Genomic DNA, 56,830 nt, shown 5'->3' with positions numbered 1-56,830 from the left:
GCCGCGTTGGGGCCCGTACCGCAGACGTCGCCGATGGCGAAGCCGTAGGCGCCGTCGCTGATGGGGAAGAGGTCGTAGAAGTCGCCGCCGACCTCGTTGCCCTCGCCGGCCGCGCGGTAGATGACCTCGACCTCGACGCCGTTGATCTCGGGGAGCTCGGGCGGTAGGAGGCTGCGTTGGAGGGACTGGCTGATGGCCGTGCGCTCGGAGTAGAGGCGGGCGTTGTCGAGCGCCAGGGCGGCCCTTCGGGAGAGGTCCTCCGCCAACTCCAGGATTTCCTGACGGAAGTGTTCGTCCGTCGGTTTGCCGAGGGTCAGCATGCCGATGACGCGGTTGCGGGCCACCAGCGGCAGGACGACCGTCTCGCCGCCCACCGCGGACGCCGTGGCCAGTGTGGGGCCGATTCCCGCGCTGATGCGGCCGATGGGTTCGCCGAGGCCCAGGCTGCGCATGGAGGTGCGCAGGGCCGCCTGGTGGGCCGACTCGGCGGGAGCCGACCACACGCGGGCGCCAGGTGTGGGGACCGGGTCCGGTGGGGCGATCTTCGACAGCAGGGACTTAATGCCGTCGATGAGTTCCTCGTCTTCGTGCAGGACGTATGACAGGTACGGCTCCGAGGCCTGGTCGGCGATCGTGTAGACCGCGCACCAGGTTGCCAGGGTCGGGACCGTCATCTGAGCCATCAGGGCCAGGGTCTGGTCGCGGTCCAGGGTGCCGGCGAGGAGATCGGAGGCTTCGACGAGGAAACTGAGGGAGCCGCGGCGGAGGCGTTCCAGTTCGCCGAGACGGGCGGACTCCACCGCGAGCGCGATGCGGTCGGCGGCGAACTGGAGGCGCAGTGCCTCCTCGTTGGAGTATCTGGCGGGGGCCTCGGCGGCGACGCCGAGGGAGCCGGTGAGGCGGCCCTCGACCTTGAGGGGGACCGTGACGACCGAACGCATGCCGGTGCCCCTCAGCAGGGGAACGGCGCCGGGGACCATCGTGAGGTCCTCGTGGACGGCCGGCATGCGGGCCGAGCCGTAGCGGCCGGGGCCCGCTTCCACAGGCACGCGCGCGAAGCGCTGACGGGCTGAGGGCAGGCCCGTGGAGGCGCGGACCTCCAGCTCTGTCTCGTCGTCGGTCGCGAGGAGCAGGAACGCGGAGTCGCCGTCGAGCATGTCGCGGGCGCGTTCGACCGTGCGCTGAAGGAGGCCGTCGAGGTCGTCCGGGGCCGGAGAGCCGATGAAGACCTCGAACGGGTCGGTGCTCTGAGCGTCGGACGAGGTGTCGGAGGCGGGGATGCGCAACGGGGTCTGCAGGACCGCGCGTTCGTGGTCGCGGACCAGGAGGCAGACCGTGGAAGGCTCGCCCCCCGTGTCTCGGACCCGGAGGTGGGAGGCGTAGACCGGTGTGACGCGGCCGTTGGCGCCCCTTATGCCGTAGCTGCCTTCCCAGCGGGAGAGTTGGAGTGCCTCGGCGATACCGGTACTGGTGCCCGGTGTGTGCGGCCAGGCCGCGAGGTCGGTCAGGGGCTTCCCGGTGACCTGCTCGGCGGCATAGCCGAAGAGATCCTCGGCGTCCTCGTTCCAGGCCGAGATGGCGCCCGTACGGTCGATCTGGACCACTGCCACGCGGACGCGGCCGTCGGCGAGCGGGAGGAGGTCGGAGGGCAGGGACGGGCCTGCGGCGCGCGTGCCCACGGGGCGGTCGGGGAGGTCGAGTTGGAACCAGACCTGTTTGTGGGTGGGCGTGTACTCGACGCCCCAGCGTCCGGCGAGGGCCGCGCACAGCTGGAGCCCGCGGCCGCCCTCGCGGTCGGGGCTGCCCATGTTGACGGGATGGCCCTGCAGGGGGATCTCGCGCTCCGGATACCGGTCGGCCACCTCGATCCGTACCCCGTCGTCACTGCGCAGACACAGAACGTCCGCGGAAGTGCCGGCGTGGACGACGGCGTTGGTCACCAGTTCGCTGGTGAGGACGACGGCGTCGTCGACGATGTCGGCGAAACCCCACCCCTGGAGGGTGTCGCGAACGAAGGAGCGGGCGCTCGCGACCGATCGCCCGACGGGATCGAAGCTGGCTGCCGCGCGCGCGGTGATCACAGAACTCCTCGGCCGGTTGTCGACGTGCAGGGCTCCGAGGCCGACCGGCTCGCGCCGCTGATGCGGCATCTGCGTGCCTGTCGGCCGGTCCGGGGGTTGTCCCCCCGGGATCAGTCCGGTGGTCATGTCCGGCTGTCCCTCCGATGCCCGCTCGTACTCCTCCTGTCACCGCCCAGGCCGGACGGGACCGGCGCGGCTGGACAGCCGCATGCAAGGTTACTTACCTTCGCCGTCCATGCGGATGCCGGTCTGCAGTGTTTCCGTCCGGAGGGTGTGCGGACGATGTGCGAAGCTGCCGAACTGTTATGGCCGGGTTCAGCCAGGGTGAAACACTGGGCAAGCTTCTTGTGAAGGTCCGGGCAGGCTGGGTGACATTCGCGTACCGCGGGCAGCAGCACGTGGAGCGGCCTGGTATATCCGGCAGGAATACCCAGCAGTAACGGGTACGCCGAGCGGCAGCACCCGAGCACAGCAGTAACGGTCGACCCCTGCGGGAGGGACACAGTGGAGTCTGGCGCAGCGACGCGGGGCACTAAGACGCGCGCGAAAGGCGGACAGTCCCTGAGGAACGAACGCAAGACACGAGGCGGTACCACCGCGGTGGACACGGCTTCCCTGAACCGGCTGCTGGCGGCCCTGGTGTCGATGCGGGACGGGAACTTCCGGAAGCGGCTCACGGTGTCCGGGGACGGCGTGATGTCGGAGATCGCCGCCGTTTTCAACGAGGTGGCCGACCGTAATCTCCACCTCACGGGTGAGCTGTCGCGGGTACGGCGCGTGGTGGGACGTGAGGGCAAGCTCACGGAACGGCTGGAGACGGGGGCCTGTGAGGGCTCCTGGGCTGCCGCCATCGACAACTCCAACGCCCTGGTCGACGATCTCGTACGGCCCGTCTCCGAGGTCGGCCGGGTGCTGTCCGCGGTGGCCGAGGGTGATCTGTCGCCGCGCATGGAGCTGCGGACGCAGGCGCCGGACGGGACCGGGCATCCGCTGCGGGGTGAGTTCCTCAAGGTCGGACGGACTGTAAACAACCTTGTCGATCAGCTCTCGACGTTCACCGACGAGGTCACGCGGGTGGCCAGCGAGGTGGGCACCGAGGGCAAGCTCGGCGGGCAGGCACGTGTGCGTGGGATGTCCGGTTCGTGGAAGGACCTCACGGACTCGGTCAACACGATGGCGTACCGGTTGACGGCCCAGGTGCGGGACATCGCGCTGGTGACCACGGCGGTCGCCAAGGGTGATCTGTCGCGGAAGGTCACGGTGCACGTGGCCGGCGAGATGCTGGAGCTGAAGAACACCGTCAACACGATGGTGGACCAGCTGTCGTCCTTCTCGTCCGAGGTGACGCGAGTCGCGCGCGAGGTCGGTACCGAGGGCGAGCTGGGTGGTCAGGCGCAGGTGCCGGGTGTGGCCGGCACGTGGAAGGACCTCACCGATTCGGTGAACCTCATGGCCGGCAACCTGACCGCGCAGGTGCGAGGAATCGCCCAGGTGACGACGGCGGTCGCCAACGGTGATCTGTCGCAGAAGGTCACGGTGTCGGCGCGCGGCGAGGTCGCCCAGCTCGCGGACACGATCAACCAGATGACCGAGACGCTGCGGATCTTCGCGGACGAGGTCACACGCGTGGCCAACGAGGTCGGTGCCGAGGGCCGACTCGGTGGCCAGGCGAATGTGCCGGGTGCGGCGGGGACGTGGAAGGACCTGACGGACTCCGTCAACACGGCGTTCCGGAATCTCACCGGACAGGTGAGGGACATCGCGGCGGTCACGACGGCTGTGGCCAACGGTGATCTGTCGCAGAAGGTCACGGTGGATGTGTCCGGCGAGATGCTGGAACTCAAGAACACCGTGAACACGATGGTGGACCAGCTGTCTTCCTTCGGTTCCGAGGTCACGCGTGTGGCGCGTGAGGTGGGTGTCGAGGGTGAGCTCGGCGGACAGGCCCAGGTTCCGGGTGCGGCGGGGACCTGGAAGGACCTGACGGACTCCGTCAACACGGCGTTCCGGAACCTCACCGGACAGGTGAGGAACATCGCCCAGGTGACCACGGCCGTGGCCAACGGTGACCTGTCGCAGAAGGTCACCGTGGACGTCTCCGGCGAGATGCTCCAGCTGAAGAACACCGTGAACACGATGGTGGACCAGCTGTCGTCCTTCGCCGACCAGGTCACGCGTATGGCCCGGGACGTGGGAACGGAGGGCCGGCTGGGCGGTCAGGCGGTCGTGCCGGGTGTGGCCGGCACGTGGAAGGAGCTCACCGACTCCGTCAACGGAATGGCAGGAAACCTCACCGCCCAGGTGCGCAACATCGCCCAGGTGACCACCGCCGTGGCGCGGGGTGACCTGTCGCAGAAGATCGACGTCGACGCGCGGGGCGAGATCCTGGAGCTGAAGAACACCATCAACACGATGGTCGACCAGCTCTCCGGCTTTGCCGACCAGGTGACCCGCGTGGCGCGCGAGGTGGGTACCGAGGGCCGTCTGGGCGGTCAGGCGCAGGTGCCCGGAGTCGCCGGTGTGTGGCGGGACCTGACCGATTCCGTGAACGGAATGGCAGGAAACCTTACGGCCCAGGTGCGCAACATCGCGCAGGTCGCCACCGCGGTGGCACGGGGTGACCTGTCGCAGAAGATCACCGTGGATGCGCGCGGTGAGATCCTGGAGCTCAAGAACACGCTGAACACGATGGTGGACCAGCTGTCGTCGTTCGCGGAGGAGGTCACCAGGGTCGCCCGCGAGGTGGGTACGGAGGGCCAGCTCGGTGGTCAGGCCGAGGTGCAGGGCGTCTCCGGCACCTGGAAGGACCTCACTCAGTCCGTGAACTTCATGGCGAACAACCTGACCATCCAGGTGCGTCAGATCGCCGAGGTCACGACCGCGGTCGCCAAGGGCGACCTGTCGAAGAAGATCACCGTCGACGCCAAGGGCGAGATCCTCGAGCTCGTCACGACCGTCAACACGATGGTGGACCAACTGTCCAGCTTCGCCGAGCAGGTGACCCGGGTGGCCCGTGAGGTGGGCACCGAGGGCATCCTGGGCGGCCAGGCGCATGTGCCCGGTGTCACGGGCATCTGGAAGGACCTGAGCGGCAACGTCAACCTGATGGCCAAGAACCTGACCATGCAGGTGCGGAACATCTCCCAGGTAGCGGCGGCCGTCGCCAACGGTGACCTGACGCGGACGGTGACGATCGAGGCGCGCGGTGAGGTCGCGCAGCTCGCCGACACGTTCAACACGATGGTGAAGACGCTGAGTTCGTTCGCCGACCAGGTCACCAAGGTGGCCCGCGAGGTGGGTACTGACGGCATCCTCGGTGGTCAGGCGCATGTGCCGGGTGTGGCCGGGACCTGGAAGGACCTCACCGAGTCCGTGAACCAGATGGCGTCCAACCTGACCGGTCAGGTGCGCAACATCGCCCTGGTCACGACCGCCATCGCCAAGGGTGACCTGTCCAAGAAGATCGACATCGACGCTCGCGGCGAGATCCTCGAGCTCAAGACGACGATCAACACGATGGTCGACCAGCTGTCGTCCTTCGCCGAGGAGGTCACCCGGGTCGCCCGCGAGGTGGGCACGGAAGGACAGCTCGGCGGCCAGGCACGCGTGCGTGACGTCGACGGCACCTGGCGCGACCTCACCGAGTCCGTGAACGAAATGGCAGGAAACCTTACTCGGCAGGTGCGAGCCATCGCGCGCGTGGCGACCGCGGTGACCCGAGGCGACCTGAACCTGAAGATCGACGTCGACGCGTCCGGCGAGATCCAGGAGCTCCAGGACTACATCAACAAGATGATCGCGAACCTGCGCGACACCACGATCGCCAACAAGGAGCAGGACTGGCTCAAGGGCAACCTCGCCCGAATCTCGGCCCTGATGCAGGGGCGGCGCGACCTGGAGGACGTGGCCTCGCTGATCATGAGCGAGCTGACGCCGGTGGTGACGGCGCAGCACGGGGCGTTCTTCGTCGCGATGCCGCTCCTCGACGGCAAGGACCTCGCGGCCGAGAGCGAAGACCAGTACGAGCTGCGGATGCTCGGGTCGTACGGCTACTCGATGGGTTCCATGCCGACGTCCTTCCGGCCGGGTGAGGCGCTGATCGGCACGGCCGCGGAGGAGAAGCGCACGATCCTGGTGGAGAACGCGCCCAGCGGCTACCTGAAGATCTCCTCCGGACTCGGCGAGGCCCCGCCCGCGCAGGTGATCGTCCTTCCGGTGCTGTTCGAGGGCAAGGTGCTCGGCGTGATCGAGCTGGCCTCCTTCACGCCGTTCACGCAGATCCAGAAGGACTTCCTCAACCAGATCGCCGAGATGATCGCGACCAGCGTCAACACCATCTCGGTGAACACCAAGACCGAGGTGCTGCTGAAGCAGTCGCAGGAGCTGACCGAGCAACTCCGGGAGCGTTCGGCCGAGTTGGAGAACCGGCAGAAGGCGCTTCAGGCGTCCAACGCCGAACTGGAGGAGAAGGCCGAGCTGCTGGCCCAGCAGAACCGCGACATCGAGGTGAAGAACACCGAGATCGAGGAGGCGCGGCAGGTCCTGGAGGAGCGCGCCGAGCAACTCGCGGTCTCCATGCGCTACAAGAGCGAGTTCCTCGCGAACATGTCGCACGAGCTGCGTACGCCGCTCAACTCGCTGCTGATCCTGGCGAAGCTGCTCGCCGACAACGCCGAGGGCAATCTCTCGCCGAAGCAGGTCGAGTTCGCCGAGACCATCCACGGCGCCGGGTCGGACCTGCTCCAGTTGATCAACGACATCCTCGACCTGTCGAAGGTCGAGGCGGGCAAGATGGACGTCTCGCCGACGCGTATCGCGCTCGTCCAGCTCGTGGACTACGTGGAGGCCACCTTCCGCCCGCTGACCGCGGAGAAGGGCCTGGACCTGTCCGTGCGGGTCTCCCCGGAGCTGCCGGCCACGCTGCACACCGACGAACAGCGGCTGCTTCAGGTGCTGCGCAACCTGTTGTCGAACGCGGTGAAGTTCACCGACTCCGGGTCGGTGGAGCTGGTCATCCGGCCCGCCGGGATGGACGTGCCGCAGAAGATCCGGGAGCAGCTGCTGGAGGCCGGTTCGCTGACCGAGGCGGACGCGCCGCTGATCGCGTTCTCCGTCACCGACACCGGTATCGGGATCGCGGCCAGCAAGATGCGGGTGATCTTCGAGGCGTTCAAGCAGGCGGACGGCACGACGAGCCGCAAGTACGGCGGTACGGGACTGGGGCTGTCGATCTCGCGGGAGATCGCCCAGTTGCTCGGCGGGGAGATCCACGCGCAGAGCGAACCGGGGCGCGGCTCGACGTTCACGCTGTATTTGCCGCTGCACCCGAGCGAACTGCCTCCGCACGGCTACCAGCAGCAGCTGCCGCCCCTCGACGCCGGCGCCCTGGTCGCCTCGGCGGCCGAGCTGGCCGAGCTCTCCGACGTGGAGGTCGAGACGCCGGCCGAGGTGCGGTCGTACCGGGAGACGCAGAACGGCGCCGCGGCACTCTTCAGGCGCCGTCGCAGGGCCGCGAGCGAGCTGGAGCAGCGGCCGGCCCAGCCGGAGCAGTGGTCGGCGGCGGAGCCGGACGCGGCGCCGCAGTCCCGCCGGGGCATCCGGTTCGGCGGCGAGAAGGTACTGATCGTCGACGACGACATCCGTAACGTCTTCGCGCTGACCAGCGTCCTGGAGCAGCACGGCCTGTCCGTGCTGTACGCGGAGAACGGCCGGGAGGGCATCGAGGTCCTGGAGCAGCACGACGATGTCGCGGTTGTCCTGATGGACATCATGATGCCCGAGATGGATGGATATGCCACGACTACGGCGATTCGTAGGATGCCGCAGTTCGCCGGACTCCCGATCATCGCGCTGACCGCCAAGGCGATGAAGGGCGACCGGGAGAAGGCGATCGAGTCGGGTGCATCTGATTATGTGACGAAGCCGGTCGATCCTGATCACCTGCTGGCGGTGATGGATCAGTGGATGAGGGAACAGTGACCGGAGCTGACAGTGTTCACGCGGAGTTGCTGACTCAGTGTGCTCGAAGCCGTGTAGAAGTGCGGGATTCGGGGAACCTTCTGGTCTCCTGCCGCGTTTCTGCTACGTGCACAGTGACATCGCGGTGACAGGGTGTGGCGACAGGCGGGGTGCGGCTACCATGACCGGCACGAGGGCGGGCGGCGTAAGGGAGTCGTCCCCTGGGGCGGAGCCCGGTGCACTGCCGGGGCGAGGAGGGCGGGCCATGGTGCAGAAGGCCAAGATCCTCCTGGTCGATGACCGGCCGGAGAATCTGCTGGCGCTGGAGGCGATCCTCTCTGCGCTCGATCAGACCCTGGTGCGGGCATCGTCCGGGGAGGAAGCGCTCAAGGCACTTCTGACGGACGACTTCGCGGTCATTCTGCTGGACGTTCAGATGCCGGGAATGGACGGTTTCGAAACCGCGGCGCACATCAAGCGGCGGGAACGGACCCGGGACATCCCGATCATCTTCCTCACCGCGATCAATCACGGCCCGCATCACACCTTCCGTGGTTACGCGGCGGGCGCGGTGGATTACATCTCCAAGCCGTTCGACCCGTGGGTGCTGCGGGCGAAGGTCTCGGTGTTCGTCGAGCTGTACATGAAGAACTGCCAGCTGCGTGAGCAGGCGGCGCTGCTGCGGCTCCAGTTGGAGGGCGGCGGCAAGGCCGCGGGCGGCGACGCGAAGGAGCCGGCGGGGCTGCTGGCCGAACTGTCGGCGCGGCTCGCCGCCGTCGAGGAGCAGGCCGAGGCATTGTCCAAGCAGCTCGACGAGGAGTCCGCGGACGCGGCCGCAGTGGCCACGGCGGCCCATCTCGAACGCAAACTCACGGGTTTGCGGCGGGCGCTGGACGCGCTGGAGCCGGGCACCGGAAGCACGTCCTCGGTCCCTTCGCAGAACTGACATCGAGGAGGCGCGTGTTGACGCGCGCCATCTGGGGGCCGTCCGGCGTGCGACCGGTCCGTGAACCGGCGTCAGTTCGCTGCCTCCGCAAGGGCGACACGAACGGGTGAAGCAGTGGGCACACGTGTCCGCTGTCGTCTCCACCGGTAACCTCACACCCATGGCCTCACGTCCCTCCGCAGCCAAGAAGCCGCCCGCGAAGAAGGCGGCCGCTTCCGCGAAGGCCCCGGCGAAGAAGGCCGCTGCCAAGAAAGCCCCCGCGAAAAAGGCGCCGGCCAAGAAGGCCGCGGCGAAGAAAGCCGCGCCCGCGCCCAAGCCGGCACCCAACCCCACCGGGGGCATCTACCGGCTCGTGCGCGCCGTCTGGCTCGGGCTGGCGCACGCGGTCGGCGCGGTGTTCCGCGGCATAGGGCAGGGCGCGAAGAACCTCGACCCGGCCCATCGCAAGGACGGCATCGCGCTGTTGCTCCTCGGGCTCGCGCTGATCGTCGCCGCCGGCACCTGGTCCAATCTGCGCGGCCCCGTCGGCGACCTCGTCGAGATCATCGTGACCGGCGCCTTCGGCCGGCTCGACCTGCTCGTGCCGATACTGCTCGCGGTCATCGGCGTACGCTTCATGCGGCATCCCGAGAAGCCCGAGGCCAACGGCCGCATCGTCATCGGCCTGTCCGCGCTCGTCATCGGTGTGCTCGGCCAGGTGCACATCGCCGTCGGCTCGCCCGCCCGCAGCGACGGCATGCAGGCCATAAGGGACGCGGGCGGCCTCATCGGCTGGGGCGCGGCCACTCCGCTGACGTACGCCATGGGCGAGGTCCTCGCCGTACCGCTGCTCGTGCTGCTCACGATCTTCGGGCTGCTCGTCGTCACGGCCACGCCGGTCAACGCCATTCCGCAGCGGCTGCGGCTGCTGGGCATCAAGCTCGGCATCCTGCCCGACCCGGACGAGGACGACGACGTCACCGAGGACGACCAGCGCTACGACGACCAATGGCGCGAGGCGCTGCCCGCGGCGCGCGGCCGTAAGCGCCGCCCGGCGCCCGAGGCGTACGACCCCGACAGCGCCGAGCAGGAGGCCCTCTCGCGGCGTCGCGGGCGCCCGAGGCGCTCCGCGGTGCCGCAGCCCGAGATGAACCGTCCCATGGACGCTGTGGACGTCGCCGCTGCCGCCGCTGCCGCACTCGACGGAGCCGTCCTGCACGGGATGCCGCCCTCGCCGATCGTCGCCGACCTCACCCAGGGCGTCAGCGTGGGCGACCGCGCGGAGACCACGCGGGTGCCGACGCCGGTTCCGGCCGCGCGGCCCAAGCAGGAGAAGCTCCCCAAGAGCGAGGTCCCGGACCTGACCAAGGCCGGGGTCCCGGATCTCACCAAGGCCGCTCCCGACGAGGTCCGCGACCTGCCTACACGCGCCGAACAGCTCCAGCTGTCCGGTGACATCACCTACTCGCTCCCGTCGCTCGACCTCCTGGAGCGCGGCGGCCCCGGCAAGTCGCGCAGTGCCGCCAACGACGCCATCGTGGAGTCCCTCACCACCGTCTTCACCGAGTTCAAGGTCGACGCCAGGGTCACCGGCTTCACGCGTGGGCCGACGGTCACGCGCTACGAGGTCGAACTCGGGCCCGCCGTGAAGGTCGAGCGGATCACCGCGCTGACGAAGAACATCGCGTACGCGGTCGCCAGCCCGGACGTGCGGATCATCAGCCCCATCCCCGGCAAGTCCGCGGTCGGCATCGAGATCCCCAACACCGACCGGGAGATGGTCAACCTCGGTGACGTGCTGCGTCTCGCGGCCGCCGCCGAGGACGACCACCCGATGCTGGTCGCGCTCGGCAAGGACGTCGAGGGCGGCTATGTGATGGCCAACATCGCGAAGATGCCGCACGTGCTGGTTGCCGGTGCGACCGGTTCCGGTAAGTCGTCGTGCATTAACTGCTTGATCACTTCCGTGATGATGCGGGCGACCCCGGAGGACGTCCGGATGGTCCTCGTCGACCCCAAGCGTGTCGAGCTCACCGCGTACGAGGGCATCCCGCACCTGATCACCCCGATCATCACCAACCCGAAGCGGGCCGCCGAGGCGCTCCAGTGGGTCGTACGGGAGATGGATCTTCGCTACGACGACCTGGCGGCGTACGGATACCGGCACATCGACGACTTCAACGAAGCCGTGCGGGGCGGCAAGGTGAAGGCGCCGGAGGGCAGTGAGCGCGAGCTCCAGCCCTACCCGTACCTGCTGGTGATCGTCGACGAGCTCGCCGACCTGATGATGGTCGCGCCGCGTGACGTCGAGGACGCGATCGTGCGCATCACGCAGCTCGCGCGCGCGGCCGGCATCCACCTGGTGCTCGCCACACAGCGGCCGTCGGTCGACGTCGTCACGGGTCTGATCAAGGCGAACGTCCCCTCAAGGCTCGCGTTCGCCACCTCGTCGCTCGCGGACTCGCGGGTCATCCTCGATCAGCCCGGCGCCGAGAAGCTGATCGGCAAGGGCGACGGGCTGTTCCTGCCGATGGGTGCCAACAAGCCCACGCGCATGCAGGGCGCGTTCGTGACCGAGGACGAGGTCGCGGCCGTCGTCCAGCACTGCAAGGACCAGATGGCGCCCGTCTTCCGGGACGACGTCACCGTGGGCACCAAGCAGAAGAAGGAGATCGACGAGGAGATCGGCGACGACCTCGATCTGCTGTGCCAGGCGGCCGAACTGGTGGTCTCCACGCAGTTCGGATCGACGTCCATGCTGCAGCGCAAGCTGCGGGTCGGGTTCGCCAAGGCTGGGCGGCTGATGGACCTCATGGAGTCGCGGGGCATCGTCGGACCGAGCGAGGGCTCCAAGGCTCGTGACGTTCTTGTGAAACCTGATGAGCTGGACGGCGTGCTCGCCGTGATCCGCGGGGAGGCTTAAAGGGAGTCCGGGCGGAAACGGGACGCGGTGATCGCCTTGCGGGCGGGTGGGTGACGGGTCGATGTCCGATCGTGACTCACCCGTAAGGGATCATTGGGCAACCGTTCCCCTTCGGCGTACGTCAAGTTGAGGGAAGCGCGAGAATCTCGTACTCCGTCATCGGCGTGTCCGGCCATTCCGATGGCGTACAAAGTCCTACCGCCCGGTTGCCCCACCCTTTCGTACCCCCCCTAGACTGAACCTCCAGCACAGGTGGCTTAAACGCTCGAAAGGCGCCCCCGTGTCCATCGGCAACTCCCCTGAAGACGAGCGTCCGTTCGAAGACGTGTCCGACGAATTCCGCCCCTCGATCGGCCGTGCCATCCGGCAGGCGCGCATCGACGCAGGGCTGACCGTCGACGACGTCACCAACGCCACCCGGGTCCGCATCGCCATCGTGCATGCCATCGAGGACGACAACTTCGCCCCCTGCGGCGGCGACGTGTACGCCCGTGGCCACATCCGGACCCTGGCCAAAGCCGTCCACCTCGACCCCGCCCCGCTCCTCGCCCAGTACGACGACTCGCACGGCGGACGCCCGGCGCCGACCCCGGCGGCCCCCCTGTTCGAGGCGGAGCGGATCCGCCCCGAGCGGCGCGGGCCAAACTGGACCGCCGCCATGGTCGCCGCGATCGTCGCCGTGATCGGGTTCGTCGGGTTCACCGCTTTCAAGGGTGAGGACGAGGGCGGCAGGACGGCGGTCGCCGAGGGCGGCTCGACGCCGACCGCCGACAAGATCACGCCCACCCCGAAGACCGACAAGCCCAAGGACCCCAAGCCCTCGGACAGCGCCATCGCCGCCGTTCCGCAGGACAAGGTGACCGTCCAGGTCAGCGCCGCCGACGGCAGGAGCTGGATCTCGGCCAAGGACCACAACGGCAAGCTGCTCTTCGACGGCCTCCTCAAGCAGGGCGACACCAAGACCTTCCAGGACAGCGACAAGATCAACCTCGTCCTCGGCGACGCGGGTGCGATCGACCTGTACGTCAACGGCAAGAAGATCGAGGACGACTGGCAGCCAGGGGCCGTGGAGCGCCTCACCTACACGAAGGGCGACCCGCAGGCCGGATAAGTCAGGCCGAAGGGTTGAGCTGTGGACGGGGTTGGCCAAGATCGGCCAACCCCGTCGACGTGGGCTGTCAGTGAGACAAAGTAGTCTTGAGCCCATGCCTGAACGCCGTACCGTCGCACTCGTCACTCTTGGCTGCGCCCGCAACGAGGTGGACTCGGAGGAGCTCGCAGGCCGTTTGGAGGCGGACGGCTGGGATCTCGTGGAGGACGCCGAGGACGCGGACGTCGCCGTCGTCAACACCTGTGGCTTCGTCGACGCCGCCAAGAAGGACTCCGTCGACGCCCTCCTGGAGGCCAACGACCTCAAGGGCCATGGAAGAACCCAGGCCGTCGTGGCGGTGGGCTGCATGGCCGAGCGGTACGGCAAGGAACTCGCCGAGGCCCTGCCCGAGGCCGACGGTGTGCTCGGCTTCGACGACTACGCCAACATCTCGGACCGCCTCCAGACCATCCTGAACGGCGGCGTCCACGCCTCCCACACGCCGCGCGACCGGCGCAAGCTGCTGCCGATCAGCCCGGCCCAGCGACAGGAGTCCGCGGCCGAGGTCGCGCTGCCCGGGCACGCGCCCGTGGACCTTCCGGAAGGGCTCGCTCCGGCCTCAGGGCCCCGTGCGCCTCTGCGCCGCCGCCTCGACGGCGCCCCGGTCGCCTCGGTGAAGCTCGCCTCCGGCTGCGACCGGCGCTGCTCCTTCTGCGCCATCCCGTCCTTCCGCGGCTCCTTCATCTCGCGCCGCCCGAGCGACGTGCTGAACGAGACGAGGTGGCTCGCCGAGCAGGGCGTCAAGGAGATCATGCTGGTCTCCGAGAACAACACCTCGTACGGCAAGGACCTGGGCGACATCCGCCTGCTGGAGTCCCTCCTGCCCGAGCTCGCCGAGGTCGACGGTCTCGAGCGGGTGCGCGTCAGCTACCTCCAGCCGGCCGAGATGCGGCCCGGCCTCATCGACGTGCTGACCTCCACGCCGAAGATCGCCCCGTACTTCGACCTGTCCTTCCAGCACTCCGCTCCCGACGTGCTGCGCGCGATGCGCCGCTTCGGTGACACGGACCGCTTCCTGGAACTGCTCGACACGATCCGCGGCAAGGCCCCCCAGGCCGGCGTGCGCTCCAACTTCATCGTGGGCTTCCCCGGCGAGACCGAGGCCGACCTCGCCGAACTGGAGCGGTTCCTGAACGGCGCGCGCCTGGATGCAATCGGTGTCTTCGGGTACTCCGACGAGGACGGCACGGAGGCGGCGACGTACGACGACAAGCTCGACGAGGACGTCGTCGCAGAACGGCTGGCACGTGTCTCCCGGCTGGCCGAGGAACTCGTCTCGCAGCGGGCCGAGGAGCGTGTCGGGGAGACCGTGCACGTGCTCGTCGAGTCCGTGGACCCGGCCGAGGGTGTGTACGGCCGTGGAGCGCACCAGGCGCCGGAGACCGACGGCCAGGTGCTGCTCACGAGCGGCGAGGGGCTGAGCATCGGTCGTATGGTCGAGGCGAAGGTGGTCGGTACCGAGGGTGTCGACCTGGTGGCCGAGCCGCTTCAGGGCATGCTCGCGTGTAGTGAGGAGGCGGGCAGATGACCGGAGTTCCGGCGTCCGCCGCGGGTGGCTCCTCCCCGGCGGGTGCGGCGGGCAAGGCGAGCGCGGTGGGTTCGTCCAAGGCCCCCGGGCCGAAGGCGGGCGGCGCCGAACCGGGTGTCGCGGGCGGTGCCAAGGCCGCGCGCGGCGGGAAGGTCGTGGCCGCGGCCGTCAACCAGGCCAGCGTCTGGAACATCGCCAACCTCCTGACCATGCTCCGGCTGGTCCTGGTGCCGGCTTTCGTCGCGCTGATGCTGGCCGACGGGGGATACGACCCGGCCTGGCGCTCCCTGGCCTGGGCGGCCTTCGCCATCGCCATGATCACCGACCTGTTCGACGGCCACCTGGCACGGACGTACGACCTCGTCACCGACTTCGGGAAGATCGCCGACCCCATCGCCGACAAGGCGATCATGGGTGCGGCGCTGATCTGTCTGTCGGCCCTCGGTGATCTGCCGTGGTGGGTCACGGGCGTCATCCTCGGCCGGGAACTCGGCATCACGCTGCTGCGTTTCATCGTCATCCGGTACGGCGTGATCCCGGCGAGCCGCGGCGGCAAGCTCAAGACCCTCACGCAGGGCGTGGCCGTCGGGATGTACATCCTGGCGCTGACGGGGTGGCTGGCCACCCTGCGGTGGTGGGTGATGGCCGCTGCGGTCGTCCTGACCGTAGTGACCGGGCTCGACTATGTGAGACAAGCCATTGTGCTGCGCAGGCAGGGAATTGCCGAGCGCAAGGCCGCGTTGGAGGAGACGGAAGCGTGAGTTCCCCGGCCGCCGACGTGGTGCGACTACTCGCAGTGAAGGGCGAGACGGTCGCTGTCGCCGAGTCGCTGACCGGTGGACTGGTTGCGGCGGAAATCACAGCAGCCCCTGGGGCCTCCCAGGCCTTCCGGGGTTCGGTGACCGCCTACGCCACCGAGCTGAAGCATGAGCTGCTCGGCGTGGACGCCACCCTGCTGGAGCAGCACGGAGCGGTGAATCCGCAGGTAGCGGCTCAGATGGCGGTCGGCGTACGGAAGGCGCTGGGCACCGACTGGGGCATCGCCACGACCGGTGTCGCGGGTCCCGAGGAGCAGGACGGACAGCCCGTCGGCACCGTCTTCGTGGCCGTGGCCGGACCCGTCGACCACGGTTCCGGTTCCGCCGGTGGCGGAAAAGTAGAGGCCCTGCGGTTGAACGGCGACCGTGCGGAAATTCGTATGGAGAGTGTACGGAGCGTACTCGCACTGCTCCTGACGGAGCTTGCGAGCGAACACAGTGGGAATGAGCGGGCACAGGATACGGAACGGAACGGGGGGTTTTGATGTTTGCAGCCCTGAGTGAACACGACATCGCTCCCCGCACGGCCGCGGCGCAAGGCGGTACGGTGGGGCGTGAAGGATGCGGCTACGCGGTCCGAGGAGGGAGCCACCGATGATTCTGCTCCGTCGCCTGCTGGGTGACGTGCTGCGTCGGCAGCGCCAGCGCCAGGGCCGTACTCTGCGCGAAGTCTCCTCGTCCGCCCGAGTCTCACTCGGCTATCTCTCCGAGGTGGAGCGGGGGCAGAAGGAGGCTTCCTCCGAGCTGCTCGCCGCGATCTGCGACGCGCTGGACGTACGGATGTCCGAGCTCATGCGGGAAGTGAGCGACGAGCTCGCCCTCGCCGAGCTGGCCCAGTCTGCTGCGGCCACACCCAGCGAGCCTGTACCGGCGTCGGTCCGTCCGATGCTGGGTTCCGTGTCGGTGACCGGTGTGCCACCGGAACGGGTGACCATCAAGGCGCCTTCCGAGGCGGTGGACGTCGTCGCCGCCTGACGGTGACAAGGCTGCGCGTGGGCTGACCACGTGCCGAGAAGTTGTGTGAGGCCCCGGCCGGGCCTCCTCCAGGGAGACCTGGGGGAGTGCGGTCGGGGTTTCGTGCTGTTGAGGGCCTCTCGCGTCCGTGGCAGTGGCCTGCCCGGTCCGTTTGCCGGTGCCTGTCCCGGCGGTCATGGTGGAGGGGTGTGACGGCGCCTGACGCGCTGTGACGACGTTGGCCCGCGCTGCATCCGTGTGCCGAGGGTGCGCCCTCCCGGCGGGTGAACCGGCGGCCTAGCCTCGGGCTGGAGGTGAGCGGATGGCACGGCCGATAGCGCGCTGGGGGGTGGCCTTGGTGCTCGGGGCGCTGTGGTGGTGGGCCGTGCTGAGACTCGCGCTGGCGCCCGGCGCGGGGGCGCTGGAGGCGGCTGTCGCCGCGGGAGGGTGGGGGCTGAGCCTCCTGCCGGTGCACTGTGTGCCCAAGGCACGGGCCCTGGGAGCCGTCGACTCACGGCGGTGGGCTCAGGCCTGGCAGGCGGGGCGGGAGGGGCGGGCTACCACGGCATCGCCACACCGCCGTTCGGACGCAGGATCTGCCCCGTGGTGAACGCCGTGGCGTCGGACGCCAGGTGAAGCACCGCGTGCGCAATGTCCTCCGGTTCGCCGACCCGGCCCAGTGGTGACATACGGGCCATGAACGCCTCGGTCTGCTTCTGTGCCGCGGAGTCGTGGCGGTCGGTCATGGGGGTGCGTATCCAGCCCGGGGCGACCGCGTTGACGCGGATGCCGTGCGGGCCCATCTCCGTCGCCAGCGTCTTGGTCAGCTGTATGACGGCCGCCTTGGCCGCGCCGTAGCAGAGCAGACCGGGGCCGCCGGTGTCCACGGCGCCCGAGGCCATGGTGACGATGCTGCCGCCGATGCGCTGGGCGAGCATCGCGCGGGCCGCCTCCTGACAGGCGTACAGCACCCCCTTGAAGTTGACGCTCAGTACTCGGTCGAGGTCTTCGTCGCGGGTCTCCAGGACCGTGCTGCTGTGCATGATCCCGGCGACCGCGGCCATCACGTCGAGTCGCTCGCAGGAGGCGACGGCCTGGTGGAGCTGCTCGCGGTCGGTGACGTCGAGAGGGTGGGTGCGGGCGGTGCCGCCGGTCGCCTTGATCAGGGTCGCCGTCTCGTGCAGGCCCTGTGCGTCACGGTCGGCGCAGTGCACGGCGGCGCCGGCTTCGGCGAGCAGCACGGCCGTGGCGCGGCCGATGCCGCTGGCGGCGCCGGTGACGAATGCGGTGCGCCCGGTGAGGTCGTACGCGTCGACGGCCATGAAGGGACGGTACGAGGGGATCTGACGGGTCGTCAATTGGTGGTACGGGGTGGAGTGCTGCGCCGGGGTTCTCGGGCGGTGCGGGGAGCCGGGTGCGGGGCGGCGGGGCTCGGGGCCGGGCCCGCCTGGCAGTTCGGGCACCAGTAGGTGGGGCGCTCGCGGGAACCGTCGCCCTGGTTCGCCACCCGGACCGGGGTGGTGCAGCGCAGGCAGGGGCGGTTCGCCCGGCCGTACACGAAGAGGTCCTGGCCGCGGCGGCCCGTCGTACTGCGGATCGGGCGCTCGCGGTTGGCTTCCAGGAGCTTCTTGGCGAGTAGGGGCAGTTGGGCGGTGTGCTCGGCGGGGAGGGCGCCGACGGGGAGCCACGGGGTGGCTCGGAGCAGGAAACAGAGCTCGCTCTTGTAGACATTTCCGATGCCGGCGAGGTTGCGCTGGTCCAGCAGGGCCTCACCGAGAGGGCGTGCGGGATCCGCGAGGAGGTTGCCGAGAGCGCGGTCGGGGGACCAGTCCGGGCCCAGCAGATCGGGGCCCAGGTGGCCGACGGCGCGGTCCTCCTCGGCGGTGCGCAGGAGGTCGAGGACGGGGAGGCGGTAGCCGACGGCCGTGCGGGCCGGTCGGGCGTCGGCGGCGAGGATCACCCGGATCTGGTGGGCAGGACCGCCCGTCCAGCGCTGCTGCTCGGCGTACACCTTCCAGGAGCCTTCCATCCCCAGGTGGGTGTGGACCGTCAGGCCGCCTTCGACACGGGTGAGGAGGTGCTTTCCTCGCGGGGTGACGTCCAGGACGGTACGGCCGGTGAGGTCGACGGTGGCGTACTTCGGCACCCGGAAGTCGCTGAGGGTCAGCACCTTGCCCGCGAGGGCGGTGTGCAGCCGTTTCGCGGTTTGCCAGACCGTGTCTCCTTCGGGCATGGGTCAAGGGTGGCACGGGTGCGGAGGCGGGTGTGGGGTCGCTCGGAGCTCGGAGCTCGGCGCTCGGCGGTGTCGGACAGGGCTGGGCGGGGCCGGGGCGCTGGCGGGCAGGTCAGGCGCGTAGGCGCAGGCCTCGGGGGGTCGCGATGAAACCCGCTCCTTCCAGGAGGGTGCCTATGGGGGACGTCAGCGCCGACGTGCCGTTCACGCGCTCCACCGTGACCGTGCCCAGAGAGCCCGCGCGGGCCGCCGCCGCGAGGGCCTCGGCTGCGGTGTGCAGGCGGGAGTCGTCGGTGGGCTCGGTGTCCGGGGCGGAGAGCCAGGCCAGCAGGGTCTTGCCGCCGCGTTCCATGTAGAGGGTCAGCTCGCCGTCGACGAGGACCACGAGGGAGCCCGCCTTGCGGCCCGGCTTGTGTCCGGCGCCGGTGGGGGGTTCGGGCCAGGTCAGGGCGGCGCCGTACGCGTTCGCCGGGTCGGCGGCGGCGAGTACGACGGCTCGGGTGTCGGCGGCGGGGCGAGGGCGGTGGGAGGCGGGGCCCGGGGCGTAGGGAGTGCCGCCGTTGCGCCACGCGCCGCCTTGTGGGGTGCGTGGGCCGCCACGCGGGTCGCGGTCGCGGGGCGAGCGGTAGTCGCCGGGACCGAGGTGGGCGTCCAGGAAGTCGTGGTCGAGGTCGGGGATGTCGTAGGTGGGGGTGCCGTCGGGGTAGTCGTATGCGGGGTTGGGGGGCTGGTCGGCGTCCTGGGTGGGGGATCCGTCGGAGGAGCCGAAGCCACTGGAGCCGCCGAAACCGTCAGGTGTGTTGTACGGGGCAGGTGCGCCGAAGAGGTCGGGGGCGTCGGTGGTGTCGCGGGCGGTCGGGCCGGGCAGGCCGTCGCCCCGTTCGCGGGCGTTGGCCACCGCGCGCAGACGGTCCACCGCGCCGTCCATGGCGAACTGTGCGGCGCCGAGTCCCTCTACCACGTAACCGCGTCGCGCCTGGCCGCTCTCCTCGAAGGCGGACAGGATGCGGTACGTCGCCGAGAAGCCGCCCTCGACGCCCTCCGCGGCGACCGCGCCACGGGTCACCACGCCGTGTCGGTCCAGGAGGGTGCGGGCCAGGGCGTGGGCCCGCACGGTGGGGTCCGGCTCATGGGTCGGGAGCAGGGCCCAACGGCCGGCGACGGTCGGCGGGCCGGACCGGGAGGCGGGGCGGGCGGCGGCCGTGAGGGAGCCGTAGCGTCCGCGCGGAACCGTGCGCTTGGCACGGTGGGCGGTGGAACCGGCAGTGCGGCCCGAGCCCAGCAGGGCGCGCATGGGGGCGAGCGTGTCGTTCGTCAGACGGCCCGACCAGGCCAGCTCCCAGAGGGCGTCGGCGAGTTGGGGGTCGGTGACGTCGGGGTGGGTGGTGGCGCGGACCTGGTCGGCGATCTGACGGAAGAACAGACCGTAGCCGCCGGACAGGGTGTCCAGGACGGACTGGTGCAGTGCAGTCAGCTCCAGGGGGTGAGGCTGCGGCAGAAGCAGGGGGGCCGCGTCCGCCATGTAGAGGGAGACCCAGCCGTCCTTGCCGGGGAGCGAGCCCGCTCCGGCCCACACGACCTCGCCCGCGGAGGTGAGCTCGTCGAGCATCGCGGGCGTGTAGTTCGCGACACGGGATGGCAGGACGAGCTTCTCCAGGGCGGATGCGGGCACGGACGCGCCCTGCAACTGCTCGATGGCGCGGACCAGTCCGTCGATGCCGCGCAGGCCGTGGCCCTTGCCGATGTGCTGCCACTGCGGCAGGAACTGGGCGAGTGCGGCGGGCGGCACCGGCTCCAGTTCATGACGCAGGGCGGCGAGGGAGCGGCGGCGCAGGCGGCGCAGGACCGCGGCGTCACACCACTCCTGGCCGATGCCGGCCGGGTGGAACTCGCCCTGTACGACGCGGCCGCCCGCCGCCAGCCGCTGGAGGGCGCCGTCCGTGATCGCCACGCCCAGGCCGAAGCGGCCCGCCGCGGTGGCCGAGGTGAACGGGCCGTGGGTGCGGGCATAGCGGGCGAGGAGGTCACCGAGAGGATCCTTGACCGGCTCGGTGAAGGCCTCGGGGACGCCTACCGGCAGGGCCGTGCCGAGGGCGTCGCGGAGTCGGCCCGCGTCCTCGATCGCCGCCCAGTGGTCGGTGCCGGCGATACGGACCTTGATGGCGCGGCGGGCGGCGGCCAGCTCCTGGGCCCAGTGGGGTTCGGCGCCGCGTTCGGCCAGTTCGGCGTCGGTGAGCGGGCCGAGGAGCCGCAGGATGTCCGCGACGCCCTCGTGGTCCTTGACGCGGCGGTCCTCGGTGAGCCACTGGAGTTCTCGCTCCAGCTCGGTCAGGACCTCGGCGTCGAGCAGCTCGCGCAGCTCCGCCTGTCCCAGCAGTTCGGCCAGCAGCCGTGAGTCCAGCGAAAGGGCGGCTGCACGGCGTTCGGCGAGCGGGGAGTCTCCCTCGTACAGGAACTGGGCGACGTAGCCGAAGAGGAGGGAGCGGGCGAAGGGGGACGGCTCGGGGGTGGTGACCTCGACGAGGCGTACCTTGCGGGATTCGAGGTCGCCCATCAGCTCGACGAGGCCGGGGACGTCGAAGACGTCCTGGAGGCACTCGCGGACCGCCTCCAGGACGATCGGGAACGAGCCGAACTCGCTCGCCACCTGCAGCAGTTGGGCGGCGCGCTGGCGCTGCTGCCACAGCGGGGTGCGCTTGCCGGGGTTGCGGCGCGGCAGCAGCAGGGCGCGGGCGGCGCACTCGCGGAACCGGGACGCGAACAGGGCCGAGACACCGACCTGGTCGGTGACGACCTGGTCGACGTCGCCCTTGTCGAAGACGACATCCGCCGCGCCGACGGGAGCCTGGTCGGCGTCGTACTCCATGCCGGCCTTCGCCGGTTCCTGGTCGAGAAGGTCCAGGCCCATGAGGTCGGCGTCGGGCAGGCGCAGGACGATGCCGTCGTCGGCGTGCATGACCTGCGCGTCCATGCCGTACCGCTCGGAGAGCTTCGCGCCGAGGGCGAGCGCCCAGGGGGCGTGGACCTGGGCGCCGAAGGGGGAGTGCACGACGACGCGCCAGTCGCCGAGTTCGTCGCGGAAGCGCTCGACGACGATCGTGCGGTCGTCGGGAACATGCCCGCAGGCCTCGCGCTGTTCGTCGAGGTACGACAGCACGTTGTCGGCGGCCCAGGCGTCCAGGCCGGCCGCGAGGAGGCGGAGACGGGCGTCGTCCTTGGGCAGCGAGCCGACCTCGCGCAGGAACGCGCCCACCGCGCGGCCCAGTTCGAGCGGGCGGCCCAGCTGGTCGCCCTTCCAGAACGGGAGGCGGCCCGGGACGCCCGGGGCGGGGGAGACCAGGACGCGGTCGCGGGTGATGTCCTCGATGCGCCAGGAACTGGTGCCGAGCGTGAAGACGTCCCCGACGCGGGACTCGTAGACCATCTCCTCGTCGAGTTCGCCGACCCGGCCGCCGCCCTTCTTGGGGTCGGATCCGGCGAGGAAGACCCCGAAGAGGCCCCGGTCGGGGATGGTGCCGCCGGAGGTGACGGCCAGGCGCTGGGCGCCGGGGCGGCCGGTGATCGTGCCGGCGACCCGGTCCCAGACCACGCGTGGGCGAAGCTCGGCGAAGGCGTCGGACGGGTAGCGGCCGGCCAGCATGTCGAGGACCGCGGTGAACGCGGACTCGGGGAGGGACGCGAAGGGGGCGGCTCGGCGGACGGTGGCGAGCAGGTCGTCGAACTGCCAGGTGTCCATCGACGTCATGGCGACGACCTGCTGGGCCAGGACGTCCAGGGGGTTGGCCGGGACCTTGAGGGACTCGATGGAACCGGTGCGCATCCGTTCGGTGACCACTGCTGCCTGGACGAGGTCGCCGCGGTACTTCGGGAAGACGACGCCGGTGGACACGGCGCCGACCTGGTGGCCCGCGCGGCCGACGCGCTGGAGGCCGGAGGCGACGGACGGGGGTGATTCGACCTGGACGACGAGGTCGACGGCGCCCATGTCGATGCCCAGCTCAAGGCTGGAGGTGGCGACGACCGCCGGGAGGCGGCCCGCCTTGAGGTCCTCCTCGACCAGTGCGCGCTGCTCCTTGGAGACCGAGCCGTGGTGGGCGCGGGCGATCACCGGGGGTGCGCCCTGGGCCGCGCCCGAGCCGCCCATGAGTTCGGCCGGGGCGTGGTGCTCGTCCAGGGGTTCGCCGGTGGCGCGCTCGTAGGCGATCTCGTTGAGGCGGTTGCAGAGCCGCTCCGCGAGGCGGCGGGAGTTGGCGAAGACGATGGTGGAGCGGTGGGACTGGACGAGGTCGGTGATGCGCTCCTCGACGTGGGGCCAGATCGAGGGCCGTTCCGCGCCTTCGCTGCCGTCGGCGACCGGGGAGCCGCCCAGCTCGCCCAGGTCTTCGACGGGGACCACGACCGAGAGGTCGAACTCCTTGCCCGACTTCGGCTGGACGATCTCCACCTTGCGGTGGGGGGAGAGGTAACGGGCGATCTCGTCGACCGGGCGGACGGTCGCGGAGAGGCCGATGCGGCGGGCGGGCTTCGGGAGCAGTTCGTCCAGGCGCTCCAGGGTGAGCGCGAGGTGGGCGCCGCGCTTGGTACCCGCGACCGCGTGGACCTCGTCCAGGATCACCGTCTCGATGCCGGTCAGGGCCTCGCGGGTGGCCGACGTCAGCATCAGGAAGAGGGACTCGGGGGTGGTGATCAGGATGTCCGGAGGGCGGGTCGAAAGGGCTCGCCGCTCCGCGGCGGGGGTGTCGCCCGAGCGGATGCCGACCTTTACCTCTGGCTCTGGGAGGCCCAGGCGGACGGATTCCTGGCGGATGCCGGTCAGGGGGCTGCGGAGGTTGCGCTCCACGTCGACGGCCAGGGCCTTGAGAGGGGAGACGTAGAGGACGCGGCAGCGCTTCTTGGGGTCGGCCGGTGGGGATGTGGCCGCGAGTTGATCGAGGGCGGCGAGGAAGGCGGCCAGGGTCTTGCCCGAGCCGGTGGGGGCTACGACCAGCACGTCCGAGCCCTCGTGGATGGCCTGCCACGCGCCTGCCTGGGCTGCGGTGGGCGCGGAGAAGGCGCCCGTGAACCAGCCGCGGGTCGCGGGGGAGAAGCCGTCCAGGGCTCGGCGCGGGTTGCTGACCATGCGTCCATCCTGCACCCGGGCACTGACAATGGGGCTGAGCTGGGCAGATGTCTTCGGGGTGTGGGTGGTGGAGTGCCTCCGGAGGTGCGCTTCGTCGCCTGGGCGGCCCGTTGCGGGGGGTGGGGGTCCCGTAGCGTGGGTGTGTGGCAGGTTCCAGCGAGCGGGCGCGGCATTGGCAGTACGCCGAATTGCCCGGGGTTGATCTGCTGCGGGCGCGGTATGTGCGGAAGACGTTTGCGCGGCATACCCATGAGCACTTTGTGATCGCCGCCATCGCGGACGGTGTGGAGGTCTTTCACCATCGGGGGGCCGATCAGTATGCGGGGGCGGGTGCCCTTGCGTTGGTCAATCCGGATACGGCGCATACCGGGCGGGCGGGGGTTCCCGAGGGGTGGCGGTACGGGGCCGTGTACCCGTCGCCGGAGGTGGTGGCCGAGATCGCGGCCGAGACCACTTTGATCCGGGGGACGCCGGGGTTCGTGAGTCCGGTGCTGGATGATCGGTACGCGGTGAGGCTGGTGCATCAGGTGCTGCGTGCCGCTGACGAGGGGAACGCGCTGGCTGCCGACACGTTGCTTCGGGTCGCCGTGACCCGGCTGCTGCGGTTGAACGGTGCGGCTCTGCCGCAGCGGGAGGTGCGGACGGCGGGTGCTCGGGTCGCTGTACGCGCGCGTGAGGTGCTGGAAGGGCGGATGGCCGAGCCGCCGAGTCTGGAGACGCTGGCTCTTGATCTTGGCAGCAGTCCGTTTGCCTTGCTGCGGGCGTTTCGGGAGCTCTACGGGATGCCGCCGCACGCCTGGCTGACCGATGCGCGGGTGCGTGAGGCTCGGCGGCTGTTGGACGGGGGTGTCTCGCCGGCGGACGCGGCCGTCGCGGTGGGGTTCACTGATCAGCCGCATCTGAACCGGCATTTCACCCGGATCGTCGGCGTGCCCCCGGGGGCGTATCAGCGGGAGCGCAAGAACGTACAAGACGCGCGGGAGTGACCGGCCTAGCGTCGCGGGCGTGGCAGAACAGAAAGCTCTTGAAGGTCTCCGTGCCGAAGGAGACAAACCGGATGGCGTCGTCGTACGGGACGCGCTGGGCGTCGGTGTCGCCGTCGGACTGTCCGGGTTCGCGTTCGGAGTGACGTCGGCGGGCAGTGGGCTCACGCTCGTGCAGACCTGCGCGCTCAGTCTGTTGGTGTTCACGGGAGCGTCGCAGTTCGCGCTGGTCGGGGCGCTTGCGGCCGGTGGTGCTCCGTTGACCGCGGCCGCCGGTGCCTTCTTCCTTGGGGTGCGCAACGCCTTCTACGGGCTGCGGCTGTCGCAGTTGCTGAGCCTCACGCGCGCGATGCGGCCGTTCGCCGCGCAGTGGGTGATCGATGAGACGGCTGCCGTAGCGCTGGCGCAGCCGACGCGGCGCAGTGCGCGGATCGGGTTCGTGGTGACCGGGCTCAGTCTGTACGTGCTCTGGAACGTCACCACGTTGCTCGGTGGGCTCGGGGCGGAGGCCATGGGGGACACCGATGCCTGGGGGCTGGACGCGGCCGGGCCCGCTGTCTTCCTGGCGTTGCTCGCGCCGATGCTGAAGACCGCGACCGAGCGGGCTGTCGCAGGTCTTGCGGTGGTGCTGGGCCTCGGGTTGCTGCCCGTGCTGCCCGCTGGTGTGCCCGTCCTGGTGGCCGCTCTCGCGGCGCCGGTCGTGCTGTGGGCGCAGGGGCGTCGCGGGGGAGACGTACGGGAGGGGGAGCGGTGAGTACCTGGATCGCGATCGGCGTCACCGCTCTCGGTTGCTACGGCGTCAAGCTCATCGGGCTGCTGGTGCCCGCGGGCGCTCTGGAGCGGCCTCTCATACGGCGGCTTGCCGCACTGTTGCCCGTCGCCCTCCTCGCTGCCCTCACGGCTCAGCAGACGTTCGGGGAGGGGCATGAGCTGGTGCTGGACGCGAGGGTGGCAGGAGTCGCGGCGGCTGCTGTGGCGCTCGTCCTGCGGGCACCGTTCCTGCTTGTCGTCGCGGCCGCGGTGGTGGTGACGGCAGGGGTACGGGCCCTCGGCGGGTGAGGCTGGTCAGCCGATGTGACGGCCGTACGCGCGGAGCGTGCGCAACGCCTCGATCGTCACCATGGGGCGTGCCTCCAGGGCGGTGCCCGGAGCCCACTGACGCCATCGGATCGGCCAGCCGCCGTCCTCCTGCTGCTCGCCGGCCAGGTGGTCGAGGGAACGGCTCATCTCGTCGTCCGTGAACCACGCGCGCGCGAAGGAGTGCGGTGTCCTCGCGTAGTGGTGCGGGAAGTGGTGCTCGTCGGGGGCGTAGCCGGGGGAGACCGGGTACGCGTCGAGGTCGTCCGGGTCGAGGGCAGCAAGGCGCTGTTCGCGCACCAAGCGGCCAAGGCGGTCTGCGGCCGCCTCCGCGCGCGGGCGGTCGGGAGCGGAGTCCAGGAAGGCCACCGCGGCCTCGATCTCGTACGGATGGGACTTCTCCAAGGACTCGACCGCCTGCCAGCAGAAGTCCGTGGCCCGGAACAACCAGGCGTGCCAGACCTCGTTGCGGTGCAGCAGGCCGACCACCGGCCCGGTGGCCAGGAGCGAGCTGGGAGCGTCCTCCACGATCGGGATGAAGGGCGCCGTCGGGTAGCCACGCTGGCTGGGGTGGATCGCCGGAAGGGCACCGTCCGGGGTGGAGACCGAGGTGAGGTAGCGGCACACGCGGTCCACGCGCAGTCCGCCGCAGCGTTCGACGGCGTCCAGGACCTGCAGTGCGCGACCTGTGTGAAGCGGCTGACTGACCGGGCCGCGCAGGTCGGGCTCGAGAGCGTGGCCGTACCCACCGTCCTCGTTGCGGTAGGCGTCCAGCGCGGTCTCCACCGGGTCGGCGGCGCCGTTCAGGAAGTGATACGCGAAGAGGCGCTGTTCGAGTACGCGCGCGGTGAGCCAGACGAACTGCTCGGCGCGGAAGAGCGGGGAGCGCGTCGGGGGCGTCGGGGTGAGTGGAGAAGCTCCGGTTTCGGGCATGCGACAGACCGTAGGGCGGAAAGCGGTCTCGACAAGCGGTCCCGGCACAGGCCCACTCTCAGGGGCGGGATACTGGGCGCATGCGGTTGACGCTCCACAGAGTGTCGTCGCCGACCGAGTAGCAGCCATGGAAGTAGCGCACTCCGTGAGTGCGGTGGAAGGTGGCCGGGAGCCGGTCGGGCCGGCCGGCCTAGCCCAGCAGGCCTCAGAGGTCGGACGGATGCCGAGCGGGCCGAACTCGTCGAAGGCGAAGGTGCGGTCCGGACCTTCGTGGATCGCGTACTCGACGCGGTCGAGTTTGGCGTCCTTGTTCGGGTCGGTGGACTCCTTCCGCGTCTTGGTGCGCTGGAAGGTGATCTGGCGCCGGATCAGCAGCGTCCTCAGCGCCTCCCGACCGATCCGTCGCACCGCCCTGGAGCCCGGCGCAGGTAGGAGGCGAGTTTCCGCACCGACCAGTGCGTGAACGGCATGCCGAGCGCGCTCGGGCGAGTGGTGGCCGTCAGGATGGCGAAGTCCTCGCCGTCACCGTCGAGCAAGCGGGGACGGCCTCCCGCCCAGCGAGGGTCCAGGCAGGCCAGCCCCTGTCGTTGAAGGCATGGATCACGTCGCGGACGGCGTCCTCGTCGGCCTGCACCAGCTGGGCGACGACCGGGGCGGTGTTCCCGCCAGCCGAGGCCAGCCCCATCAACGCTCTCTCGCCGTGACCGGCGTGCGGTTTGGCGCATCGTCGCTGTCGGAGGAGCAGCAATGATCAGGAACCATGCACAGCCACCGGTGATCGAACTGCGGCAGGCCGCCCTGACGTATCCGGGGCCGCCCCCCCGGTACGCGCTTCGGCCCTGCGGCCCAAATCATCCAGCGCGGTGAGTTCGTGACTGTCGTGGGACCGTCCGGCGCCGGAAAGTCCACGCTCCTGAACGTGCTCGGGCTGCTCGACTCTCCCACGGAGGGTGCGTACCTGCTGGACGGCATCGACGTGGGCGGGCTGAGAGACGCTGAGCGGACAGTACCGCGCGGACAACGCATCGGTTTTGTCTTCCAGGGCACCGTGACCGTCGCAGCGATCCGGCTCTGGCTTCGGAGGTAGATCCATTATCTCGGTGCGGGCAGGTTGACGCGATACGTCGCACCCGGCACGTTCACCCAGGGCCGCATCCGGGTCAGCCAGCGCGAGCTGATGCCCTGTAAGGCTCTGGCGCTCCTGCTCGTCCTGCTGCGCGGCGTCTGCCGTCGGCGGGGCGCTCGACTCGACCGACATGGCACACCTCTTCCTGCTCTGTTGTAGTCACGCTCCGCATGCGGAAGCGGCGGGTTGGTCACCATGAGTAATGAACGAGGTGGGCGCGCGAGAGCATGCAACGCCCCAAGCGGCCGTCCGACGCCGGGTGAGTGCCTGGTCCGGTCCCGGACGCGCTTCATGCCCTCGATGTCCCGCTTGGCAGCGGCCACCGGCTGCTGGGTGAGGTCGTGCTAGCCCTACCCGCCGCCGCCTGACGTCGTACCGATCAGAGGTAGTCGCGCGTCGGACATCAGCGTCACCTCCACCTGACGCCATTCCCCTCATGCTCGTGATCGAACGATGCCGGCACCCGGCCATCAGGCGTGAACCGGGAGCCGGTGGAGTGGCCGCCGCGGATCGAATGGAGAGAGGCTTGAGTAGGAGCTGCGACCAGGTGGGGTGCCGACGGAAGGGAGGAAGCCATGAAGGTCGGAGTGCTGACCGGCGGCGGCGACTGCCCTGGCCTCAATGCTGTTATCCGCAGCGTCGTCCGCAAGGGCGTGCAGAAGTACGGCTTCGACTTCGTCGGAGTGCGGGACGGCTGGCTCGGAGCGCTGGAGGGCAGGCTCGTACCGCTGGACATCGACCGGGTGCGCGGGATCCTGCCTCGCGGCGGAACCATCCTCGGGTCCTCCAGGACCAACCCGCTCAAGCACGAGGACGGGGCGCAACGCATTCAGGACACCCTTGCCGCGCACGGCGTGGACGCGCTCGTCGTGATCGGCGGCGAGGACACGCTGGGTGCGGCCACCGAGCTGAGCCGTCAGGGGGTCGATCTGGTCGGCGTACCGAAGACCATCGACAATGACGTGTCCGCCACCGACTACACCTTCGGCTTCGACACGGCCCTCGGCGTTGCGACCGAGGCCATCGATCGCCTCCATACCACCGCCGAGTCGCACATGCGCACCCTGGTCTGTGAGGTGATGGGGCGACACTCCGGGTGGATCGCGCTGCACGCCGGTATCGCGGGCGGCGCCAACGTGATCCTCATCCCGGAGCGGCGGTTCGACATCGATCAGGTCTGTGAGCTGGTGAAGAGCCGATTCCAGATCAACTACGCGCCGATCGTCGTGGCAGCCGAAGGGGCTGTTCCGAAAGAAGGGCAGATGTTCCTCAGGGATCAGTCGCTGGACGAGTACGGTCACGTACGCCTCTCCGGCATCGGCGAGTGGCTGGCCCAGGAAATCTCACGGCGCACGGGCAAGGACGCCCGCACCACCGTCCTCGGCCACATCCAACGCGGCGGCACCCCCAGTGCCTTCGACCGGTGGTTGGCCACGCGCTTCGGGCTGCACGCCGTGGAGGCGGTCAAGGACGGTGACTACGGCAAGATGGTGGCCCTGCACGCCACCGACATCGTCCGCGTTCCCCTCGCCGAGGCCACTGCGGAGACCAAGAAGGTCGATCCGTCGCTGTACGACGAGTTCGAGGTGTTCTTCGGTTGAGCCCCGGGGCCGACCGCATCGTATTGGCCCGGTGTGCCAACCGCACGCCTTCGGCCGGGGCTCCGCGCGCGGACGGCTGGCCGAAGCCGCACCTGATGGCGGCGTCAGGTCATGGCGGTTCAGGGTCCCGTCAGCCCTCTGACGCCGTCCCAGTGCGAGCGTGAACGTGCTCGCCCCTCATCTCCTCCGACTGCCGAAAGCCTCATTCAATGAGATGCCCAAACAGCGAGTAGTGGCAGGCGATCGCGGATGAGACCGTGCGTTCGCGGAGTCTCTGTGTCACAGCCCCTTCCGGAGCGAGGATGGAAGGCAGGGAGTGAACGTGGCAGGGATCGTGGTGCAGGACAACGACCTCGTGGTGCGCCTTTCGTGGTGGGAGAAGGCTGCCGCGCACCGCGGAAGCGTGCGTGTGCCGTTGGCGGCCGTGTGCCGGGTGACGGTGGAGCCGGACTGGTGGCGTGCCCTGCGTGGAGCGGCTTTGTACGGCGTCTGGATTCCTGGCGTCCTGTGCGTCGGCGCACGGGGGCACTCAGGCGGACAGGACTTCGTGGCGATACGGCCCGGCAGGTCCGTGGTGTGCGTCGAACTGCGGTCCTCGGCTTCCTTCAGCCTCCTGGCCGTCTCGATGCGGGACGACGTGGAGGCCACGGCGGAACGGCTGAGGCGTTCCGCACCGGATCTCGACGCGTCGACCCCTTGGCGGCAGCCCCTTCCCGTCGCCGCGGAGACGGAGACCTCTTGGAGGGGGCTGGCCAGGACTGGCCAAGAACGGAAACCGCCGAGGCGAGCGGCACATTGACGACGGAGATGGCCGTGGGAGCCGTCAGCTCAGGCCGTCAGGCATGCGCGATGTAGTCGTACCAGTCGGTGATCGGGTCGGTCAGAGCCTTGTCGTCGTAGAGCCTGAAGTACACGGCCTCACCCTCATCGAGGTCGTCGTCTTCTCCCATCTCAATCCTGTTCATATCGAGTTCCTTGGACGTCCCCGGCGCCCAGTACGTCGCCTCCTTCTTGAGGCCCTCCCACCAATGCGCCCGGACGTAGATCGTGTCGCCGTCGTTCTTGCCGTCGTAGACGTACAGCACCTCGTCCGACGGATGGAACTCGACCTGCGCCACGGCGGTGCCGTTCTTCTCCACGACCAGCTTCAGAGCTTCGCCGCCGGCGTCCTCCTTGAAGCCGGTGTAGTCGAGGCCGCTGTTGTTCGAGCAAGGGCAGTCGCCGGTGTTGTATTCCCAGCTCCGGACCGACAGGTCCGAGTTGTCGTAGGCACTCGACGTGGTCGCGGAGACCCCCGTGAAGGCGACAGCCATTCCAAGTGAGATAGCTATTCAAGTCGGCGAACGTGGCGAAGAAGCTGGGAACGCCTGTTGTCAGCACGTGGACGGCGAGGGTGTCGGAAGTCAGGGGGGAGGCGTCGAAGCGAGCCATGAGCGCGGGTGGGTAGCCGCGGTGGCCGACCATCCGTAGTCGGCCCTCCTGAGCGGTCATCAGGGCGAGGGCTTGGGCGCCGAAGACGGCAGGACCTGGTCGGCGACTTTCTCGACCACGTCCTGCACACCGACGGCCTAGGTGAGGGTGGTAGCCAGATGCATCAGGTGGTAAAGGGCGGTGGCACGAAGCGGGCCGGCTTCGGGAGCGGGGGGTGGCAGTTGGGGCGAGGGCGTGGTGTGGGCTGAGAGGGCGCGGACGATGCGCACGCTGATGCCGGATGCGTCCGGGTAGAGGTGGAAGGACAGCCAGTGGTTCGGCGGGCGCCGGGCGGTGCAGGACGTGGCCTGGCGGCTGAGCACCGCGGCCCGGTAGCGCGGAACCGCAGTATCTGGAGCAGCTCCGTGTCGGCGCCGAACTCATCTCCGCTGGCGACTGTGCCCTCCGCCCCCCACAGCGGCGAAAGGCATACGGGCCTGCGGGACATCGGCACAGCCCTTGCGCCGCCGCCCTCCGGCGCATCCCTCCAGCGAGGGAAGGCGCAGGGTGATCGTTCGTAACGGTCCGTTTCCGGTCGCGGACGCGAGGGCACTCGTGATCGGTGCTGCCCGGCATGCCGCTGAGCGCACCGCGGACTACGTCGACGCTCGGCTGCCGCTTTCGGAGGGTGACGGGCTCCTGCACACGGCGTTCCCGACTACTGGTCTTTCCTGCTGGTCCTGCGAGATCACCCTCAAGATCACCCTCTACAGCTTCGTCGTCCTGTTGCTGACCGGCGTCTGGCTGACCCTCTTCTTCCACCCGTCGATGGCGGAGGTCGTCTACCACGGCTCGTACCGGCCGCTGAACGGTGTGCGCATGTCGGAGGCGTACGAGTCGACGCTGGACATCAGCTTCGACGTACGCGGCGGTCTGCTGATCCGGCAACTGCACCACTGGGCGGCGCTGGTCTTCCTCGCCGCGATCGGGCTGCATCTGTTGCGGATCTTCTTCACCGGCGCGTTCCGCAGGCCCCGCGAGGTCAACTGGCTGACCGGTGTGACCCTGTTCCTGCTGGCGCTGGGCGAGGGCTTCGCGGGCTACTCGCTGCCGGACGACCTGCTGTCGGGCACGGGCTGCGGATCGCGCAGGGCATCATGCGCATCGCCATGCCGGGGGCGCGCAGGCACAGGATCGTGGTGATGAAGTTGACCGCGCCGAGCGTGGTGGACACGCCGGTCACCACCAGCCCCATGGTCCACAGGTCAACAGCTGAAGCCGGGGCGGGCGAGTTCGGCCGGCATCAGCAGTGCGAGGACACCGCCGAGGAGGAAGAAGCCGAAGGAGGTCGTCAGATAGAGGTTGCCGATCACCTTGTGGTCGGTCGTCGTGGTCCACCGCAACAACGCCCGGCCGAAGTGCCCGCGCGAGCGGGGCGGTGTCTCACGCGCCGGGTCGGTCCTGCTGTCCACCGCCACGGGCCGCTGGGTACCCGGGCGAGGAGGGCGTCAGTCCTGCGGTCCGCGGCATTCACCCGTGCGCCTCAGACGTCCTCGGGGCGGTGCGCGATTTTGACCGGTACGGCGGCCCTGCCGGTCCCGCGATCGCCCGTGCGTACCGGCTAGAGTCCCAGTTGTAGGCCGCTGAGCAGGGAAAATCCATGAGTCCGGGTGCCTTCTAGCCGTCGCGCAGGAGGTTGTCAATACCCGACACGTGCGCAGAAGTGTGATGGGGCGTCAGCCTAGTCCCCCGAACGGCTCCATTGCCTCGCCAAGTCACTGTTGCGCGCGCCTTTCTGACGATCCGTCACAGAGCTGATGTCGGGCGCTCCAACGCCCAGTCGGCCCATTTTTGCTGCTCCTCACACATTTCTGAGGTGGCGACAGAATTAGGCGTGAGTATGTTCATTCATACCGGCCGGCTCGGCTGACATCCCTGAGAGATGGAGAGAAATGCCTGTGAAAAGGAGAATCGGTCTGCGTACGCGTACCGTTGTGGGGATCGCATTGTCGGTGGGCGTCACCGTCATTGCCGCAACCAGTGTGAACTACGCCTCGGCTTCGAGTTCCGCTTCGAAGTCCGCTCCGTCGGTGCAGGAGCCTCTTGCCGCTGTCCCCCGGGGCGGCGACGGTCAGACGGACTTCAACTACCAGAACGACCACAACGGAGGCCGTCAGAGAGACGATGACGGGCGGATCTACGTCAACGAGCGGACGTTCTCGGCAGAGTCGGGCGTATGCACTGCTGTGATCAGCAGTCCGGCGGTCACCTTCAACGTCCGAAACGAGAGTGACAGGACCGTCGAATTCTTCACCGGGATTACCTGCGACAATGGCGCTGCAATTGCGACCATTGGGCCCGGTAATTCCAGCAGTGCAATTGCCGGCACCGCGGTCTTCGACGGTCTGGTGGTGCCATTCGCGTTGGTGGGCAGCTTCCGAGCGATCGACAAGGACAAGCGTCATCACTGATTTCACGTGGACCAGGTAGCGACAGCTGTCCGTGTGGCACATGTCCCCGGCCCCGCAGTAGCAGGGCCGGGCGGTGCCCGTTGGGCAGCGGAGTGAAGCCCAGGCCGGCGCCGGTTCGGGCCAGACCAGGAGAACAGGGCCGGGGCCCGGTCGAAGGCGAACCGGCTGGCGGAGCCGCGGCCGCTTCACCGGCGAGGAGGACCGAAATTGGTGGCAGGCGCGAAGAAACTCCTCGCAGTCCGCGAGCCTGGTCGCGATCACCTGCGGCGCCGGTGACCCAGAGGGAGCCGGGAGCGAGCATGGCGACTTCGACCTCGCTGCGGCCTGCAAGTCCAGGTCGTGCGGCGAGGGGGTGGGGCGGACGCCGGTCGGCGCTGTCACCATACGTAGTCATACCGGCAGGCCCGACGGGTACGAAGTCGGCACGGGAGTGTCACTTCGCGTGGAGCTTCAGCACGGCGCCGTCCTTGTTGACGGCAATGGCTTTGACGGTGAACTCGTCGCCGCCCCTTTCGCCGAACTTTCCGGTTCCGCCCGTGCTCAACCAGATTTCCCCCACCCCGCCCTTGGATCCGTCGTTGCGCACCGTGGCCTTGGTCTCCGTCAGCGATACGCGTACCTTCCACGGACCGATCATGAGGTGCACCTTCTTCGTCACCAGGATCTCGCAGGCCCCGTCCTTGCAGGCGCCGACGTCCGTGCCGTCCGCGGCCTTGGGCAGTGGTCCGGACGGGGCGCACTCGGGCGCGGTGTCGTACGCGGCCGAGAGCTGTGGGTCCTGCGCGGCCACGGCGGCCAAGTCAGGTTCGGGCACCTTCAGGGACGCGATCAGTTTGCCGACGCGCTCGGCCCGGTCGACCGAGTCTTCTGCGGGGCTGGTGTGCCTGCTCGAGTCGGTGAGGTCGGTGACCTTCGGCCGGACCCTCGCCACCTCCTTGCTCAGGTTGCCGTGCAGCCGGTCCGCAGCGGCGATACCTGACGGCCGTAAGGCGTCGAGCCCCTCGGCGACCTGGTCGAGGGACGACGACGTGTCCCAGAGGTAGCCCATGGCGGTCAACTCCGCTGCGATCAGCGCGTCCGCGGGCGGATCTGAGATGTCTTCGACCCCGATGGCGCTGTTCGTCTTCATCGTCTCGAAGAGCTCCGTGGCCTCACACATCTGACCGGCCCACTTCACCAACGCCCGGCTTGGTTCGGCCGACTTCGACGCGGTGGACCGCGAGGCGCTCGCCGCGACCCCGGCTGAACCGTCGTCGTCCGCCGTGTCCGACGAACACCCGCTGACGACCAGTGCGACCCCTGCCGTCAGCAGGGCGACGAGCCCCATCCCTGTCTTCATCGGCATTGCTCTTCCCCTTCTGTACACAGCTTCGGCCAGCCGCTCGAATCATCTGGCCAGGCCTTCGGGACCCCTCCCAGTGATCCGGATCAGCCACCCGAACGGGTGAGGCGAACTTACGGCGATCGTCAATCGACGTACGTCTCAATCCAGTTGAAGACCCTCTGGGGGAGGGGGGAGACGTACGTCTGTTGCATCTGGTGGCGGCCTGTTCGGACTGGTCCAGGAAGGTGGACCAGTACGGATGGCCCTTCTCGTCGGGTACGGGGAAGTAGGCGCGGGCCGCGGCAACACCGCGTGCGATGTCGCGGCAGACCGGACGCACTCGCGCGTGTGAAGACGTGGCTCGACTGCCGGATCCCGGCGAGGCGGCCCGCATGTGTGTCCGGCCGAGGGCAGTGCTGATCACCAGCCCGTGACGCCAGGATGTCGTGGACGCACAGGGAACTGGGCTGGAGGTGGAGACACGCATGCGGCATGGATCCTTGGGGCGCGCCCACCATGGGCACCGCGGTCGGCGGTGCCTGGCACGGGTTGCCCACGCTGGCGGATGGTGAGATCGGCCGCGTGCTACTCCCCTCCGTCGCCGGGACCATGGGCCGGCCACGGCGCAGGCCCGACGCCTTGCTCGCGGACCGCGGCTTCGACCATGACAAGTACCGGCGTCTACTGTCGCAGCGCGGCATCCATCCGGTCATCGCCGCACGCGGCCAGCCCACGGCTGCGGCCAGGGCATCTTCCGGTACGTCGTCGAGAGAACGATCGCCGGGCTGCACGGCTCCCGCCGCCTGCGTATCCGCTGGGAGCGACGCGACGACATCCACGAGGCGTTCCTCGACCTCGCCACCTGCCTCAGCACCTACCGACACGTCCGACGCCTCGCCTCTGCGGGACTCATCGGCAAAGTGGACCCCGACCCACTGGAGCAGGTGGGAGCCGTCGTGCGAGTTTGCCTTCCGTGCCCTGCGCCACACCGACGCCGGCGTCCAGCTCGAAGCCGCGAGTCGATCGTCTCTCTCGCCCGCTGGCTCGGGCACGCCGACCCTGGCTTTACTCTGCGTACATACACGGACTTCATGCCCGACGCGGGCAGGCGAGGTCGCGCCGCCATGGATGCTTGGTTCAGAGGGGAGGCGAACTCCCTGGAAACCCCTGACGGCCATGCGGGGACCGTGAGAGGTGGGAAACATGCAGGTCAAGGTGTGTACGGAGCGGAATTCATGCGGTTGACGGTCTTCTGGGAGCGGATGGCGGACCACTTCGGTCCGGGATACGCCGACACCTTCGCGCGCGACCACGTGATGGCGGAGCTCGGCGGGCGCACGGTGCACGAGGCGCTGAACAGCGGCTGGGAGGCCAAGGACGTGTGGCGTGTGGTCTGCGCCGTCATGAACGTTCCGGGGGAGAAGCGCTGACAGGTCACGAAGATCGCAGTACGGCAGCCGGTTGTCGGCGGCGTGGGCGACACTTGCTCCGTGGCACGCACTGACGAGACCGGGCAGCCCGCCCGGCACACATCGCCGTTCGGCACGACGCCGCCCACCCCGCCGCCGGGCGAGGGCGCCGCCGGGCCGGACGCCGGCATGCCTCGCTGGCTTCCGCGTGCCATGGTGCTCGCGCTGGCACTCGTCGGCGTGTTCCAGTTGGGCAGCTGGGCCTTTCACCAGCTCACCGGGCTGCTGATCAACATCCTCATCGCGTTCTTCCTGGCTCTGGCCATCGAGCCGGCGGTGAGCTGGATGGCCTCGCGCGGCATACGCCGGGGTCTGGCCACCGCCATCGTCTTCCTCGCCGTGATCATCGTGTCCGCCGGGTTCGTGACGCTGCTGGGGTCCATGCTCGCGGGCCAGATCATCAAGATCGTCGAGGACTTCCCGAACTACCTCGACTCCGTCATCAACTGGATCAACGCGCACTTCCACACCGAGCTGCGCCGCGTGGACATCCAGGAGGGCCTGCTGCGGTCCGACTGGCTGCGCAACTACGTGCAGAACAGCGCCACCGGCGTCCTGGACGTGTCCGCCCAGGTCCTCGGCGGTCTCTTCCAGCTGCTGACGATCACGCTGTTCTCGTTCTACTTCGCCGCGGACGGTCCGCGACTGCGCCGCGCGCTGTGCTCCGTACTGCCGCCCGCCAAGCAGGCCGAGGTGCTGCGCGCGTGGGAGATCGCCGTCAACAAGACGGGCGGCTACCTGTACTCGCGCGGCCTGATGGCGCTCGTCTCCGGCATAGCCCACTACATCCTGCTGGCGAGCCTGGACGTGCCGTACGCGCCCGTGCTCGCTGTCTGGGTCGGTCTGGTCTCGCAGTTCATCCCCACCATCGGCACGTATCTCGCGGGCGCGCTGCCCATGCTGATCGCCTTCACGGTCGATCCCTGGTACGCGCTGTGGGTGCTGATCTTCGTCGTGGTCTACCAGCAGTTCGAGAACTATGTGCTGCAGCCCAAGCTGACCGCGAAGACCGTCGACATCCACCCAGCGGTCGCCTTCGGATCGGTCGTCGCCGGCACCGCCCTCCTCGGCGCGGTGGGTGCGCTGATCGCCATCCCGGCCATCGCCACGCTGCAGGCGTTCCTGGTGGCGTACGTGAAGCGTTACGACGTCACGGACGATCCCCGGGTTCATGGGCACCGGGGCCGAGGAGCGGGGCGGGGGCTGGTCACGCGCGCGCGTGCGCTGTGGGCCCATCGGCCGGGGGCGGCGAAGCCAGGGGCGGGCGCCGGGGGTTCCGGGGGGAGTTCCAGGGAGAACTCCGGCTGAGGAGAGCGGGTGGTCTGCCCCGGGCGCGTGTGGTCCGCCTGGGGTGAATGCTCTCCCTGGGCGGCTTGCTAGTGGCCCGCTGGCGGGAGTGGCGCATGGCCGGCCGGGCCGGGATTCCGGGGTGTCCAGGGCCGCGAACGTAGTCTCGTAGGTGACGTGTGGTGCGCTTGACACAAAAATCGAACATCCATTCTCATGGAGGCTCCGGCGAGGTGCTCGGCGGGCATTTCGCCCCGCTTTCGATGGGGAAGTCCCCGAGTTATCCACAGGCCGGACGGGCGTCGGGGCGCATTGTCAGTGGCAGGCGCTAGCGTCTTTGACGTGAAGCGATCGACTCAAGCAAATCGGGTGGAACCCATGGCAGGAACCGACCGCGAGAAGGCCCTGGAAGCCGCACTCGCACAGATTGAACGGCAATTCGGCAAGGGCGCGGTCATGCGCATGGGCGAGCGGTCGATGGAGCCCATCGAGGTCATCTCGACCGGGTCGACCGCGCTCGACGTGGCCCTCGGCGTGGGCGGCCTGCCGCGCGGCCGTGTCGTGGAGATTTACGGCCCGGAGTCGTCCGGTAAGACGACCCTGACCCTGCACGCGGTGGCGAACGCGCAGAAGGCCGGCGGCCAGGTCGCCTTCGTGGACGCGGAGCACGCCCTCGACCCCGAGTACGCGAAGAAGCTCGGCGTCGACATCGACAACCTGATCCTCTCCCAGCCCGACAACGGCGAGCAGGCTCTGGAGATCGTGGACATGCTGGTCCGCTCCGGCGCCCTCGACCTCATCGTCATCGACTCCGTCGCCGCGCTCGTCCCGCGCGCGGAGATCGAGGGCGAGATGGGCGACAGCCACGTCGGTCTCCAGGCCCGCCTGATGAGCCAGGCCCTGCGGAAGATCACCAGCGCCCTCAACCAGTCGAAGACCACCGCGATCTTCATCAACCAGCTCCGCGAGAAGATCGGCGTGATGTTCGGCTCCCCCGAGACCACGACCGGTGGCCGCGCGCTGAAGTTCTACGCCTCGGTGCGTATCGACATCCGCCGCATCGAGACCCTGAAGGACGGCACGGAGGCGGTCGGCAACCGCACCCGCTGCAAGGTCGTCAAGAACAAGGTCGCGCCGCCGTTCAAGCAGGCCGAGTTCGACATCCTCTACGGCCAGGGCATCAGCCGCGAGGGCGGCCTGATCGACATGGGCGTGGAGCACGGCTTCGTCCGCAAGGCCGGCGCCTGGTACACGTACGAGGGCGACCAGCTAGGCCAGGGCAAGGAGAACGCGCGCAACTTCCTCAAGGACAACCCCGACCTGGCCAACGAGATCGAGAAGAAGATCAAGGAGAAGCTGGGCGTCGGCGTGCGTCCGGAGGAGCCTGCTGCCGAGCCGGGTGCGGACGCCGCGGTCTCCGCCACCCCGGACGACGCCGCGAAGACGGTGCCCGCTCCGGCGGCCAAGGCGGCCAAGACCAAGGCTGCGACTGCCAAGAGCTGACCCTTGACACGGCGAACCGACTGGGCCGAGTACGCCGCCTACCCGGACGCTCCGCGCGAGCGGAGACGAGGCGGCGACGCGGACTCCTCCGGAATGGGCGACCACGCCCATGCGGGAGAGACGGCCCATGACGCGGACCGGGGGAACGACGGCACTGCGCCGTACGGCAGAAGCAGGTCCTTCGACGGGTACGGCGACGAGTCGGGCCTGGCGTACGGCGAAGACCCGGGCCATGGCGCGGCGGACGGCGAAGCGTGGGTGGAGGACGGTTCGGTGCACGGCACCGGTGCGCCCGGTGATGGCTCACGCCGCGGCCGGCGTGAGGCTCGGGGCTCGGACGGCCCACGCGGGCGTCGTCGGCGCGGTCGTACAGAGCCGCCCGGAGAGGACGGAGGCGCCTCTTCCTCGTCGAGGGCCGAGGAGAGGACGCCCCCAGCGGACCCGGTGGAGCAGGCGCGGGCGATCTGTCTGCGCCTGCTCACCGGGACCCCGCGCACGCGGAAGCAACTCGCGGACGCCTTGCGTAAACGCGAGATCCCGGACGAGGCCGCCGAGGAGGTGCTGTCGCGGTTCGAGGAGGTCGGCCTCATCAACGACAGCGCGTTCGCGGACGCCTGGGTGGAATCCCGCCACCACGGCCGAGGGCTCGCCCGACGTGCGCTCGCCCGGGAACTGCGCACCAAGGGCGTCGACTCCACACTGATCGACGCGGCTGTCTCGCAGCTCGACTCAGAACAGGAAGAGACGACCGCACGCGAACTCGTCGCCCGCAAACTGCGTTCCACCCGGGGCCTCGACCGCGACAAACGCCTGCGCCGCCTCGCGGGCATGCTCGCCCGCAAGGGCTACCCCGAGGGCATGGCTCTACGGGTGGTCCGGCAGGCCTTGGAGGAAGAGGGCGAGGACACGGAGTTCCTCGGGGACGAGGGGTACTGATCCCTACGGCCCCAGAACCGTAGAGGGCCTGCACATGGGCCTGGACATGAGCGAGGGCCGACGACGATCGCGGGGGTTTCCGGCCCCGGACACGGTGGACGCGCGGGGGCGCCCATCGCATTCGGGGCCGGGCAGTGATCAGGTGGGTCTGTGCAGTGATCAGGTGGGTCCGTAGGGCACGGTCCTGCTCCGCTGCCTTCGATCACTCTCGCCTTGGCCTCCAGCCACTACGTCACCGGAAGCCCCTCGGCCCGCCACGCCTGGAAACCTCCGACCAGGTCGGTGGCCCGGTGCAGACCCAGTCGTCGTAGCGACTCGGCTGCCAGGCTCGACGCGTACCCCTCGTTGCAGATCACCACGACCAGAAGGTCGTGACTCGTTGCCTCGGGGGCGCGATGGCTGCCCTGTGGATCGAGCCGCCACTCCAGTTCGTTGCGCTCGACCACGAGGGCCCCCGGGATCAGACCGTCCCGCTCACACAGGGCCGCGTACCGGATGTCGACCAGCAGAGCCTCGCCGGACTGCGCTGCCTCGTACGCTTCCTGCGGCTCGATCCGCGTGTAGCCCGCGCGTACCCGTTCCAGCAACTCGTCGATACCGACCGGCCGCTCACTCACGCCGCTCACTGCCAGTCCTCCGGGCGCTCCACCTGCTCCAGGCGCAGGATCGGCCCGCTGCGGCTGAAGCGGCGGATGCGCGGCAGCGGCGGGTAGTAGGCGTGCACGGAGATCGCATGCTGGCCGGAGGACTCGTTGAGGACCTCGTGCACATGGTGATGGCCGAAGGAGCGGCCCTTTCCGGCCGGCAACCGCCGTTCCCGGTCCACGTCGTCCGTCAGTTCCAGCGTCTTCCAGCCGTCGGCGGGCAGCCGGACGGCGAGCGCGTTCTCCTTGAGCTCACCGGCCGCGGTGAGGAAGGCGCCGACCGAGTCGGCGTGGTCGTGCCAGCCGGTGCCCGTTCCTGGCGGCCAGCCGATCAGCCAGGCCTCGCTGCCGCCGGGGCCTTCGAGCCGTACCCAGGTGCGGCCCTCCGGGTCGAGCGGGAGCGAGGCGATCAAGTCGGCGTCGGCGGCCGTACGCCGTACGAAGTCGAGAAGGTCCGCCTGCGTCGGCGGCGTGGAGGTTGTCGCGGAATTCGACGCGGGAGGCGTGACAGCCGGGTCGGAAGAGGCAACGGCGGCGGGGGAGACAGACACGGGCACCGTCCTGAAGAGAGTTCGCGAAGTGCGCGCGACGGCACCGGCGACAGGAATCAGGAGGCCAGGAGCGGCGCGCGCGAGAAGAAAGAGAGGCGAGTTCAGCAGGACGGGCGACACACGCAGCCCGCATAGCGGACGAGGTCCATATGGACCCTCCGCCACAGGCGCACACAGGTGTCGGTCACGATCGGGAGTACACCATGACGGTGAGAGCCGGTCAACTCGCCGTCATCTGATCTGGCGAGGCCGCCCGGCGTTCATACCGCGGAACAGCCGCATCCTGTGCCGTGCCGGTGTTGAAGGAAGGAGGTCATGCCCGCTACACGTACCGGCTGCGTGTGTCGCCGACCGCTCGTACACAACTGCTTGCGGAGTGGGACCGCTGCCGATGGGTGTGGAACGAGTGCGTGGCCAAGTCCAAGGCCGTGCACGCGCACAACAAGGCGCACCCGGAGGACAGCAGACCTGTGGCCCGGCCCAGCTCGACAGGATGCTCACCGAGACCAGGCGGGTGACCCCATGGCTGAGGGAAGGCGCCAGCGTTCCGTAGCAACAGATCATCCGAGACTTCGGCACGTCGCGCGCGAAGGCGCACAAGGACATCAAGGAGCGCCTGCCGCTCAGGCAGAGAGCTGGGATGCCCGGCTGGAAGAAGAAATGCGAAGCGGACCCGACGCTCAACTACACCAAGCGTGGCTTCCGTCTCGGAGACGGAAGCCTGCACCTGACGGGCGGCATCGTCCTGACCATGGTGTGGTCCCGAGAATTGCCCGCTGTCCCGTCTTCCGTGCGTGTGTACCGAGAGCGTCGGCCATTGGTACGCCTCGTTCGTCGTGCCTGCCGAAGTCCAGCCTCTGCCCGCTACCGGCGCGGTGATCGGGATCGACTGGGGTGTGAAGGAGACCGCGACCACAACCTCGGACTCGCACGACCTTCCCCATGCCCAGCACGGGCAGAAGGCCCAGCAGGAAATGTCGAGGTACGACCGAATGATGGCCCGCCCTCAACCCGCCAAAGGACAGGCGGCCTCGAAGGGGTACAGCGAGGCGAGGAAGCTGTGTGCGAAGGCCCACCAGAAGGTCGCCCGGCAGCGGCAGGATGCCGGGCGCAAGTGGGCGAAGAAGGTCGTGACGGACCACGACGCCATCGCGGTGGAGGATTTCCGCCCGAAGTTCCTTGCTAAGACGTCGATGGCCCGCAAGGCAGCCGATGCTGCCATCGGCGCAACGAAGAAGGCCCTGCTGGAGATGGACCGCAAGCACGGGCGGGATGTCCGCCTCGTGCACCCCGCGCACACCACCATGGACCGCGCATTGTGCGGAGCGAGAACCAAGCACGCACTGCCGCTGTCGGAGCGCACCTACACCTGCATCGCGTGCGGAGCGGTCTCTTCCCTTGTAGACCATTGCTCATTGCTCTCTCTGCGCGCGCATGGTCGGGGCATACGTGGGCCCTTGGGCGCGGTCGCGGGCGAGCCGGTCAACTCACCCTCATGTCAGCGTGAACCTGCGCGCGCCCCGGCTCCCACCTCCGCCTTGACCGGCCCCCCCAACGCGGCCTCGGCCGCCGCGTACAGATCGGCCGGCCGCACCCCGCTCAGGGCGGTCACCAGGTGGCCGTCGGGTCGGATCAGCAGCACGCTGTGCGCGGACGCCCCCGGATAGCTCTCCGCGACCAGGAGTTCGGCCGGATGCGGCAGCGCCGTCACCGCGGCCGCCAGTCGCGGCATGATCCCCGCGGTCGCCCAGTGCTTGCGGTCCCACACGCCCGTGCCCGGAGCGATCAGCAGGACCAGCAGCGCGCCCCGTCCGAGCCGGTCCCGCAGCCGTACGAAGGAGCCGTCCTCGGCCGTGACGCGTACGTCCCTGACCGGCGCACCGCGCGGCGTGTCCACCGGCACCTCGCCCTCCAGGTGCGGGGGCGCGAGCGGCGAGTCGGCGTACGTCCCCGGCGCACCGATCGCTCCCTGCCCGAGGTGGCCGTCGATCAGCAGCGCATCATGGCCTCGGGCGGAGCCGGGCACGTACGCGCGCAGCCCTCCGCCGCCGCGCAGCAGCGGCAGCGCCTGGTCGGCGGCGCGCAGCCGGGCGGCGACGGCCGCGCGCCGCTCCGTCTGGTAGCTGTCGAGCAGCGCCTCGTGCGGCCCGTGATGCCAGGCCGACGCCAGCTTCCAGGCGAGGTTGTCGGCGTCCCTCAGCCCCTCTTCCAGCCCATGCGTACCGAGCGTGCCGAGGCAGTGCGCCGCGTCTCCGGCGAGGAAGACGCGGCCCACGCGCCAGCGACGAGCCAGACGGTGGTGGACCGTGTGCACTCCGGTGTCGAGGAGTTCGTACGGCGGTGTCGGGCCGGTGGACCAGCCGGCGAGTGTTTCGCGGACGTGAGTCACCAGCAGTTCGGGTGTGACCAGGTCCTTGCCCGGCGGCAGCAACCAGTCAAGGCGCCAGACCCCGTCCGGGAGCGGCCGCCCGGTCACCTCCCCGCCCGAGGGTCCGGACGCCCGCCACGGCGGCATCCGATGGAGCAACGCCTGGCCCTCCCACGGAAGTTCCACATGCAGCGCGGCCACGGCGTGTCGCTCCACCGCCGTACGCCCCGGGAAGCGGATGTCCTGGAGTTTGCGCACGGTCGAGCGGGGGCCGTCGCAACCGACCACATAACTGCCACGCCACCAGGTGCCCTTGGGGCCACGGGTGTGGACGCTGACGCCCGAGACCTCCTGCTCGATGGCGTCCAGGCGACTGTCCACGGCGACCTTGACGAGCCGTTCGTCGGCGAGGGCGGCGCGCAGGGCACCGGTCAGCACGTGCTGGGCGATGTGCAGGGGCGGGGGGTTCGTGGCCCCCTCGCGCCCCTCCGTCTCCTCCACGGCGTCGTCGAACGTGACCTCGCGCATCACCTGCTTGCGCCGCATTGCCCGCCATCCGGCCCAGTAGGCCCCGGCCCCGGAGAGCGGCGTGCCCGTCAGGCGCTCCAAGAGGGCGATGGCGTCCTCGCGCAGGACGACAGTGCGCGCGAGACGGGGTTCGTCCTTGCCGGGCCCCTCGTCGAGAACGACGGACGGAACCTCCTGACGGGCCAGCGCCAGGGCGAGCGTGAGCCCGACGGGCCCCGCTCCGACGATGATCACCGGGTCCACGGCGCGGCGCCCCCTGCCCGCAGCGGTGTCCCGAGGGACGCAAGTGAACAGAAAGTTGGAGCAGGGTGCACGATCACAGAACGTATGCAACCCATTGCCGGTGCTTGCGTCAAGTGACGGAGGGCAGTGGCGATCATGCCACTGCCCTCCGGGGTGTTCATGCTATTTGACTGTTCGTCAGGTATAGGTCCTGGAGCCGGGCAGACCGCCGCCTTCTCCGCCGGTCCCGAAGGATCCGCCCACCGCCGCCGGGTTCAGCTCCTCCATGTCCTCGGCGCTGAGGACCGCGCCCGTGCTCTTCTTGCTGCGGCGCAGCCTCTTCTCCAGCCAGCTGGCGAAGCTGGTGAGGATGAAGTTCAGCACGATGTAGATGAGCGCCACCACGATGAAGCTGGGAATGACATTCGCGTAGAAGGACGCCATGGTCGCGCGCGAGTTGAGCAGCTCGGTGAAGCCGATCATCACGCCGCCCAGCGCGGTGTCCTTCACGATGACCACGAGCTGGCTGACGATGGCCGGCAGCATGGCGGTGACGGCCTGCGGCAGCAGGATGGTCCTCATGGTCTGGTTCTTGCGCAGACCGATCGCCATGGCGGCCTCTCCCTGCCCCTTGGGCAGGGAGAGGATGCCGGCCCGTACGACCTCGGCTAGGACTGACGCGTTGTAGAGGACCAGACCGGTGACGACCGCGTACAGGGGGCGCTGCTCACTGGAGACGTTCGTCCAGCGGTCGTAGAACTCGTTGGCGAACAGCATCAGCAGAAGGACCGGGATGGCCCGGAAGAACTCGACCACCCAGGCGGCGGGAAGCCGTACCCACCGGTGGTCGGAGAGGCGCGCGATGCCGAAGAACGCGCCCAGTGGAAGGGCGATCACCATGGCCAGTGCCGCGGCCTTCAGCGTGTCGGCGAGGCCGGGCAGCAGATAGGTGGTCCAGGCCTCCGACTGGGTGAACGGCTTCCACAGGGCCCACTTCAGCTGGCCCTTCTCGTCCATCGTGTCCCAGATGAACCACACGAGCAGGGCGAGCAGGGCGAAGAAGACCACCGAGATGATCAGATTGCGCCACTTGGCGCGGGGGCCCGGAGCGTCGTAGAGAACGGAGCTCATCGCTTCACCGCCAGTCGCTTGCTCAGCCAACCGAGGATGAGGCCGGTGGGCAGGGTCAATACCACGAAACCGAAGGCGAAGACCGCGCCGATAAGGACCGTCTGTGCCTCGTTCTCGATCATTTCCTTCATCAGATAGGCGGCCTCGGCTACGCCGATGGCGGCCGCCACAGTGGTGTTCTTTGTCAGAGCGATCAACACGTTGGCCAGCGGGCCGATGACCGAGCGGAAGGCCTGCGGCAGGATGATCAGCCGGAGGGTCTGGCTGAAGGTCAGCCCGATGGCACGGGCCGCCTCGGCCTGGCCGAGCGGCACGGTGTTGATGCCGGAACGAATCGCCTCACAGACGAAGGCCGCGGTGTAGGCGATCAGACCGAGGATCGCCAGACGGAACCCCCGGACCTGGAAGTCGGAGGCGCCCATCGTCACGCCGAAGATGTCGGCGAGGCCGAGCGAGGTGAAGATGATGATGACCGTCAGGGGAATGTTCCGGACGATGTTCACATAGGCCGTGCCGAACCCACGCATGAGCGGGACCGGGCTGACCCGCATCGCGGCCAGGAGGGTGCCCCAGATCAGGGAGCCGAGGCCGGAGAAGACGGTGAGTTGCACCGTCGTCCAGAAGGCACCCCACAGGGTGGGGTCGTCATAGTCTGAAATGAAGTCGAACACGATCTCCCGCGCTTCCGGGTGGGTGGCGAACGTGGATAGCGCGGCGCGCCGCCGCCCTGATCGCGGGTGGACGGCGGCGCGCCGGTGGATCCTTGCGCTACTTGACGATGACGCCGATCTTCGGCGCGGGCTCGTTCTTGTAGTTGGCCGGACCGAAGTTGTCGGTGACCGCCTTGTCCCAGGCCTTGTCCTTGACCATCTTCTCGAGGGCGGCGTTGATCTTGTTGACGGTCTCGGTGTCGCCCTTCTTCACACCGATGCCGTAGTTCTCGTTGCTCAGCTTGAGGCCGGCGAGCTTGAACTGGCCCTTGTACTGCTCCTGCGCGGCGTAACCGGCGAGGATCGAGTCGTCCGTGGTCAGGGCGTCCACGGCGCCACTCTGCAGAGCGGCGATGCACTCCGAGTAGCCGCCCCTCTCCGTCAGGTTGGCCTTCGGCGCGAAGTCGTTCTTGACGTTCTGCGCCGAGGTGGAGCCCTGCACCGAACACAGCTTCTTGCCGTTCAGGTCCGTGGCCTCGGAGATGTCCGAGTCCGACTTGACCAGCAGGTCCTGGTGCGCCAGCAGGTACGGCCCGGCGAAGTCGACCTTCTGCTTGCGCTCGTCGGTGATCGAGTACGTCGCCGCGATGAACTTCACGTCGCCGCGGGCGAGGGCGTTCTCACGGTCGGCGCTCTTGGTCTCGACCCACTCGATCTGGTCGGGCTCGTAGCCGAGCTCCTTCGCCACGTACGTCGCCACGTCCACGTCGAAGCCGGAGTAGCCGCCCGGCTCCTTCAGGCCCAGACCCGGCTGGTCGTACTTAATGCCGATCTTGATCTTGTCGCCGCCACCGGAGCCCGAGTTGCTGTCGCTGTCGCCGTCACCACCACAAGCGGTGGCGGTGATGGAGAGGACGATTGCAGCGGCGGCCGCGGCGGAGGCCTTGCGGAGCTTCATGGTGAACATCCTTTGTGTGAAGAAGAGATGCGTGCCGTCAGGAACGGCGGTGACGCAGGTCGTCGGGTGCGGAAGCAGTCCGTCAGGGGTGCGGGGTCGCGTCCCCTTCAGTGGTGCGGGTGGCACCCCGTCAGTGGTGCTGGATCGAACCACTGACGGGATGCGCGGATCGCACCTCGTCAGTGGTGCAGGATCTTGGACAGGAAGTCCTTGGCGCGGTCGCTGCGCGGGTTGCTGAAGAACTGGTCCGGCACAGCTTCTTCGACGATCTTGCCGTCCGCCATGAACACCACCCGGTTGGCGGCCGAACGGGCGAAGCCCATCTCGTGGGTCACGACGATCATGGTCATGCCGTCGCGGGCGAGCTGCTGCATGACCTCCAGGACCTCGTTGATCATCTCCGGGTCGAGCGCCGACGTGGGCTCGTCGAAGAGCATGACCTTGGGGTCCATGGCCAGCGCACGGGCGATGGCCACACGCTGCTGCTGGCCGCCGGAGAGCTGGGCGGGGTACTTGTCCGCCTGGCTGCCCACGCCCACCCGGTCGAGCAGGGTGCGGGCCTTCTCCTCGGCCTTGTTCTTGTCGGTCTTGCGGACCTTGATCTGGCCCAGCATCACGTTCTCGAGCACGGTCTTGTGCGCGAAAAGGTTGAAGGACTGGAAGACCATTCCGACGTCGGCACGCAGTTTGGCCAGCGCCTTGCCCTCAGCGGGCAGGGGCTTGCCGTCGATCGCGATCGTGCCGGAGTCGATCGTCTCCAGGCGGTTGATGGTGCGGCACAGGGTGGACTTCCCGGACCCGGAGGGTCCGATGACCACGACGACCTCGCCGCGGGCGATCGTCAGATCGATGTCCTGGAGCACGTGCAACGCGCCGAAGTGCTTGTTCACGTTCTTCAGGACGACCAGCTCGCCGGTCGCGGCCACGTCTTCCTTGGCCACCGATACTTCGGTCATCGCTCTCAGGCTCCGTCCTCCTCGGTTTCGGAGGACAGTAGTAACCGTATCCGACCTGCGTCATCAGTTCTGAGGTGAATCTGAGCATCACGATCCGATAGCAATCGGACACGTGTCGTAGCACTTGGGACCGGGCGCGTACCGGCTGGATAACGGAAGCTGCGCGCAACCGGAACCCACTTGACGGCGTCCTCGTCCATCAGCGTGACTTCCATGGTGCACTCGCGCGTGTGCACGCACTGTGTATCTACCTGAATCGTACGGCCGATGAACCGAAGGAGGCCGGGATGAGACTGCTCCTCGTCGAGGACGACAACCATGTCGCCGCCGCGCTGTCCGCGGTCCTGGCACGGCACGGTTTCGACGTCACGCACGCGCGTAGCGGCGAGGAGGCCCTCCAGGCGCTGGTACCCGAGGGCAACGGCTTCGGCGTCGTCCTCCTTGACCTCGGCCTGCCCGACCAGGACGGTTACGAGGTCTGTGGCAAGATCCGCAAGCGCACCAGCACCCCGGTGATCATGGTCACCGCGCGCTCCGACGTCCGCTCCCGCATCCACGGCCTCAATCTCGGGGCCGACGACTACGTGGTGAAGCCGTACGACACCGGAGAGCTGCTCGCCCGGATCCACGCCGTCAGCCGGCGCACCGTGCAGGAGGACGCCGATGTGGGTGGCGACGGCGTGCTGCGCCTGGGCGCCGTGCACATCGAACTGCCGACCCGCCAGGTCAGCGTGGACGGTTCGGTTGTCCAACTGACCCGCAAGGAGTTCGATCTCCTCGCGCTGCTCGCCCAGCGCCCAGGGGTGGTCTTCCGCAGAGAACAGATCATCAGCGAGGTGTGGCGCACGAGTTGGGAGGGGACCGGGCGCACTCTTGAGGTGCATGTGGCGTCCCTGCGCGCCAAGCTGCGCATGCCGGCGCTGATCGAGACCGTACGCGGCGTCGGCTATCGACTCGTCGCCCCGGCGTCGTAGCGGGCAGGGGTGCGCACTCGTCTCCTCCCGCTGCTGATCGTCCTGATGGCGGCGGTGCTGCTTGCCCTCGGCGTACCGCTCGCCGTCAGCCTGGCGTCGGCCCAGCAGCAGAAGGTGGTCGTCGACCGGATCGACGACACCGCGTACTTCGCGGCGATCGCGCGGCCCGCCGCCGACACCACGACCGGTTCCCGCGACGACCTGCGCATCCTGAGCCGGGAACTCGAGAGCTACTACGAGGTCTACGGCATCCGGGCCGGTGTCTTCCTGCCCAACGACACGCCCCTGGCCACCGGCCCGACGACCTGGCTCCTGCCCGATACCGGCGAAGAGCGCGAGGCCTTCCAGGAGTCGCTGCTGAGCCGGCGCAGCCACGACCCCAAGCAGGTGTGGCCCTGGCAGCGCAACCGCCTCGTCATCGCCTCGCCGGTCATCCGGGACGGTGACGTCGTCGCGGTCGTGGTCACCGACTCGCCCACCGGGCAGATGCGTTCGCGGATCCTGCACGGCTGGCTGATCATCGGCGCGGGGCTGACGGCCGCGATGCTGGTGGCCGTCGGGGCAGCCCTCAGGCTGACCGGGTGGGTGCTCAGACCGGTGCGCGTGCTGGACGTCACCACGCACGAAATCGCGAGCGGCCGCATTAAGTCACGCGTCGCGGTGGCCAGCGGTCCGCCGGAGCTCAGACGGCTGGCCCGGTCGTTCAACGAGATGGCGGACAATGTCGAGGACGTGCTGGAGCAGCAGCGCGCCTTCGTCGCCGACGCCTCGCACCAGCTGCGCAACCCGCTGGCGGCGCTGTTGCTGCGCATCGAACTGCTCGCCTTCGAACTCCCCGAGGGCAATGCGGAGATCGCCTCGGTACAAGCCGAGGGCAAGCGCCTGGCGCAGGTCCTCGACGATCTGCTCGACCTCGCCCTCGCCGAGCACACCGAGGCCGATCTCCGGCTGACCGACGTCGGCGCGCTGACCGCCGAGCGCCTCGCGGCCTGGGCGCCGACCGCCGAGGCCAAGGGCGTACGGCTGGTGGGCACCTGCCCGCCCACCACCGCCTGGGTCGACCCGGTGGCGCTGTCCAGCGCTCTTGACGCTGTGATCGACAACGCGGTCAAGTTCACGCCGCGCGACGAGCGGGTCGAGGTGACCGTCGCGTCCAACGGCAGGACGTCGACGATCGAGGTGGCCGACAACGGCCCCGGCCTCACCGACGAGGAGCTCGCCCGCATCGGCGACCGCTTCTGGCGCAGCGGCAGGCACCAGAACATCAAGGGCTCGGGGCTGGGCCTGTCGATCTCCCGGGCACTGCTCGCACCGGGCGGCGGCTCGATCGCGTACGGCCGTCATCAGCCGCACGGGTTGCGGGTGACGGTGACGGTGCCGAGGTCGGGGCCTACGCCGTAACCGGTGTCGACTCCGGTGCACGTGTGCGTGCGGGTACCGGTCGGCGGGCGTTCCCGTCTTCGCCTACGGCCGGTCCCGTGGCGGCCTGCGCTACGGCTTCACCGAGCGGTAGTAACTCTTGGCGCCCTCGTGCAGCGTCAGCGGGTCGGTGTAGATCGCCGTACGCAGGTCGACGAGTTGTGCGGAGTGGACGTGGGCCCCGATGCCGTCGCGACTCTTGATCACCGTCCGGGTCAGCCATTCGGTGAGCCGGGGGTCCATGTTCTTGCGGGTGATCAGCAGGTTGGACACGGCGATCGTCGGCACCGTGGCGCCGTCCTGGATGCTGGGGTAGGCCGACTCCGGCATGTTGGTGGCGCGGTAGAAGTGGGCCGTGTCGCCCTGGGCGTGCACCTTGGCGACGAGGTCCGCGTCGATCGGCACGAACCGGAACGCGGAGGTCTTGGCGATCTCCTCCAGGCCGCCCGTCGGCAGTCCGCCCGACCAGAAGAACGCGTCGAGCTCGTGCCCCAGCCGCTTGGGCCCGGTGTCGATGCCGTCCGACCTGGGCGTGATGTCCTTCTCCGGATCGATGCCGGCGGCCTCCAGCACGCGCGTGGCGATCAGCCGCACACCGGAGTTGGGCAGCCCTATGGCCACTCGCTTGCCCTTCAGGTCCGCGACGGAGCGGATGTCCGAGTCCGGCGGGACGACGAGCTGCACATAGTCGTCGTACAGGCGGGCGACGCCGCGCAGCCGGTCGGTGACGGGCTTGCCGCCCATCCTGAAGGTGTCCACGGCGTCGGCGGCGGCGATCGTGAAGTCGGCCTCACCGGTAGCCACGCGTTCGACGTTCTCCTGCGACCCGGCGCTCGTGGTCAGCCGCACCTTCAGCTGCGGCATGTCCTTGGCGAGTTCCTGGCGCAGGAGCTCGCCGTACTCCTGGTAGACCCCCGCGCGCGTGCCGGTGCTGAAGGTGATCGTCCCGCTCGGCGGATCCTCACCGAGCGGCAGCACCCACCACAGCAGCAACCCGAGGGTCACGAGCCCGGCGGCCGCGCCCTCTAGGGCCCGGCGCCTGCTGATGCGGGTGAATGCCTTGAACATGGCCGCGATCCTGCCAGCCCGTACGCGGTGCTGACCAGGGCAGGGGTCACAGCGTCGGTCGCGCACCGAGGAGTGTCGGACCCGGCCGATACAGTCGACGCATGAGTTCCTCTCCCGCCGACCTGGTCCGTGAATTCCACCTCGCCTTCGGCCTCGACGCCCGCAGGACGCCGACCGAGGTCTCCCCGGAACTCGCCGCCCACCGTGGAGAGCTGCTCGCCGAGGAGGCCGCGGAAGTCGCCGAGGTCGCCGTGACCGGCCCGCTCGACAGGCTCGCGCACGAGCTGGCGGACGTCGTCTACGTCGCGTACGGCACGGCCCTGATCCACGGCATCGACCTCGACGCCGTACTGTCCGAGATCCACCGCTCCAACATGACCAAGCTGGGCCCCGACGGCCGGATCTCGCGCAGAGCCGACGGCAAGGTCCTCAAGGGCGAGTACTACGAGGCGCCGGACGTGTCCGGTGTGCTGCGCAGGCAGGGGTGGGCTGCTCCCGCGCGGTAGCTCTCTTCCCGGCGCTTCGGCCCGCTCGGGCCGGGGCGACGGGTTCTCGCGACCGCATACCCTTGTCCCATGAGCAGCAGCGACCGGAGCCAGGCAGTGGACGTGAAGACATACGAGGTGCGCACCTACGGGTGCCAGATGAACGTCCACGATTCCGAGCGATTGTCCGGGCTGCTCGAGGACGCCGGTTACGTCCGCGCGCCCGAGGGCTCCGACGGTGACGCGGACGTCGTCGTCTTCAACACCTGCGCGGTTCGCGAGAACGCCGACAACAAGCTGTACGGCAACCTCGGCCACCTGGCGCCGATGAAGACCAAGCGGCCCGGGATGCAGATCGCGGTGGGCGGCTGCCTCGCGCAGAAGGACCGCGACACCATCGTGAAGCGGGCGCCCTGGGTGGACGTCGTCTTCGGCACGCACAACATCGGCAAGCTCCCTGTCCTGCTGGAACGCGCGCGCGTGCAGGAGGAGGCGCAGGTCGAGATCGCCGAGTCGCTGGAGGCGTTCCCGTCGACGCTGCCGACCCGGCGCGAGAGCGCCTACGCGGCCTGGGTGTCGATCTCCGTCGGCTGCAACAACACCTGCACCTTCTGCATCGTCCCGGCCCTGCGCGGCAAGGAGAAGGACCGCCGCACCGGCGACATCCTCGCCGAGATCGAGGCCCTGGTCGCGGAGGGCGTCAGCGAGATCACGCTGCTCGGCCAGAACGTCAACGCGTACGGCTCCGACATCGGCGACCGCGAGGCGTTCAGCAAGCTGCTGCGGGCCTGCGGGACCATCGAGGGCCTGGAGCGCGTCCGCTTCACCTCGCCGCATCCGCGCGACTTCACGGACGACGTGATCGCGGCGATGGCCGAGACCCCGAACGTGATGCCGCAGCTGCACATGCCGCTCCAGTCCGGCTCGGACACGGTCCTCAAAGCGATGCGCCGTTCCTACCGCCAGGAGCGCTACCTGGGGATCATCGACAAGGTCCGTGCAGCCATCCCGCACGCCGCGATCACCACCGACATCATCGTGGGCTTCCCGGGCGAGACCGAGGAGGACTTCGAGCAGACGCTGCACGTCGTCCGCGAGGCGCGTTTCGCCCAGGCCTTCACCTTCCAGTACTCCAAGCGCCCCGGCACCCCCGCGGCCACCATGGAGAACCAGATCCCCAAGGAGGTCGTCCAGGCGCGCTACGAGCGTCTCGTCGCCCTCCAGGAGGAGATCTCCTGGGATGAGAACAAGAAGCAGGTCGGCCGCACCGTCGACCTGATGGTCGCCGAGGGCGAGGGCCGCAAGGACGGCGCCACGCACCGCCTGTCCGGCCGCGCCCCCGACAACCGACTGGTCCACTTCACCAAGCCGGAGCAGGAGGTCCGGCCCGGCGACGTCGTGACCGTCGAGATCACGTACGCCGCCCCCCACCACCTCCTCGCCGAGGGAGCCGTCCTGAACGTGCGCCGCACCCGCGCGGGCGACGCCTGGGAGAAGCGCAACGCCGCCGAGGCCACCAAGGCCGCTGGTGTCATGCTCGGGCTGCCCAAGATGGGCGTGCCCGAGCCGCTGCCGGCCGTCACCGGGGGCTGCGCCATCGACTGACGGGACCCGGAGACCGGACCGCGAGGGGGCGTGCACCTACCGCCTGCGGTACTGGCTCGCGGAGCGCGTGTGGGGCACGGAGGCCGCCTCTTAGTCCGGGGAGGCCATCTCGGGCAGCGTCGCGGATGCCGTCCCGGGGCGCGTCCGGGGGCCCGCAGTAGGCTGCCGATCATGCTTGTCGCTGCCGCCGTCTGCCCCTGCCCGCCTCTTCTCGTGCCCCAGGTCGCCGCGGGCGCCGCGCCCGAGCTGGACGCCGCACGAGCTGCCTGTACGGATGCGCTGGGCCTGCTCGCCGCCGCCCGACCGGACCGGCTGGTGGTCGTGGGGCCCGCAGACGGGAGCGGGGCGCGGACATATCCGCGAGGGACAGGGGGTACGTTCCGCGGCTTCGGTGTGGACGTCGACGTACGGCTGGGCCTCGGTGAAGGTCAGGGCGACGGCGACGGGGCCGATCCGGCGTCTTCGGAGCTCCGGCTTCCGTCCTCGCTCGCCGTCGCCGCATGGCTTCTGGAGCGGACCGGCTGGTCGGACGCCCCGATCGAGGGACTCGGTGTGGGGGAACCTCTTGAGGCCGAGCGGTGTATGGAAATCGGAAGGGACATCGCCGCCCGGGCCGAGCGGGTGGCACTGCTGGCGATGGGCGACGCCAGTGCCTGTCGCACGCTCAAGGCGCCCGGGTACCTCGACGAGCGAGCGGCACCGTTCGACGCGTCCGTCGCGCGTGCGCTCGGCGACGGGGACGTGGCCGCCCTCAAGGCTCTGGACACCGGGCTCGCGCAGGAGCTGAAGGCGTCCGGCCGGGCTCCTTGGCAGGTCCTCGCGGGCGCCGCGGAGGAGGCGGGTCTCTCGGGCGCCTTGCTCTACGAGGACGCGCCGTACGGCGTCGGCTACCTGGTCGCGACCTGGTCGTAGCGCACGCCGAACCCCCGAAAGCCGACGTCGAAAGATCTCCGAAAACGGCGGACGGCCGGGAGCCGTCAAGCTCCGCGGCCGTCCGTCGATGTGCCGTTCAGGTGGTCGGCGGGGGTGCGTCCGGCGGCGGTGTGCTGCCCCCGGCCGCCGTGTCGTTCCCCTTGTGCGCGAGTCGGTCCATGGCGCCCTTGGCCTTGCCCGTGCCCGTGTGGATCCTGTCGCTGTACTTGCCCTTGGTCTTCTCGTCGACGACCTTCGCGGCCTTGTCGAGACCGTGCTGGATCTTGCCCTCGTGCCGCTGCGCGAGGCCGGAGACCTTGTCCTTCGCCGGGGCGAGTTTGGCTTTCAAATTGTCCTTCAGACCCATCGTTCACCTTCCCGCGCGGGACAGTTACGTGCGGGCGCCCTCACCGGCCTCGCTGTCGGCCGCCTCGTCGGCGGACTGCTGCTTGGGGATCTCGACGCCGTCGTCGGCGTCGGTCTCGACGGACGCCGCCGTCGGTTCGGCCGACTCCTCGGCCTTGGCCTCAGCCGACCCCTTCGCCTCCGCCGCCTCTTCCGCCGCGGGCTCGGCCGTTGGTGTGTCGGTCTGAGTCTCGACGGTTGACGCCTCCTCCGTGGTCTTCGACCGCCGGAAAATCCGTGCGAAAACGCCCATATCCACTCCATACGTTACTCGTGCGGGCGAAATCCCGCGTCGTCCGGTGCGTCCGTTTGCGCCCCCGGGTCGCCGCCTCCGCGAAACCGGCGGCGAAAACCTCGCAACAGGCAACGACCTCGCGCGTGTGCCGTCACGTAACTCGTTCGAGTCCACCCCGCGAGGTTTGCGAGACTGGGGCGGTGAGCAGCGCACCCCCCGCCCCCCGCGTCATTGCCGTAGTCGGACCCACCGCGGCCGGAAAGTCCGATCTGGGCGTCTTCCTGGCCCGGCAACTCGGCGGCGAGGTCGTCAACGCCGACTCCATGCAGCTCTACCGAGGGATGGACATCGGCACCGCCAAGCTGACGCCCGAGGAACGGGACGGCGTTCCGCACCATCTCCTGGACATCTGGGACGTGACGGTCACGGCGTCCGTCGCCGAGTACCAGCGGCTCGCGCGGGAACGGATCGACGCGCTGCTCGCCGAAGGGCGCTGGCCGATCCTGGTCGGCGGCTCGGGGCTGTACGTCCGTGGAGCCGTCGACAACCTGGAGTTCCCCGGCACCGACCCCGAGGTCAGGGCCCGGCTGGAGGAGGAGCTCGCGCTGCGCGGCTCCGGGGCGCTGCACGCCCGTCTGGCCGCCGCCGACCCCGAGGCCGCGCAGGCCATCCTGCCCAGCAACGGCCGCCGCATCGTCCGCGCTCTCGAAGTGATCGAGATCACCGGCAAGCCCTTCACCGCCAACCTTCCCGGCCATGACTCGGTCTACGACACGGTCCAGATCGGCGTCGACGTGGCCCGCCCGGAACTGGACGAGCGCATCGCGCGCCGGGTCGACCGCATGTGGGACGCCGGGCTCGTGGACGAGGTTCGCGCGCTGGAGGCGCAGGGGTTGCGAGAGGGGCGTACGGCCTCGCGCGCGCTCGGCTATCAGCAGGTGCTCGCGGCGCTCGCCGGGGAGTGCACCCTGGAAGAGGCGCGGTCCGAGACCGTACGTGCCACCAAGCGCTTCGCGCGCCGTCAGGATTCATGGTTCAGGCGCGACCCGCGGGTGCACTGGCTAAGTGGGGCTGCGGCGGATCTCACAGAACTTCCGCATCTCGCGCTGGCGTTGGTCGAACGACCGGTTACAGCCTGATCACGTGATGGCATCGGGACGCTCCGGCCGTCATCCGGGCCTCCGGTGCCATGCCATCATCGAGCTTCGATCGACCAAGTGGAGTCCGAGTTGGGAGGGCGCGTGGCGATGGAGGCCGGCCCTCGCGACACCGCACAAGACACCGAGAACGTCACCGCTGACCGGGACGAACCGGAGCGGGACGGCGACCGTCTGAGCCCCGACGGGCCGGACGGGATCGACGAGACCGAGGGCGGCGTCACCGACGACGGCCCCGAGCCCGAGGAGATGTACGCGAGCGGCCCGGAGGTCGAGGTCGAGCTGCGCCCGCAGCGCCGACTGCGCATCTGGCAGCTCGCGCCGATCGTCTCCCTGGCCGCGGTCGGCTCCCTGATGTTCGCCTTCCCGCTGGCCTTCGACTTCGGCGACAGCGGGGCCGTGATCGCCATGCTGGGGCTGCTGATCTGCTCCTGCGCGGCCGGCTGGGGCATGATGGCCGCCCGCCGGGTCGGCTACACCTGGCCCGGGCTGCCGCAGCGCGGCTCCGGCCGCCGACCGGACTGGCGGGTCGTGCTGGCGTACGTCCTGCTGGTTGCCGCGATCGTCGTGCTGGCCGTGTGGCGAGTGGCTCGCCTGCGCTGAGGGCCGTCCTGACGGGTCTGTCGTAGCGGCACCGTACGATCGAGGAATGAGCACGCGGATCGCCTTCCTCAAGGGTCATGGCACCGAGAACGACTTCGTGATCGTCCCGGACCCCGAGAACGTCATCGACCTCCCCCCGGCCGCCGTCGC

44 protein-coding genes and 8 pseudogenes (2 of these 52 running past the window's edge) are annotated in these 56,830 nt (G+C 69.3%); 31 read left to right on the top strand and 21 right to left on the bottom strand.

All coding sequences use genetic code 11. The features are described from left to right. Positions 1-2,207, bottom strand: the 5' portion of a protein-coding gene (locus ACZ4UU_RS39155) for a SpoIIE family protein phosphatase (protein WP_471908184.1). It extends 538 nt beyond the left edge of the window; only the first 2,207 of its 2,745 coding nucleotides appear in the window; it begins with the start codon at positions 2,205-2,207; its stop codon lies beyond the left edge, outside the window. Positions 2,208-2,585: 378 nt separating this feature from the next. Here ACZ4UU_RS39155 and ACZ4UU_RS39150 point away from each other — a divergent pair, with 378 nt between their 5' ends. The 9 genes from ACZ4UU_RS39150 (at position 2,586) to ACZ4UU_RS39110 (ending at position 16,947) form a co-directional block, all read left to right on the top strand. Beyond that, entirely contained in the window at positions 2,586-8,060 is a 5,475-nt protein-coding gene (locus tag ACZ4UU_RS39150; protein ID WP_471908183.1) for a HAMP domain-containing protein, read from the top strand. Positions 8,061-8,304: 244 nt separating this feature from the next. After that, entirely contained in the window at positions 8,305-8,985 is a 681-nt protein-coding gene (locus ACZ4UU_RS39145; RefSeq protein ID WP_471908182.1) for a response regulator, read from the top strand. Positions 8,986-9,145: 160 nt separating this feature from the next. Further along, a complete protein-coding gene (locus ACZ4UU_RS39140; RefSeq protein ID WP_471908181.1) occupies positions 9,146-11,887 on the top strand; it encodes a DNA translocase FtsK in 2,742 nt (913 codons plus the stop codon). A gap of 280 nt (positions 11,888-12,167) precedes the next feature. Continuing rightward, positions 12,168-12,998 (top strand): helix-turn-helix domain-containing protein, encoded by an 831-nt coding sequence (locus tag ACZ4UU_RS39135; protein WP_471908180.1) that lies wholly within the window; start codon positions 12,168-12,170, stop codon positions 12,996-12,998. Positions 12,999-13,092: 94 nt separating this feature from the next. Then, positions 13,093-14,565 carry a 30S ribosomal protein S12 methylthiotransferase RimO gene (gene rimO / locus ACZ4UU_RS39130; RefSeq protein WP_471908179.1) on the top strand — a complete coding sequence of 491 codons (1,473 nt, stop codon included), beginning with the start codon at positions 13,093-13,095 and terminating at the stop codon, positions 14,563-14,565. Further along, on the top strand, positions 14,562-15,326 hold the full coding sequence (gene pgsA, locus ACZ4UU_RS39125; RefSeq protein WP_471908178.1) for a CDP-diacylglycerol--glycerol-3-phosphate 3-phosphatidyltransferase: 765 nt from the start codon (positions 14,562-14,564) through the stop codon (positions 15,324-15,326). The genes rimO and pgsA overlap by 4 nt, the downstream gene beginning before the upstream one ends. Continuing rightward, on the top strand, positions 15,323-15,868 hold the full coding sequence (locus ACZ4UU_RS39120; RefSeq protein ID WP_471908177.1) for a CinA family protein: 546 nt from the start codon (positions 15,323-15,325) through the stop codon (positions 15,866-15,868). Before pgsA ends, ACZ4UU_RS39120 begins: the two co-directional genes overlap by 4 nt. 109 nt (positions 15,869-15,977) lie before the next feature. Further along, the gene (locus ACZ4UU_RS39115) at positions 15,978-16,358 is read left to right on the top strand and encodes a helix-turn-helix domain-containing protein (RefSeq protein ID WP_030046881.1); all 381 of its coding nucleotides are present in this window, start codon (positions 15,978-15,980) and stop codon (positions 16,356-16,358) included. A gap of 301 nt (positions 16,359-16,659) precedes the next feature. Beyond that, positions 16,660-16,947 carry a hypothetical protein gene (locus ACZ4UU_RS39110; RefSeq protein WP_471908176.1) on the top strand — a complete coding sequence of 96 codons (288 nt, stop codon included), beginning with the start codon at positions 16,660-16,662 and terminating at the stop codon, positions 16,945-16,947. Here the strand turns inward: ACZ4UU_RS39110 and ACZ4UU_RS39105 are convergent. The 3 genes from ACZ4UU_RS39105 to ACZ4UU_RS39095 form a co-directional block, all read right to left on the bottom strand. Then, positions 16,895-17,659, bottom strand: coding sequence for an SDR family NAD(P)-dependent oxidoreductase (locus ACZ4UU_RS39105; RefSeq protein ID WP_471908175.1), 765 nt, complete (start codon positions 17,657-17,659; stop codon positions 16,895-16,897). The two genes, ACZ4UU_RS39110 and ACZ4UU_RS39105, sit on opposite strands and share 53 nt — an antisense overlap. A gap of 32 nt (positions 17,660-17,691) precedes the next feature. Beyond that, positions 17,692-18,570, bottom strand: a complete 879-nt coding sequence (locus ACZ4UU_RS39100; protein ID WP_471908174.1) for a DNA-formamidopyrimidine glycosylase family protein — start codon at positions 18,568-18,570, stop codon at positions 17,692-17,694. A 112-nt stretch (positions 18,571-18,682) separates the two neighbouring features. Further along, a complete protein-coding gene (locus tag ACZ4UU_RS39095) occupies positions 18,683-23,689 on the bottom strand; it encodes an ATP-dependent helicase (protein ID WP_471908173.1) in 5,007 nt (1,668 codons plus the stop codon). Positions 23,690-23,832: 143 nt separating this feature from the next. Here ACZ4UU_RS39095 and ACZ4UU_RS39090 point away from each other — a divergent pair. From ACZ4UU_RS39090 to ACZ4UU_RS39080, 3 genes and pseudogenes are all read left to right on the top strand, one after another. Then, positions 23,833-24,672 (top strand): annotated as a pseudogene (locus ACZ4UU_RS39090) (AraC family transcriptional regulator); the annotation flags it as partial. A gap of 22 nt (positions 24,673-24,694) precedes the next feature. Beyond that, positions 24,695-25,426, top strand: a complete 732-nt coding sequence (locus ACZ4UU_RS39085; RefSeq protein WP_471908172.1) for an AzlC family ABC transporter permease — start codon at positions 24,695-24,697, stop codon at positions 25,424-25,426. After that, positions 25,423-25,731 (top strand): AzlD domain-containing protein, encoded by a 309-nt coding sequence (locus tag ACZ4UU_RS39080; protein WP_471908171.1) that lies wholly within the window; start codon positions 25,423-25,425, stop codon positions 25,729-25,731. The genes ACZ4UU_RS39085 and ACZ4UU_RS39080 overlap by 4 nt, the downstream gene beginning before the upstream one ends. Before the next feature lie 6 nt (positions 25,732-25,737). On the opposite strand, the gene ACZ4UU_RS39075 is transcribed toward ACZ4UU_RS39080, so the two are convergent. Both ACZ4UU_RS39075 and ACZ4UU_RS39070 read right to left on the bottom strand, forming a co-directional pair. Further along, complete coding sequence (locus ACZ4UU_RS39075) at positions 25,738-26,682, bottom strand: hypothetical protein (RefSeq protein ID WP_471908170.1); 945 nt, start codon at positions 26,680-26,682, stop codon at positions 25,738-25,740. 76 nt (positions 26,683-26,758) lie between these two features. Beyond that, positions 26,759-27,376, bottom strand: a pseudogene (locus ACZ4UU_RS39070) (helix-turn-helix domain-containing protein); the annotation flags it as partial. A 53-nt stretch (positions 27,377-27,429) separates the two neighbouring features. Between ACZ4UU_RS39070 and ACZ4UU_RS39065 the strand changes: the two are divergent. The 3 genes and pseudogenes from ACZ4UU_RS39065 to ACZ4UU_RS39055 all read left to right on the top strand — a co-directional run. Continuing rightward, positions 27,430-27,724 (top strand): annotated as a pseudogene (locus ACZ4UU_RS39065) (ATP-binding cassette domain-containing protein); the annotation flags it as partial. A gap of 659 nt (positions 27,725-28,383) precedes the next feature. Beyond that, positions 28,384-29,409: a 6-phosphofructokinase gene (locus tag ACZ4UU_RS39060; RefSeq protein WP_471908169.1), complete on the top strand. Its 1,026-nt coding sequence runs from the start codon at positions 28,384-28,386 to the stop codon at positions 29,407-29,409. A gap of 322 nt (positions 29,410-29,731) precedes the next feature. Continuing rightward, complete coding sequence (locus ACZ4UU_RS39055; protein ID WP_471908168.1) at positions 29,732-30,208, top strand: hypothetical protein; 477 nt, start codon at positions 29,732-29,734, stop codon at positions 30,206-30,208. 37 nt (positions 30,209-30,245) lie between these two features. Here the strand turns inward: ACZ4UU_RS39055 and ACZ4UU_RS39050 are convergent, their stop codons facing one another. Both ACZ4UU_RS39050 and ACZ4UU_RS39045 read right to left on the bottom strand, forming a co-directional pair. Beyond that, positions 30,246-30,722, bottom strand: a complete 477-nt coding sequence (locus ACZ4UU_RS39050; protein WP_471908167.1) for a hypothetical protein — start codon at positions 30,720-30,722, stop codon at positions 30,246-30,248. A 19-nt stretch (positions 30,723-30,741) separates the two neighbouring features. Further along, positions 30,742-31,226: pseudogene (locus ACZ4UU_RS39045) on the bottom strand (PAS sensor protein); the annotation flags it as partial. 208 nt (positions 31,227-31,434) lie between these two features. On the opposite strand from ACZ4UU_RS39045, the pseudogene ACZ4UU_RS39040 reads away from it, so the two are divergent. Continuing rightward, positions 31,435-31,979 (top strand): annotated as a pseudogene (locus tag ACZ4UU_RS39040) (cytochrome b N-terminal domain-containing protein); the annotation flags it as partial. On the opposite strand, the pseudogene ACZ4UU_RS39035 reads toward ACZ4UU_RS39040, so the two are convergent. Further along, positions 31,970-32,297 (bottom strand): annotated as a pseudogene (locus ACZ4UU_RS39035) (aa3-type cytochrome oxidase subunit I); the annotation flags it as partial. The pseudogenes ACZ4UU_RS39040 and ACZ4UU_RS39035 sit on opposite strands and share 10 nt — an antisense overlap. Positions 32,298-32,813: 516 nt before the next feature. On the opposite strand from ACZ4UU_RS39035, the gene ACZ4UU_RS39030 reads away from it, so the two are divergent. Continuing rightward, positions 32,814-33,290: a hypothetical protein gene (locus ACZ4UU_RS39030; RefSeq protein ID WP_471908166.1), complete on the top strand. Its 477-nt coding sequence runs from the start codon at positions 32,814-32,816 to the stop codon at positions 33,288-33,290. 433 nt (positions 33,291-33,723) lie between these two features. On the opposite strand, the gene ACZ4UU_RS39025 is transcribed toward ACZ4UU_RS39030, so the two are convergent. Further along, on the bottom strand, positions 33,724-34,635 hold the full coding sequence (locus tag ACZ4UU_RS39025; protein ID WP_471908165.1) for a hypothetical protein: 912 nt from the start codon (positions 34,633-34,635) through the stop codon (positions 33,724-33,726). Positions 34,636-35,202: 567 nt separating this feature from the next. On the opposite strand from ACZ4UU_RS39025, the pseudogene ACZ4UU_RS39020 reads away from it, so the two are divergent. The 5 genes and pseudogenes from ACZ4UU_RS39020 to recX all read left to right on the top strand — a co-directional run. After that, positions 35,203-35,510: pseudogene (locus tag ACZ4UU_RS39020) on the top strand (transposase family protein); the annotation flags it as partial. A gap of 339 nt (positions 35,511-35,849) precedes the next feature. Then, the gene (locus ACZ4UU_RS39015; RefSeq protein WP_030046916.1) at positions 35,850-36,044 is read left to right on the top strand and encodes a DUF3046 domain-containing protein; all 195 of its coding nucleotides are present in this window, start codon (positions 35,850-35,852) and stop codon (positions 36,042-36,044) included. Positions 36,045-36,104: 60 nt separating this feature from the next. Continuing rightward, complete coding sequence (locus tag ACZ4UU_RS39010; RefSeq protein WP_471908164.1) at positions 36,105-37,391, top strand: AI-2E family transporter; 1,287 nt, start codon at positions 36,105-36,107, stop codon at positions 37,389-37,391. Positions 37,392-37,748: 357 nt separating this feature from the next. Continuing rightward, positions 37,749-38,873: a recombinase RecA gene (recA, locus tag ACZ4UU_RS39005; protein WP_471908163.1), complete on the top strand. Its 1,125-nt coding sequence runs from the start codon at positions 37,749-37,751 to the stop codon at positions 38,871-38,873. A gap of 3 nt (positions 38,874-38,876) precedes the next feature. Further along, positions 38,877-39,809 carry a recombination regulator RecX gene (recX, locus tag ACZ4UU_RS39000; RefSeq protein ID WP_471908162.1) on the top strand — a complete coding sequence of 311 codons (933 nt, stop codon included), beginning with the start codon at positions 38,877-38,879 and terminating at the stop codon, positions 39,807-39,809. Positions 39,810-40,036: 227 nt separating this feature from the next. Here the strand turns inward: recX and ACZ4UU_RS38995 are convergent, their stop codons facing one another. From ACZ4UU_RS38995 to ACZ4UU_RS38985, 3 genes are all read right to left on the bottom strand, one after another. Continuing rightward, positions 40,037-40,435, bottom strand: coding sequence for a rhodanese-like domain-containing protein (locus ACZ4UU_RS38995; protein WP_471908161.1), 399 nt, complete (start codon positions 40,433-40,435; stop codon positions 40,037-40,039). Beyond that, complete coding sequence (locus tag ACZ4UU_RS38990) at positions 40,432-41,004, bottom strand: cupin domain-containing protein (protein ID WP_471908160.1); 573 nt, start codon at positions 41,002-41,004, stop codon at positions 40,432-40,434. Before ACZ4UU_RS38990 ends, ACZ4UU_RS38995 begins: the two co-directional genes overlap by 4 nt. 101 nt (positions 41,005-41,105) lie before the next feature. Next, positions 41,106-41,177, bottom strand: coding sequence for a putative leader peptide (locus tag ACZ4UU_RS38985; RefSeq protein WP_309544753.1), 72 nt, complete (start codon positions 41,175-41,177; stop codon positions 41,106-41,108). 117 nt (positions 41,178-41,294) lie between these two features. Between ACZ4UU_RS38985 and ACZ4UU_RS38980 the strand changes: the two are divergent. After that, positions 41,295-42,399, top strand: a pseudogene (locus tag ACZ4UU_RS38980) (RNA-guided endonuclease InsQ/TnpB family protein); the annotation flags it as partial. 103 nt (positions 42,400-42,502) lie between these two features. Here the strand turns inward: ACZ4UU_RS38980 and ACZ4UU_RS38975 are convergent. From ACZ4UU_RS38975 to ACZ4UU_RS38955, 5 genes are all read right to left on the bottom strand, one after another. Beyond that, the gene (locus tag ACZ4UU_RS38975; RefSeq protein ID WP_471908159.1) at positions 42,503-44,143 is read right to left on the bottom strand and encodes an FAD-dependent monooxygenase; all 1,641 of its coding nucleotides are present in this window, start codon (positions 44,141-44,143) and stop codon (positions 42,503-42,505) included. 177 nt (positions 44,144-44,320) lie between these two features. Continuing rightward, a complete protein-coding gene (locus ACZ4UU_RS38970; RefSeq protein ID WP_471908158.1) occupies positions 44,321-45,253 on the bottom strand; it encodes an amino acid ABC transporter permease in 933 nt (310 codons plus the stop codon). Next, positions 45,250-45,924 carry an amino acid ABC transporter permease gene (locus ACZ4UU_RS38965; protein ID WP_471908157.1) on the bottom strand — a complete coding sequence of 225 codons (675 nt, stop codon included), beginning with the start codon at positions 45,922-45,924 and terminating at the stop codon, positions 45,250-45,252. Before ACZ4UU_RS38965 ends, ACZ4UU_RS38970 begins: the two co-directional genes overlap by 4 nt. Before the next feature lie 97 nt (positions 45,925-46,021). Continuing rightward, on the bottom strand, positions 46,022-46,861 hold the full coding sequence (locus ACZ4UU_RS38960; RefSeq protein WP_471908156.1) for a glutamate ABC transporter substrate-binding protein: 840 nt from the start codon (positions 46,859-46,861) through the stop codon (positions 46,022-46,024). A 179-nt stretch (positions 46,862-47,040) separates the two neighbouring features. After that, positions 47,041-47,817, bottom strand: coding sequence for an amino acid ABC transporter ATP-binding protein (locus ACZ4UU_RS38955; RefSeq protein WP_471908155.1), 777 nt, complete (start codon positions 47,815-47,817; stop codon positions 47,041-47,043). Positions 47,818-48,104: 287 nt separating this feature from the next. Here ACZ4UU_RS38955 and ACZ4UU_RS38950 point away from each other — a divergent pair, with 287 nt between their 5' ends. Further along, entirely contained in the window at positions 48,105-48,791 is a 687-nt protein-coding gene (locus ACZ4UU_RS38950) for a response regulator transcription factor (protein WP_471908154.1), read from the top strand. A gap of 9 nt (positions 48,792-48,800) precedes the next feature. Beyond that, positions 48,801-50,192 carry a sensor histidine kinase gene (locus ACZ4UU_RS38945; protein WP_471908153.1) on the top strand — a complete coding sequence of 464 codons (1,392 nt, stop codon included), beginning with the start codon at positions 48,801-48,803 and terminating at the stop codon, positions 50,190-50,192. Positions 50,193-50,282: 90 nt separating this feature from the next. Here the strand turns inward: ACZ4UU_RS38945 and ACZ4UU_RS38940 are convergent, their stop codons facing one another. Further along, entirely contained in the window at positions 50,283-51,278 is a 996-nt protein-coding gene (locus ACZ4UU_RS38940) for a TAXI family TRAP transporter solute-binding subunit (RefSeq protein ID WP_471908152.1), read from the bottom strand. A gap of 101 nt (positions 51,279-51,379) precedes the next feature. Here ACZ4UU_RS38940 and ACZ4UU_RS38935 point away from each other — a divergent pair, with 101 nt between their 5' ends. The 3 genes from ACZ4UU_RS38935 (at position 51,380) to ACZ4UU_RS38925 (ending at position 54,280) form a co-directional block, all read left to right on the top strand. After that, positions 51,380-51,784: a pyrophosphohydrolase domain-containing protein gene (locus ACZ4UU_RS38935; protein WP_471908151.1), complete on the top strand. Its 405-nt coding sequence runs from the start codon at positions 51,380-51,382 to the stop codon at positions 51,782-51,784. 69 nt (positions 51,785-51,853) lie between these two features. Then, positions 51,854-53,368 carry a tRNA (N6-isopentenyl adenosine(37)-C2)-methylthiotransferase MiaB gene (gene miaB, locus ACZ4UU_RS38930; RefSeq protein ID WP_471908150.1) on the top strand — a complete coding sequence of 505 codons (1,515 nt, stop codon included), beginning with the start codon at positions 51,854-51,856 and terminating at the stop codon, positions 53,366-53,368. Positions 53,369-53,539: 171 nt separating this feature from the next. Then, the gene (locus ACZ4UU_RS38925) at positions 53,540-54,280 is read left to right on the top strand and encodes a class III extradiol dioxygenase subunit B-like domain-containing protein (protein ID WP_471908149.1); all 741 of its coding nucleotides are present in this window, start codon (positions 53,540-53,542) and stop codon (positions 54,278-54,280) included. A 97-nt stretch (positions 54,281-54,377) separates the two neighbouring features. Here the strand turns inward: ACZ4UU_RS38925 and ACZ4UU_RS38920 are convergent, their stop codons facing one another. Together ACZ4UU_RS38920 and ACZ4UU_RS38915 are read right to left on the bottom strand one after the other, a co-directional pair. After that, positions 54,378-54,647 (bottom strand): antitoxin, encoded by a 270-nt coding sequence (locus tag ACZ4UU_RS38920; RefSeq protein ID WP_471908148.1) that lies wholly within the window; start codon positions 54,645-54,647, stop codon positions 54,378-54,380. Positions 54,648-54,671: 24 nt separating this feature from the next. Beyond that, complete coding sequence (locus ACZ4UU_RS38915; RefSeq protein ID WP_471908147.1) at positions 54,672-54,938, bottom strand: hypothetical protein; 267 nt, start codon at positions 54,936-54,938, stop codon at positions 54,672-54,674. Between the two features lie 182 nt (positions 54,939-55,120). Between ACZ4UU_RS38915 and miaA the strand changes: the two genes are divergently transcribed. From miaA to dapF, 3 genes are all read left to right on the top strand, one after another. Continuing rightward, on the top strand, positions 55,121-56,059 hold the full coding sequence (gene miaA, locus ACZ4UU_RS38910; RefSeq protein ID WP_471908146.1) for a tRNA (adenosine(37)-N6)-dimethylallyltransferase MiaA: 939 nt from the start codon (positions 55,121-55,123) through the stop codon (positions 56,057-56,059). A 108-nt stretch (positions 56,060-56,167) separates the two neighbouring features. Beyond that, the gene (locus ACZ4UU_RS38905; RefSeq protein ID WP_471908186.1) at positions 56,168-56,680 is read left to right on the top strand and encodes a hypothetical protein; all 513 of its coding nucleotides are present in this window, start codon (positions 56,168-56,170) and stop codon (positions 56,678-56,680) included. Positions 56,681-56,726: 46 nt separating this feature from the next. Further along, a protein-coding gene (dapF, locus tag ACZ4UU_RS38900; RefSeq protein WP_471908145.1) for a diaminopimelate epimerase crosses the window boundary here: on the top strand, positions 56,727-56,830 show its beginning. It continues 766 nt past the right edge of the window; only the first 104 of its 870 coding nucleotides appear in the window; the start codon lies at positions 56,727-56,729; its stop codon lies off the right edge, out of view.

The organism is Streptomyces sp. NPDC028907, assembly GCF_055564995.1.
Note: the sequence above shows the minus strand (reverse complement) of the source record. Positions and strands in the feature narration are given on the sequence as shown.

Excerpts from the sequence above, each read along its gene's own strand:
- ACZ4UU_RS39145 (WP_471908182.1), top strand. The coding sequence starts at position 8,305 with ATGGTGCAGAAGGCCAAGATCCTCCTGGTCGATGACCGGCCGGAGAAT.
- ACZ4UU_RS39140 (WP_471908181.1), top strand. The coding sequence starts at position 9,146 with ATGGCCTCACGTCCCTCCGCAGCCAAGAAGCCGCCCGCGAAGAAGGCG.
- rimO (WP_471908179.1), top strand. The coding sequence starts at position 13,093 with ATGCCTGAACGCCGTACCGTCGCACTCGTCACTCTTGGCTGCGCCCGC.
- pgsA (WP_471908178.1), top strand. The coding sequence starts at position 14,562 with ATGACCGGAGTTCCGGCGTCCGCCGCGGGTGGCTCCTCCCCGGCGGGT.
- ACZ4UU_RS39115 (WP_030046881.1), top strand. The coding sequence starts at position 15,978 with ATGATTCTGCTCCGTCGCCTGCTGGGTGACGTGCTGCGTCGGCAGCGC.
- ACZ4UU_RS39110 (WP_471908176.1), top strand. The coding sequence starts at position 16,660 with ATGGCACGGCCGATAGCGCGCTGGGGGGTGGCCTTGGTGCTCGGGGCG.
- ACZ4UU_RS39105 (WP_471908175.1), bottom strand. The coding sequence starts at position 17,659 with ATGGCCGTCGACGCGTACGACCTCACCGGGCGCACCGCATTCGTCACC.
- ACZ4UU_RS39100 (WP_471908174.1), bottom strand. The coding sequence starts at position 18,570 with ATGCCCGAAGGAGACACGGTCTGGCAAACCGCGAAACGGCTGCACACC.
- ACZ4UU_RS39095 (WP_471908173.1), bottom strand. The coding sequence starts at position 23,689 with ATGGTCAGCAACCCGCGCCGAGCCCTGGACGGCTTCTCCCCCGCGACC.
- ACZ4UU_RS39075 (WP_471908170.1), bottom strand. The coding sequence starts at position 26,682 with ATGCCCGAAACCGGAGCTTCTCCACTCACCCCGACGCCCCCGACGCGC.
- ACZ4UU_RS39060 (WP_471908169.1), top strand. The coding sequence starts at position 28,384 with ATGAAGGTCGGAGTGCTGACCGGCGGCGGCGACTGCCCTGGCCTCAAT.
- ACZ4UU_RS39050 (WP_471908167.1), bottom strand. The coding sequence starts at position 30,722 with ATGGCTGTCGCCTTCACGGGGGTCTCCGCGACCACGTCGAGTGCCTAC.
- ACZ4UU_RS39025 (WP_471908165.1), bottom strand. The coding sequence starts at position 34,635 with ATGCCGATGAAGACAGGGATGGGGCTCGTCGCCCTGCTGACGGCAGGG.
- ACZ4UU_RS39015 (WP_030046916.1), top strand. The coding sequence starts at position 35,850 with ATGCGGTTGACGGTCTTCTGGGAGCGGATGGCGGACCACTTCGGTCCG.
- recA (WP_471908163.1), top strand. The coding sequence starts at position 37,749 with ATGGCAGGAACCGACCGCGAGAAGGCCCTGGAAGCCGCACTCGCACAG.
- ACZ4UU_RS38970 (WP_471908158.1), bottom strand. The coding sequence starts at position 45,253 with ATGAGCTCCGTTCTCTACGACGCTCCGGGCCCCCGCGCCAAGTGGCGC.
- ACZ4UU_RS38960 (WP_471908156.1), bottom strand. The coding sequence starts at position 46,861 with ATGAAGCTCCGCAAGGCCTCCGCCGCGGCCGCCGCTGCAATCGTCCTC.
- ACZ4UU_RS38955 (WP_471908155.1), bottom strand. The coding sequence starts at position 47,817 with ATGACCGAAGTATCGGTGGCCAAGGAAGACGTGGCCGCGACCGGCGAG.
- ACZ4UU_RS38950 (WP_471908154.1), top strand. The coding sequence starts at position 48,105 with ATGAGACTGCTCCTCGTCGAGGACGACAACCATGTCGCCGCCGCGCTG.
- ACZ4UU_RS38940 (WP_471908152.1), bottom strand. The coding sequence starts at position 51,278 with ATGTTCAAGGCATTCACCCGCATCAGCAGGCGCCGGGCCCTAGAGGGC.
- ACZ4UU_RS38935 (WP_471908151.1), top strand. The coding sequence starts at position 51,380 with ATGAGTTCCTCTCCCGCCGACCTGGTCCGTGAATTCCACCTCGCCTTC.
- miaB (WP_471908150.1), top strand. The coding sequence starts at position 51,854 with ATGAGCAGCAGCGACCGGAGCCAGGCAGTGGACGTGAAGACATACGAG.
- ACZ4UU_RS38925 (WP_471908149.1), top strand. The coding sequence starts at position 53,540 with ATGCTTGTCGCTGCCGCCGTCTGCCCCTGCCCGCCTCTTCTCGTGCCC.
- ACZ4UU_RS38920 (WP_471908148.1), bottom strand. The coding sequence starts at position 54,647 with ATGGGTCTGAAGGACAATTTGAAAGCCAAACTCGCCCCGGCGAAGGAC.
- ACZ4UU_RS38915 (WP_471908147.1), bottom strand. The coding sequence starts at position 54,938 with ATGGGCGTTTTCGCACGGATTTTCCGGCGGTCGAAGACCACGGAGGAG.
- ACZ4UU_RS38905 (WP_471908186.1), top strand. The coding sequence starts at position 56,168 with ATGGAGGCCGGCCCTCGCGACACCGCACAAGACACCGAGAACGTCACC.